The sequence below is a fragment of the Sphingomonas aurantiaca genome, assembly GCF_003050705.1.
Lineage (GTDB): Bacteria > Pseudomonadota > Alphaproteobacteria > Sphingomonadales > Sphingomonadaceae > Sphingomonas > Sphingomonas aurantiaca.
The window spans coordinates 172,897-230,567 of the sequence record NZ_QAOG01000005.1 but is presented as its reverse complement, the minus strand read 5'-3'; the positions used below and the strand labels follow the sequence as shown (position 1 = coordinate 230,567).

Annotated in this window: 46 protein-coding genes and 2 pseudogenes (1 of these 48 running past the window's edge); 27 read left to right on the top strand and 21 right to left on the bottom strand. The window is 63.3% G+C overall.

The window, feature by feature from the left end:
• The 3 genes in view from C8J26_RS15185 to C8J26_RS15175 are tightly spaced (at most 12 nt apart) and all read left to right on the top strand, a layout consistent with a single transcriptional unit that may run on beyond the window.
• Positions 1–540, top strand: the 3' portion of a protein-coding gene (locus C8J26_RS15185) for a DUF6623 family protein (RefSeq protein ID WP_341871506.1). It extends 426 nt beyond the left edge of the window; only the last 540 of its 966 coding nucleotides appear in the window; its start codon lies off the left edge, out of view; it ends in the stop codon at positions 538–540.
• 12 nt (positions 541–552) lie between these two features.
• Positions 553–999, top strand: a complete 447-nt coding sequence (locus C8J26_RS15180) for a hypothetical protein (RefSeq protein WP_107959102.1) — start codon at positions 553–555, stop codon at positions 997–999.
• Positions 1,000–1,008: 9 nt separating this feature from the next.
• On the top strand, positions 1,009–1,452 hold the full coding sequence (locus C8J26_RS15175; RefSeq protein WP_146168856.1) for a DUF6623 family protein: 444 nt from the start codon (positions 1,009–1,011) through the stop codon (positions 1,450–1,452).
• A 705-nt stretch (positions 1,453–2,157) separates the two neighbouring features.
• On the opposite strand, the gene C8J26_RS15165 is transcribed toward C8J26_RS15175, so the two are convergent.
• On the bottom strand, positions 2,158–3,978 hold the full coding sequence (locus C8J26_RS15165; protein ID WP_107959100.1) for a PDZ domain-containing protein: 1,821 nt from the start codon (positions 3,976–3,978) through the stop codon (positions 2,158–2,160).
• Positions 3,979–4,187: 209 nt separating this feature from the next.
• Between C8J26_RS15165 and C8J26_RS15160 the strand changes: the two genes are divergently transcribed.
• Both C8J26_RS15160 and C8J26_RS15155 read left to right on the top strand, forming a co-directional pair.
• Positions 4,188–4,868, top strand: a complete 681-nt coding sequence (locus C8J26_RS15160; protein WP_244185339.1) for a hypothetical protein — start codon at positions 4,188–4,190, stop codon at positions 4,866–4,868.
• A 533-nt stretch (positions 4,869–5,401) separates the two neighbouring features.
• Positions 5,402–5,704, top strand: a complete 303-nt coding sequence (locus C8J26_RS15155) for a response regulator transcription factor (protein WP_341871505.1) — start codon at positions 5,402–5,404, stop codon at positions 5,702–5,704.
• A 414-nt stretch (positions 5,705–6,118) separates the two neighbouring features.
• Here C8J26_RS15155 and C8J26_RS15150 read toward each other — a convergent pair whose 3' ends face one another.
• Positions 6,119–7,510: a vanadium-dependent haloperoxidase gene (locus C8J26_RS15150; RefSeq protein ID WP_167398860.1), complete on the bottom strand. Its 1,392-nt coding sequence runs from the start codon at positions 7,508–7,510 to the stop codon at positions 6,119–6,121.
• Between the two features lie 811 nt (positions 7,511–8,321).
• On the opposite strand from C8J26_RS15150, the gene C8J26_RS20535 reads away from it, so the two are divergent.
• The 7 genes from C8J26_RS20535 (at position 8,322) to C8J26_RS15120 (ending at position 13,420) form a co-directional block, all read left to right on the top strand.
• Complete coding sequence (locus C8J26_RS20535; RefSeq protein ID WP_167398859.1) at positions 8,322–8,477, top strand: hypothetical protein; 156 nt, start codon at positions 8,322–8,324, stop codon at positions 8,475–8,477.
• Positions 8,474–8,923 carry a hypothetical protein gene (locus tag C8J26_RS15145; protein ID WP_146168855.1) on the top strand — a complete coding sequence of 150 codons (450 nt, stop codon included), beginning with the start codon at positions 8,474–8,476 and terminating at the stop codon, positions 8,921–8,923. The genes C8J26_RS20535 and C8J26_RS15145 overlap by 4 nt, the downstream gene beginning before the upstream one ends.
• Positions 8,924–8,991: 68 nt before the next feature.
• On the top strand, positions 8,992–10,083 hold the full coding sequence (locus C8J26_RS15140; protein WP_107959097.1) for a catalase family protein: 1,092 nt from the start codon (positions 8,992–8,994) through the stop codon (positions 10,081–10,083).
• 76 nt (positions 10,084–10,159) lie between these two features.
• Positions 10,160–11,245 carry a catalase family protein gene (locus tag C8J26_RS15135; RefSeq protein ID WP_107959096.1) on the top strand — a complete coding sequence of 362 codons (1,086 nt, stop codon included), beginning with the start codon at positions 10,160–10,162 and terminating at the stop codon, positions 11,243–11,245.
• 37 nt (positions 11,246–11,282) lie between these two features.
• Positions 11,283–11,852: a type 1 glutamine amidotransferase domain-containing protein gene (locus C8J26_RS15130; RefSeq protein WP_107959095.1), complete on the top strand. Its 570-nt coding sequence runs from the start codon at positions 11,283–11,285 to the stop codon at positions 11,850–11,852.
• Positions 11,852–12,613 carry a meso-2,3-butanediol dehydrogenase gene (gene budC / locus C8J26_RS15125; RefSeq protein WP_107959094.1) on the top strand — a complete coding sequence of 254 codons (762 nt, stop codon included), beginning with the start codon at positions 11,852–11,854 and terminating at the stop codon, positions 12,611–12,613. The genes C8J26_RS15130 and budC overlap by 1 nt, the downstream gene beginning before the upstream one ends.
• 96 nt (positions 12,614–12,709) lie before the next feature.
• Positions 12,710–13,420 carry an SDR family NAD(P)-dependent oxidoreductase gene (locus C8J26_RS15120; protein WP_056674202.1) on the top strand — a complete coding sequence of 237 codons (711 nt, stop codon included), beginning with the start codon at positions 12,710–12,712 and terminating at the stop codon, positions 13,418–13,420.
• 163 nt (positions 13,421–13,583) lie between these two features.
• Here the strand turns inward: C8J26_RS15120 and C8J26_RS15115 are convergent, their stop codons facing one another.
• The 3 genes from C8J26_RS15115 to C8J26_RS15105 form a co-directional block, all read right to left on the bottom strand.
• Positions 13,584–14,033: an epoxide hydrolase N-terminal domain-containing protein gene (locus tag C8J26_RS15115; protein WP_244185338.1), complete on the bottom strand. Its 450-nt coding sequence runs from the start codon at positions 14,031–14,033 to the stop codon at positions 13,584–13,586.
• A gap of 356 nt (positions 14,034–14,389) precedes the next feature.
• The gene (locus C8J26_RS15110) at positions 14,390–15,583 is read right to left on the bottom strand and encodes an acetyltransferase domain-containing protein (RefSeq protein ID WP_107959200.1); all 1,194 of its coding nucleotides are present in this window, start codon (positions 15,581–15,583) and stop codon (positions 14,390–14,392) included.
• Between the two features lie 6 nt (positions 15,584–15,589).
• Positions 15,590–17,638 carry a TonB-dependent siderophore receptor gene (locus C8J26_RS15105; RefSeq protein WP_107959093.1) on the bottom strand — a complete coding sequence of 683 codons (2,049 nt, stop codon included), beginning with the start codon at positions 17,636–17,638 and terminating at the stop codon, positions 15,590–15,592.
• Positions 17,639–18,022: 384 nt separating this feature from the next.
• Here C8J26_RS15105 and C8J26_RS21130 point away from each other — a divergent pair, with 384 nt between their 5' ends.
• Positions 18,023–18,160: a hypothetical protein gene (locus tag C8J26_RS21130; RefSeq protein ID WP_167398858.1), complete on the top strand. Its 138-nt coding sequence runs from the start codon at positions 18,023–18,025 to the stop codon at positions 18,158–18,160.
• A gap of 74 nt (positions 18,161–18,234) precedes the next feature.
• On the opposite strand, the gene C8J26_RS15095 is transcribed toward C8J26_RS21130, so the two are convergent.
• The 3 genes from C8J26_RS15095 to C8J26_RS15085 form a co-directional block, all read right to left on the bottom strand.
• On the bottom strand, positions 18,235–19,959 hold the full coding sequence (locus C8J26_RS15095; protein WP_107959091.1) for a DUF885 domain-containing protein: 1,725 nt from the start codon (positions 19,957–19,959) through the stop codon (positions 18,235–18,237).
• A 361-nt stretch (positions 19,960–20,320) separates the two neighbouring features.
• The gene (locus tag C8J26_RS15090; RefSeq protein WP_107959090.1) at positions 20,321–20,887 is read right to left on the bottom strand and encodes a hypothetical protein; all 567 of its coding nucleotides are present in this window, start codon (positions 20,885–20,887) and stop codon (positions 20,321–20,323) included.
• An 873-nt stretch (positions 20,888–21,760) separates the two neighbouring features.
• Positions 21,761–22,924 (bottom strand): alpha/beta fold hydrolase, encoded by a 1,164-nt coding sequence (locus tag C8J26_RS15085; protein ID WP_208631407.1) that lies wholly within the window; start codon positions 22,922–22,924, stop codon positions 21,761–21,763.
• Positions 22,925–23,011: 87 nt separating this feature from the next.
• Between C8J26_RS15085 and C8J26_RS15075 the strand changes: the two genes are divergently transcribed.
• Complete coding sequence (locus C8J26_RS15075; RefSeq protein WP_107959087.1) at positions 23,012–23,980, top strand: LysR family transcriptional regulator; 969 nt, start codon at positions 23,012–23,014, stop codon at positions 23,978–23,980.
• A 560-nt stretch (positions 23,981–24,540) separates the two neighbouring features.
• Here C8J26_RS15075 and C8J26_RS15070 read toward each other — a convergent pair.
• Positions 24,541–25,374 carry an SDR family oxidoreductase gene (locus tag C8J26_RS15070; protein ID WP_056420870.1) on the bottom strand — a complete coding sequence of 278 codons (834 nt, stop codon included), beginning with the start codon at positions 25,372–25,374 and terminating at the stop codon, positions 24,541–24,543.
• A 97-nt stretch (positions 25,375–25,471) separates the two neighbouring features.
• Here C8J26_RS15070 and C8J26_RS15065 point away from each other — a divergent pair, with 97 nt between their 5' ends.
• Complete coding sequence (locus C8J26_RS15065) at positions 25,472–26,365, top strand: LysR family transcriptional regulator (RefSeq protein ID WP_107959086.1); 894 nt, start codon at positions 25,472–25,474, stop codon at positions 26,363–26,365.
• A 501-nt stretch (positions 26,366–26,866) separates the two neighbouring features.
• On the opposite strand, the gene C8J26_RS15060 is transcribed toward C8J26_RS15065, so the two are convergent.
• Positions 26,867–27,823 (bottom strand): aromatic alcohol reductase, encoded by a 957-nt coding sequence (locus tag C8J26_RS15060; RefSeq protein WP_107959085.1) that lies wholly within the window; start codon positions 27,821–27,823, stop codon positions 26,867–26,869.
• A 69-nt stretch (positions 27,824–27,892) separates the two neighbouring features.
• Between C8J26_RS15060 and C8J26_RS15055 the strand changes: the two genes are divergently transcribed.
• Complete coding sequence (locus tag C8J26_RS15055) at positions 27,893–28,330, top strand: winged helix-turn-helix transcriptional regulator (RefSeq protein ID WP_107959084.1); 438 nt, start codon at positions 27,893–27,895, stop codon at positions 28,328–28,330.
• Positions 28,331–29,613: 1,283 nt separating this feature from the next.
• Positions 29,614–29,847 carry a hypothetical protein gene (locus tag C8J26_RS20170; protein WP_146168854.1) on the top strand — a complete coding sequence of 78 codons (234 nt, stop codon included), beginning with the start codon at positions 29,614–29,616 and terminating at the stop codon, positions 29,845–29,847.
• A 1,439-nt stretch (positions 29,848–31,286) separates the two neighbouring features.
• Here the strand turns inward: C8J26_RS20170 and C8J26_RS15040 are convergent.
• Together C8J26_RS15040 and C8J26_RS15035 are read right to left on the bottom strand one after the other, a co-directional pair.
• On the bottom strand, positions 31,287–32,438 hold the full coding sequence (locus C8J26_RS15040; RefSeq protein ID WP_107959081.1) for a TDT family transporter: 1,152 nt from the start codon (positions 32,436–32,438) through the stop codon (positions 31,287–31,289).
• The gene (locus C8J26_RS15035) at positions 32,435–33,307 is read right to left on the bottom strand and encodes a LysR family transcriptional regulator (protein ID WP_107959080.1); all 873 of its coding nucleotides are present in this window, start codon (positions 33,305–33,307) and stop codon (positions 32,435–32,437) included. The genes C8J26_RS15040 and C8J26_RS15035 overlap by 4 nt, the downstream gene beginning before the upstream one ends.
• 152 nt (positions 33,308–33,459) lie before the next feature.
• On the opposite strand from C8J26_RS15035, the gene copM reads away from it, so the two are divergent.
• The 3 genes from copM (at position 33,460) to C8J26_RS15020 (ending at position 37,791) form a co-directional block, all read left to right on the top strand.
• Positions 33,460–33,861 carry a CopM family metallochaperone gene (gene copM / locus C8J26_RS15030; RefSeq protein ID WP_279628949.1) on the top strand — a complete coding sequence of 134 codons (402 nt, stop codon included), beginning with the start codon at positions 33,460–33,462 and terminating at the stop codon, positions 33,859–33,861.
• On the top strand, positions 33,858–35,276 hold the full coding sequence (locus C8J26_RS15025) for a YncE family protein (RefSeq protein ID WP_107959078.1): 1,419 nt from the start codon (positions 33,858–33,860) through the stop codon (positions 35,274–35,276). Before copM ends, C8J26_RS15025 begins: the two co-directional genes overlap by 4 nt.
• Positions 35,277–36,078: 802 nt before the next feature.
• Positions 36,079–37,791: a methyl-accepting chemotaxis protein gene (locus tag C8J26_RS15020; RefSeq protein ID WP_167398857.1), complete on the top strand. Its 1,713-nt coding sequence runs from the start codon at positions 36,079–36,081 to the stop codon at positions 37,789–37,791.
• A gap of 23 nt (positions 37,792–37,814) precedes the next feature.
• Here the strand turns inward: C8J26_RS15020 and C8J26_RS15015 are convergent, their stop codons facing one another.
• Together C8J26_RS15015 and C8J26_RS15010 are read right to left on the bottom strand one after the other, a co-directional pair.
• On the bottom strand, positions 37,815–38,039 hold the full coding sequence (locus C8J26_RS15015; protein WP_107959076.1) for a hypothetical protein: 225 nt from the start codon (positions 38,037–38,039) through the stop codon (positions 37,815–37,817).
• Positions 38,040–38,145: 106 nt separating this feature from the next.
• Positions 38,146–39,633 carry a CYTH and CHAD domain-containing protein gene (locus tag C8J26_RS15010; protein WP_107959075.1) on the bottom strand — a complete coding sequence of 496 codons (1,488 nt, stop codon included), beginning with the start codon at positions 39,631–39,633 and terminating at the stop codon, positions 38,146–38,148.
• Positions 39,634–39,736: 103 nt separating this feature from the next.
• Here C8J26_RS15010 and C8J26_RS15005 point away from each other — a divergent pair, with 103 nt between their 5' ends.
• Genes C8J26_RS15005 through C8J26_RS14990 form a run of 4 tightly spaced genes read left to right on the top strand, consistent with a single transcriptional unit; the run spans position 39,737 to position 45,782 of the window.
• Entirely contained in the window at positions 39,737–40,081 is a 345-nt protein-coding gene (locus tag C8J26_RS15005; protein ID WP_130326023.1) for a hypothetical protein, read from the top strand.
• Positions 40,082–40,138: 57 nt separating this feature from the next.
• Positions 40,139–41,413, top strand: coding sequence for a TolC family protein (locus C8J26_RS15000; protein WP_107959074.1), 1,275 nt, complete (start codon positions 40,139–40,141; stop codon positions 41,411–41,413).
• Positions 41,410–42,567 (top strand): efflux RND transporter periplasmic adaptor subunit, encoded by a 1,158-nt coding sequence (locus C8J26_RS14995; RefSeq protein ID WP_107959073.1) that lies wholly within the window; start codon positions 41,410–41,412, stop codon positions 42,565–42,567. Before C8J26_RS15000 ends, C8J26_RS14995 begins: the two co-directional genes overlap by 4 nt.
• Entirely contained in the window at positions 42,564–45,782 is a 3,219-nt protein-coding gene (locus tag C8J26_RS14990) for an efflux RND transporter permease subunit (RefSeq protein ID WP_107959072.1), read from the top strand. The genes C8J26_RS14995 and C8J26_RS14990 overlap by 4 nt, the downstream gene beginning before the upstream one ends.
• Here the strand turns inward: C8J26_RS14990 and C8J26_RS14985 are convergent.
• The 5 genes and pseudogenes from C8J26_RS14985 to C8J26_RS21090 form a co-directional block, all read right to left on the bottom strand.
• Entirely contained in the window at positions 45,779–46,888 is a 1,110-nt protein-coding gene (locus tag C8J26_RS14985; protein WP_107959071.1) for an endonuclease/exonuclease/phosphatase family protein, read from the bottom strand. The genes C8J26_RS14990 and C8J26_RS14985 overlap by 4 nt on opposite strands.
• A gap of 60 nt (positions 46,889–46,948) precedes the next feature.
• On the bottom strand, positions 46,949–47,857 hold the full coding sequence (locus tag C8J26_RS14980) for a flagellin (RefSeq protein WP_107959070.1): 909 nt from the start codon (positions 47,855–47,857) through the stop codon (positions 46,949–46,951).
• 10 nt (positions 47,858–47,867) lie between these two features.
• Positions 47,868–49,949, bottom strand: coding sequence for a FlgK family flagellar hook-associated protein (locus C8J26_RS14975; RefSeq protein WP_244185336.1), 2,082 nt, complete (start codon positions 49,947–49,949; stop codon positions 47,868–47,870).
• 103 nt (positions 49,950–50,052) lie between these two features.
• Positions 50,053–50,142, bottom strand: a pseudogene (locus C8J26_RS14970) (flagellar basal body rod C-terminal domain-containing protein); the annotation flags it as partial.
• A 427-nt stretch (positions 50,143–50,569) separates the two neighbouring features.
• Positions 50,570–51,175 (bottom strand): annotated as a pseudogene (locus C8J26_RS21090) (HAD family hydrolase); the annotation flags it as partial.
• A gap of 136 nt (positions 51,176–51,311) precedes the next feature.
• On the opposite strand from C8J26_RS21090, the gene C8J26_RS14960 reads away from it, so the two are divergent.
• Positions 51,312–51,671, top strand: coding sequence for a flagellar biosynthesis regulator FlaF (locus C8J26_RS14960; protein WP_107959199.1), 360 nt, complete (start codon positions 51,312–51,314; stop codon positions 51,669–51,671).
• A gap of 403 nt (positions 51,672–52,074) precedes the next feature.
• Positions 52,075–52,395, top strand: coding sequence for a hypothetical protein (locus tag C8J26_RS14955; protein WP_208631406.1), 321 nt, complete (start codon positions 52,075–52,077; stop codon positions 52,393–52,395).
• Here C8J26_RS14955 and C8J26_RS14950 read toward each other — a convergent pair whose 3' ends face one another.
• Positions 52,396–53,016, bottom strand: a complete 621-nt coding sequence (locus C8J26_RS14950; protein ID WP_107959067.1) for a response regulator transcription factor — start codon at positions 53,014–53,016, stop codon at positions 52,396–52,398.
• Between the two features lie 18 nt (positions 53,017–53,034).
• A complete protein-coding gene (locus C8J26_RS14945) occupies positions 53,035–54,960 on the bottom strand; it encodes a PAS domain-containing sensor histidine kinase (protein WP_208631405.1) in 1,926 nt (641 codons plus the stop codon).
• A 553-nt stretch (positions 54,961–55,513) separates the two neighbouring features.
• On the opposite strand from C8J26_RS14945, the gene C8J26_RS14940 reads away from it, so the two are divergent.
• Positions 55,514–57,649, top strand: coding sequence for a putative bifunctional diguanylate cyclase/phosphodiesterase (locus tag C8J26_RS14940; protein WP_107959065.1), 2,136 nt, complete (start codon positions 55,514–55,516; stop codon positions 57,647–57,649).
• Positions 57,650–57,671: the final 22 nt, after the last annotated feature.

Sequence of the window (57,671 nt, the reverse complement as noted above, 5' to 3'; positions counted from 1 at the left end):
GCCGCTGCCGGCATTGATTTTACCCTGCACGATACGGTGCGGCTGCATATCAAGGTGCTGAGCAATCCCGTAAATTTCACTATTGACCAAATGGTCGCGTCGATGCGTGAGGTCTATGAACCAAACGGTTTCCGCGTCGTGCGCGCGAGCACCGAGAACCTCAACTTGCCGCTGCTCAACGTCTGCGACGTCGGAGGCTGCACCCGCGGCAACACGACGACGGAACAGAACGCACTATTTGGCAATCGCAACAACGTCGGCGGAAACGACGTCGTGGCCTATTTCGTGCAGGCGACGGATCCACCGCTGAATGGCTGCGCCGCGCATCCGGCCAATCAGCCGGGCTGCGTCGTCGCAAGCATCGCCTCGACTTGGACGCTGGGTCACGAGATTGGCCACGTCCTCGGCCTCAACCACGTCAGCGACAATAACCGACTCATGACAGGGCTTGGCACCAATAACATCACCAATCCACCGCCCGACCTGATCGGCAGTGAGGTCACGACGATGAACAACAGCACGCTCACCATTGCTCCCTGAAGGGTTTGACCAATGACCGAACAGGAACTGCGCCAGGCTCTCGACAATGAAGAGCCGCAATATCCTGAGCTCGCGGCTCAGCTGAACGCAAGCGACGTGCCCAAATTGCGCGCGATCGCCGAAGGCAGCGATGTCGGACGCGCAACCAAGGCGGTTTATCTCGCCAGCCTTCTCGATATAGGCGACGCGGACGAGATCGTCGTAAAAGCGGCGCGCAGCACGACCGAGCTGATGCGGATCGCATCGGCAACGGGGCTGAAAAATTTACCGGCCAAAGCGCGCGACCGAGCTGCCGATCTCCTGATCGATGAGGCAAACCCGGCCATATCGAAAATGGTCTTGCACGCCGTTGATGCCGATTCTCCCGTGCTCGGCCCCAAAATCCGGGCGCTGAAGGAGCGTACACAGTTCCGCGAAGTTCGCGATCTTGCTGGACGCAAGCTCGGCGACATCAAATAGGAGGATCAGATGCTCGAAGCAGCAATGTGGGCGCACGGCCACAGTATGGCGATCGAAGTGCCCGGCAACATCAAGTCTGAATGGCGCGCCGGCTTCTTCATTCGCGTGATCGGCAAACCCAACACGACCAACTGGTTTCATTTTGCGGTGCCGACAACGGTGATCGTCAACGACAACCGGCTGCGGATCGACTCGGCGATGGTGCGCATGCGCTCGGGTTCGACGCTGGCCGACATTACTAACGTACACGTCTTCGACGGGGAAAACCGCGTGTTCGCGCAGGACAACATGAATTTATCACCGACGGCGTTCGGCCTGGAGCGCTTCAGCCTGCCGAATAAGCCCGACGTGGCTTGGGGCGTCGGTATCACGCTGGGCGTCCGCTTCACCGGCTCGACTGATGCGCAGAACACGATGGAATTTGCGGCGGTGGGGATCGATTTCCTGCCCTGAGTCGACTTGCCTTCGGTTGAGCTCCACGCCGTGATTCTCGTCGGCAGCACAAACCCGGTAACGGCCTCGAGCGGCCGCTGACGGGAGAAATCCCCGATCGGACAACCATGTTCGAGTTTGGCAGTTCGCGCGACCGGCAGCGTGATTACATCGATCGGGACTTGCGCCCCCCGTTGTCGCCGGGGTCGAGCCAAACTCTGTGCTGACCAAGGACGCCGCTATCCCTTTTGCCGCCAGACTCAAGACCCGGTTCCAGATCGGTCGCCATCTTGCCCGTGCGTTCGAAGCCGGGTTCGAGGCCAGCGTGTGACCAATCGATGCGGCAGCCGTCGAGGGTGTGTTGTCCCGCCAGATCGACGACCTCGAACTTCAGCTCCGGACCAGTTCAACGCCAAATCAGGGGAATTCCGCCAATTGCTCCGGGGCGGCCTCGATCTTGTACCTGTGCGTGGGTTGACCGACGATATCTGCGCGGCAGGATCGCCGCTTTGATCGCCGCTTTGATCGCCGCTTTGATCGCCGTGTACGCAGTCCCGCGCCGCTTATCGGTCAATGTCCTATCTGTCGCACCGAATGTGATCCGTGCGTCAACGATCGTACGCCGCCTGATTGCCAGCGTCTGACGTAATCCGAGCGCGAAAGCGCCCTCTATTGCGGTTCCGGGCGATCATCATCGCGAGCCACTAAAGCTAGAAATCTTGAAGTTTAAGCCGGTCGAGGTCGATCCTGCTCCAGCCTGTCCAGCCGATCCCGCAACTCCTCCGCGATGTGGCGGGGGATCAATCCCTTTCCCCGAGCTTGAGACGCGATGCGCAGCGCCTGCGCGATGGGCCCCGCGGCGGTGGAAAGTGTGCGACGCTCGGACTTGGGCAACGGTGAGCCGTCGTCACGTGGCATGAGTATCAGCCAACCTGCCAGCCCATCCTCGTCTTCGAGATGCAGCACATAACCGCCTCGATCCCTCGCACCATCTGGGCTTAGCCACGCGACAGGCGCGGCATCCTCCGCGTTTCGGCAACGTCTGGCCAATAGCGAATGCCCGGTCGGGGTGCGGCCAAATACCGCGCCCGAAGACGCATGCAGTGCGCGCATCGCGACATCGAGCACACGGGCCGCGACCTCTGGTGCGTCACAACGATCGCGCCATAGCAGCAACCGAGCGGGAAGGCGCTCGAGATCGATGCTCGAAGGATTGAAGCGCCGCTTGGACCAGTGCAGCATCGCGCGTTGAGCGGGCAAGAACACCCCCGCCGCCACGATCGCCCCAAGCCCAAGTCCAAGCATAGCGTTGCCGGGACCCATTACCGCCGCGACGAGATGCTTTGCGAGATCCGACAGCAGCGTCCAAAGAAGCACGATCCCGCTGGTAACGACGGTGTAGGCGACCGAGCGCGAGATGACTTGATCGACATCCCACAACCGATAGCGGATCAGCGAAACGAGGAGCCCGAGTGGCATAATCGCAAATCCGAGATTGAATAGGCAGACGGTTCCCAGAAGCCAGATGCCGCGGATCGTTGCCGGCCATTGATCGAAGGCCGCCAGTGACATTGCCAGGGAAGCGCCGACGAGCAGCAGGCCCATTGCGAACCCCAGAGCCGCCCATTTGATTTGCTGACGCTCGCCCCCCGGTTGGAGCCGTCGATAGCGGATTCGTTGCGCCACCAGGAGCAGCAGCGGCACGCCCACGCCGAGGAGCAACGAAGCTGTCTCATTGAGGTAGTTGAGCATCAAGACGACGCCAAGCAGCGGCGCGAAGACTATCGAGCAGCGCAGCCCCCGGGGCGTGAACCGACCGTCCGGGAACGCAGCCAGCGCGATCACGAGCATCGGCCACCATAGTCCGGTCAGTACGTCAATCATCCAATCGACGCCGATCGACATCCACATTAACAGCGGTGGATCGACGCTGGCGGCGATGCCAAGGAAGCTCAGCCCAAGCAGCAGCGCCTCAGGGTCGCCCGGGCGCCGATAAAGCATCACAAAGCTCGATCCGAGCAGCGATATCGAACAGAGCAGTGTAAAAAGAAGCCTGACAGCCATCCGCACCGCCAAGGGGATCGGGTTCCGTGCATCGCCGTTAGGCATGTGCGCCGAGCGGCGGGCCTGTATCAGGATCTCGCGCCCCTCGGGCTTAAGAAGGCCGAGGGTCACCACGTCGCCCGGCACCGCCATGATAGCGCGCGCCAATGTCAAAGCGCTCACGTCCGGCGCGTAACGGCGCCCGGCAACCGACACGATCAGATCACCCGGACGCGCTCCGGCCGAGATCAGGTCGGCGCGCAGCGAGGTCACGACCGGGCGGGTGTCGTCGTCGAATTTGAGCTCGAGTCCAATGGCACGCAGCGCTGGGTCGATGCGGTAGGTGTCGAATAATACGAAGCCGAGTCCCGCAAGCTGGATCGCTACGACTAGCAGCAGCAGCGCAAGCCAGACACGGCGGATCATAACCAGGACGCCGCTCTTCAGAGCAGGTAGTTGAGGAGGCATCAACCGCATCAGTCGATCGGCAAATTGCGTCAACATCTGATTCCCTCCCGGCACATCGGATGGTTACGAACCCTACAATGAATGGCAACAGGTTTTAATGATTTGCCAGAATAGGTTCATAACCAATCTCTTATAAGAAGATGCTTTCAAATATTAGTTAGAGAAATATGTATTTCTTAGGAACCGATCAACTTTTGTGATCAGTAGTACTTGTGGTATAGCGTAGCATCAGCTGGAGGGGGCGTATGGTTTCGACGACAATTGCCGACCGGCCCTTGCGCTCGTCCGATTCCGGTCTTTTCATGATCCTGGCGTTGGTCATCGCAGGTGTTGTCGTTGCCGGGTTCTCTTTGCAACTGGCTGCTGGCCGGTCCAGCTTTCACGCGCCGCTGTTGCTGCATGCGCATGCGATCGTATTTATGGGCTGGGTGGCACTGTATGTGACACAGAACGCGTTCATCGTGACCGACAACGTCGAACTGCACCGCAAGCTCGGGTGGATCGGAGCGGGCTGGATTGTGTTGATGCTTGGATTGGGCTGCGCGGTCACGGTCGCGATGGTACGCCGCGGACAGGTGCCATTCTTCTTTCGGCCACAACATTTCCTCGTTTTCGATCCGATGACCTTGATCGGCTTTGTCGGATTAACGGTCGCGGCGATCCGCCTGAGGCGGCAGAGCGACTGGCATCGTCGCTTGCATTTCTGCGCGACGTCGTTGCTCGTCGGGCCAGCGTTCGGACGCCTGTTGCCCATGCCGCTACTGCCTCCATTTGCGTACGAGGCGACTTTTGCCGCGGTGCTCGTGCTTCTGATCTCCGGGGTGGTCGCCGATTGGTTCCGTTCGGGCCAGATTCATCCGGCATGGGTCCGGGGGGGGCGCCGCCATGGTCGGTGTTTTTCTACTGACCGAGGCGGTCACCTATAGCCCACTGGGCAACGCGATCTACGCGGCAGTCACACGCGGTAGCCCTGGGGAGACTGTTCCGGGACTGGCCTTCGCTCGACCACCGATCGGCCCGCAAATAACCGGACGGCACTAGGTAATGTTGGGTCAAGAAATTGAACGGCCCGGGATGGGCCAAGTGGGATTGAAGTCGTTCCAGCGTTAGGACAACCTGCAGTCACGATAATCACGGCTCTAGGTCGTGTCGTGACAACCCGTTTTACCCAGCTAATTGCCCGAAATCCTCCTGTCCGCTTCCCTTCTTGAAGTAGACGTCGCCAGCACGTCGCGCGGAGATCCCCTTCGCTCCACCCGTTCAGATCCCGTCCGAAGTGAATGCTTTTCGCGACGTTCTGGTCAGGTCTGAGCAATCGGTTTGTACGTTAAACACATCGGTCTAAGGTAGTGAAGGATTTATTAACTACAAATACCGTGGCAATATCAAGATGCGAATCAGGTAGTGATTTAATCCTACTGAAATATGTCAGATTTCAGTAGATATTGCATAGGTGCTCATGCGTAGAAGCCGCGCCGTGGGGGCGATTACCATTCTTATTCCCCACATCACGATATATTGGGGGGTGACAATGGCATACTCTTCGGATTTACTGCACTTGACCGCTCGTGAAGAAGAAGTCCTCCGGCTTGTTGCCAGGGGGCGCTCGGCTAGAGCAGTTGCTAGCGAGCTCAACATCGCGCCGTGCACCGTCGAGCGGCACATTGAAAATGTGCGGCTGAAGACACGGACTCGAAACAGGGCGCATATGATCGCAGTCGTAATGCGAGATGGTTGGCTAACATCGCTACCTGTTGTCTGACGCTAAGACGAGGAGCAATCGATCGCGCCGACTGGAAGGCTGCCGGCCCCACGCGGCAGTTGTCAGTGTCGTGTCAATTGAGGGATCCTTGATGCTTACGATAGCGGCATTGCGCCGCTGACGGATTACAGCTTAACGCTGATAATCAATAGACCAACATTGCATCTATGCTGCATAAACCTCTCACATGATAATGCTGGACCGATAGCCGCATGCAGTATTGGATTTAAAGGCCACTCGTCAGTATTGGCACGCGTCGCCAATGCTGCCGTGCCCATGAACCCGGCACGCGTTTTCATCAGCGTCGATGCCGGTGAGCAGACACCTTGTCGGCATCATGGGAATGACGCGCCTGAGCTACCGGTCGCGCGCGCCGTTCCTTAAACGATCAGTGCAACTGATCTGCCTCTATTTTCAGACAGATCCCCCGAGTGACGGGGAGGAATTAAAGAGTGCGTGTGCTTCCTTGGCAATCTCCAAACCTAGCGGCACGCCGCCGACATTTTGATCGGAGGTGCGAGGGATCCCGTCAAAACGCCAGTGAACGCCAAGGTAGATGCGGCTGACTGAGTTTTCCCAGATTGCTCTGGCGTAGTTAGGAAACGTGACCGGGCTATGCTGCCGGACCGACCCATTGGGATCGATTGATATGCCGTCGAGCTCATCAGACACGAAGGTGAAGACTTCGTTGTTAATCGTATCGCCGGGGCCATCTTCCTCGACTAGCACATCGGCCAGTGTGATCGGAGCGGGGGCGGTGCGAAGAGCCAGACGAAGCGTCTGGAACAGTGCTGCACCAAACGTGGCGTGTCCTGACGGATAGGCGGGGAATGGCGGCGTAAGGGTGTAGCGTCCTGGCGAAGCGTTGGTCTGCGGTGCGCCGAGCGGCGCCCAGAACGGATCGCCGTCCGGCGAGTGTTCGGCCCGGATGCCTGCCACCGGACGCCACAGATCGTAGTGATACTTCCAATGCCAGGCATCGATACCCGCATCCGCCATTGCGACGTTGAGCTGCGCGAACAGTTCCGCCGACTTGGCGAGGTTGAGCGCCTTGTCTGCCACGACGACGCGGGCGATCTGATTGTACATCCTGGGGGGCACACCCAAATTCATCACCCCGTCATAGCCCCAGTAGATGCCGATCCGCTCTTGCTCCGCGGTCCTATCGCGCCGTTCGGTCGCGCCGTAACGCACGACCTCTTCATAATCCTCACGGTACGCTGGATCATCAACCAACGGCATACTGCCCTGACCCGGGTACGGCGCCAGCGGTTGGTGATCTGACCCGGTGAAGCGCGTCACGTTACCCCACACAAGGCCCAGCCTTGGTTGGTTCGGAGCGAACGGATCAGCCCGGTGCTGTCCGTAGACGAGTGTCTCGTCCTGAGGTGCGGTGACCATCACCGTCGATCCGTCGTCGGCGCGCGCATCAAGGATCGCCCGCGCGATCTGCGCACCATAAGCGAAGGCCGCGTTAGATGCGCCGCTATGCGAGTCGTCGATGAACGTGCCATACCGCGGGTACATCGCCTTCAGCGTCGTCACCGCAGCGCCCGCGAGCGTGTCAGCAAGGACGCTGTCTGCTGGGGGCGCACCGATCATGTGCGCGACGCCCTTCTTGTTCAGATAGGCGGCGGCGGCCCGATTGGTCTCGAAGGCTACAGCATCATGGATGGCAATGTGCACGATCGCCATCGCGCGAGACGTTCGGATCGGGCCCGGCTGCTGCGAATTGTTAAACCCCCGCGTAAAATCGCGACGCGAGCATTCCAGGAGCACGTTGTTCCAGTATAGGACTGGGTTCATGACAATCTCCATTGTTAAACAAGGAAAGTGGCAGAATTTAACTACTTATTGCACCGCCTGATCCAAAATGTCCGATTAAGAATGTTACTTCGATAAAATAGTGGATTAATAGTTCCTGATGCCGAGTCTTCCCTATATAGCTCAAAATAAGCAAACATGAAACAAGCTATTTTCAGCTGTTGTATTCATGCAATTTATTGATTCATATGAAAAATCCAGCTCGAGAAATCATGGTATTGAGAAATAATCGGAGTTCGTACGCCGATTTTGATTGTCAGATGAGGCGAACCTTGCAGGTACAATTCCGCTTTGGACGCTAAGGAGGCTACACAGCAAAGCGGCTACAAAGCAGAGCCGCCGGAATGCTTCCTATCATGTGAACGGCATCCGGCTACGCCTGTCGCGACCCGAAAAAAGAAGAAGCGGTTTCCATCAAAGCGGGTCAACCGGCCTTAAGCCTTTGTAGATGAACGGGGCTGCTTACGGCCATCGCTGCCCGAAAGCAGGCAGGCCGCTCTCCTTCCCATTCACGACATCCATGACGGACGATCATGCGCTAACCGTAGTCAGCGTGGAGATGAACAAATGTCTGAAGTTGGGGAGTGGGGAAGGGCTCGCGAATGTCCGCTTTTGGGTCACCTAGCGCGAGGCCTTAGCGGTTCCGGTCATCTGTAGGAGGCGGGCATAGTCCTGCTCTGGTAGGCCATATGTATCGCCCGCCAGACCGAAGAGGAACAGGCCGCCTACGACGTCGCGGTCACGTTGGCGGGCGGGCGGACGGCAGCTGCCGGCCTCGACCTATAACCGTGCCGTGCGCGCGTTCGGCGAGGACCGGACGGCCGAGCTGGTCTATCTGGTCGGTGGCTATTGCCTCATGTCGCTGCCGCTCAACGCCTACGACATGTCGGTCCCCGGTCGCGAGGAAGGTCTGCCCGACGATACCCAGGAAGAGGGAAAGCGTGCATGAACGGCAGGCGGATGGCCGGCGGGTTGGTGGCGGGGCTATGCATCACCGCTATGATGATGGCGGGCGAGAAGAAGAGCGGCACGCCGTCCGAACTCACCGATCTCGAACGGGTCGGTGCGCGGCGACTCGGCGTCCGCTCAGTACCGTCGAGCGATCTGCCGGATGTAACCGAACAAGCTGTCGTCCAAGGTAGCCACCTCCTGCTCTCCGCGGCAGCCGGCGCAGTTTATGCCCTGACGGTGGACGAGGATGCAGGCGTAGTGCCGTCGGGTATCGTGTTCGGCCTAGGGTTTTACGTCGCGATGCACTGGATCACCGGGCCTCTGCTGGAGCTCAAGAAACCCGAATGGCAGGCGGACGCGGCGACGATCGGTACGCACACGATCGTCCACCTCGTCTTCGGCGTCGCGACCGCGGCCGGCGCAAAGGCAGCGGCCAACGCCTGACCGTTCCGGAATGCCGACGCCCAAAAGCGCGAACCGCGCGTTACCGCGCTGAACCACAAGGATTTCCCATGTTGAAGACCCCGATCCACTATAGCCCCGACGTCGAGACGATCGATCCCGACGAGCAGGAGACGATCGACGGTCTCAACAAGACGTTCAGCTACATCGTCGAGAAGACGTATGAGGACCTCGGTCACGCCCAGCGCGGCGTCCATGCCAAGAGTCATGCCTTGCTCGAAGGCGAGATGGTAGTGCACGACGATCTCGCCGACGAGCAGGCGCAGGGCATTTTCGAGCGCGGGCGTCGCTACCCGGTCATCATCCGGATGTCGGCGATCCCCGGCGATCCGATCCGCGACAGCGTCTCCTTGCCGCGCGGCTTCTCGATCAAGATCATCGGCGTCGATGGCGAACGCCTACCAGGCGCCGAGGACGAGGTGACGCAGGACTTCCTGATGGCTTCGGGTGTAGCCTTCTCGAACCCGACTCCGGTCGGGTTCCTGCGCAACACAAAGCTGCTCGCTGCGACGACCAATCGCGCGGAATGGGCGAAGGAAGCGCTGTCGAAGGTGTTGCGCCCGATTGAGCAGGCGTTGGAAGCGGTCGGCGGCGAGAGCGCGTTGTTGAAGGGCTTTGGCGGCTATCCCGACACCAATCCGATTGGTGACCGCTATGGTACGCAGGCGCCGCTCCGGTTCGGAGACTATATCGCCAAGTTCGACATCGTGCCGGAATCGCCCAATTTTCGCGCGCTGACCGACCAGAAGCTCGACGAGAGCAAGAGCCCCGACTTGATCCGCGAAGAACTGATGGCGATCTTCGCGAACGAGGGTGGTGCCTGGACTCTCCGCGCGCAGCTCTGCCGCGACCTCGAGGAGAACCCGATCGAGGATGCCGCGACGCCGTGGCCGGAGCAGGGCAATCCCTACATCCCGGTCGCGACCATCACGGTGAAGCCGCAGAAGAGCTGGTCCGAGGAGCGCGTCACTGTGCTCAACGAACAGACCGCGTTCCGCCCCTGGCACGGCGTCGAGGCGCATCGCCCGCTCGGGTCGGTCATGCGCGCACGCCGTGCGGTCTATCCGGTGATCCAGGACCTGCGCAGCCAGTTGAACGGCTGCCCGATGCACGAGCCACGGTCGCTTCCCGCGCTCGACTGATTGGGTCTGCACGGAACCGTACCGAAACGTCGCAGGGCATTCGGGTGTTAACATCCTGATCCAACAGGAGCTTCCCATGCCCTATCTACCCTATCGCGACGACATCGAGACGCCTGAGCCCGGCGAGCAGGAAAGTATCGACGGCATAATCAAGGGGATGACGCAGGAGAGCCAGACGGTCGAAAAGCGCGACGGCCATGCGGTGCGCGCCAGTCATGCCAAGAGCACGGCCTGCGTCATCGGCAAGATGGTCGTCGCCGCGGATCTGCCGCCGGAACTGGCGCAGGGGCTGTTCGCGAAGCCGGGGACGTTCGACGTCGCGGTCCGCTTCGCGCAAGGGCCGGGCGAGAAGCTCGGAGATCGCGTATCGACGCACCGTGGCGTGGCGATCAAGGTCTTTGGTGTCGACGGCGCCAAGCTGCCCGGTCACGACGCGCCGACCCAGGACTTCGTACTGGCGAGCGGCACGACGTTCCCGGCAGGCACCGCCGCCGGCTTTCTAGCGCAGGCGAAGAAGATCGGCATGACCGTGCCAATGCCCGAAGGCGTCAAAAGCGCGGCCGCATCGATCGCGCGCAACATCAACAAGGTCCTGAACGCGGTCGGTGCCGAACCGAGCCCGACGCTGGACTTTTACGGCCATCCGTTCAGCCATCCGCTCGTCGAGACCTATTTCAGCCAGTGCCCCATTCGGTACGGCGATCATGTCGCGAAACTCGGCGTATTTCCGGTCGCGCCTGAGCAGCGCGCGCTCGACGATTGGCGGCTCGATCCGCACCAGGATGAAGACGGCTTCCGTCAAGCCGCGATCGAGTATTTCGACGGCAACGACGCTGTGTTCGAACTGCGCGCGCAACTCTGGGCCGATGCCGAGACGCAGCCGATCGAGGATACGTCGGTCGACTGGCCGACGCGGGTCAGCGAATACCGTACGATCGCGACTATCCGTCTGCCGCGGCAGGCCGCCTTTGGCGCGGATCGCGTCCGCTATTTCGACGAGGTCATGACGTTCCGGCCGGCGCACGCGCTTGAAGCGCACCGCCCGCTCGGCGGTGTGATGCGCGCACGCATGCAGGTGTACCGCGCGCTAAGCGATTTCCGCCACCGCGAGACCGGCATCGCTGCCGCGAACACCGCGGCCATCACCGATATCCCGGCCTGACGCCGCTCACGCTTATTCAGACTTCGAAAGGATACCCATGAAGCTCCAAGGCAAGACAATCGCAATTCTGATTTCACCGCGCGGCACGGAGGAGCCCGAGTTCGCGCAGCCAAAGGCAGCCGTCGAGCAGGCAGGCGGTGCAGTAACCGTCATCAGCCTCAAAACCGACGACGCAGAGACGGTCAACAACGATCTCGATCCCGGCAAGACGTTCGCGGTCGACAAGGCGATCGGCGACGTGTCGGCCGCCGAGTTCGATGGCTTGATCATTCCGGGCGGGTGCGTCGGTGCCGACACGCTGCGGTCGTCGGACAAGGTCGTGGCGTTCGTCCGCGACTTCTTCGCCGCCGGCAAGCCCGTCGCGGCGATCTGCCATGCGCCGTGGACGTTGATTGAGGCCGATCAGGTGCGCGGCCGTACGCTCACTTCGTTCCTGACGCTGGCCACCGACATTCGCAACGCGGGCGGGACGTGGGTCGATCAGGAGGTGGTCGTCGATCAGGGCCTCGTCACCAGCCGTACCCCCGATGACCTGCCGGCGTTCTGCGCGAAGCTCGTTGAGGAGTTCGGAGAGGGCAAGCATGTCGCGCAGGCGGAGAACGCATGATGGCGCGGTTCTCCGACAAGGTCGTCGTGATCACCGGTGCCGCCTCGGGCATCGGTGAAGGCGCTGCGCGCCGCTTCGCCGAGGAAGGCGCGAAGCTGGTGTTGGGCGACATCGACCAGGGCGCGCTCGACAAGCTGGCGGGTGAATTGGGCGGCACCGTCGAGACGCGGGAAACCGACGTCACCGACCGTGCGTGCTGCGAGGCGCTGGTCGAGGCGGCAATCGATCGCTTCGGTCGGATCGACGTGCTCGTCAATGACGCCGGCGTCGATCATCTCGGCAAGCTGGACGAAGGCGACTTCGCCGAATTCACCAAGGTGATCGAGACCGACCTGTACGGCGTCGTCCACATGAGCCGCGCGGCGATCGCACATCTGCGCACGTCGAAGGGCTGCATCATCAACGTGTCGTCGGTGTCGGGGCTCGGCGGCGACTGGAACCATAGCTTCTACTGCGCGGCCAAGGGTGCGGTGAGCAATTTCACACGCGCGCTGGCGATGGACGAGGCCAGGAACGGCGTGCGCGTCAATGCGGTCAACCCGTCGCTGACCTATACCGCGCTGACCGCGGGAATGAAGGAACAACCTGACCTGATCGCCAAGTTCGAGGAGCGGATCCCGATCGGACGGGGTGCCGAGCCCGTCGACATCGCCGGTGCGATCGCGTTCCTGGCAAGCGACGATGCGCGCTTCGTGACGGGCGTCAACCTGCCGGTCGACGGCGGACTGACCGCGTCCAACGGCCAACCCCCGCTGTCCTGACATCGCGAGAGCGCAGTAACGCGCTGTCGATCCTTTTCGGAGTCCATTCGGCAATGACAACCCCCGTTAACCTCCCCGCGCAGATCGGCGCCGTCGATGTCTGACGCGCCCAAGGTTGCTATCGTCACCGGTGCCTCGCAAGGCTTGGGGGAGGGGATCGCAGACGCGTATCGCGCGCGCGGCTGGCGTGTCGTCGGCGTGTCACGATCGATCGCAGCGTCGCAATCGGACGACTGGATCACCGTTGCGGGGGACGTTGCCGATCCCGAAACCGCAAGGCGCGTCGTGATGGCAGCGCGCGACCGGTTCGGGCGAGTAGATACGCTAGTCAACAATGCCGGCGTTTTTATCGGCGAGCGCTTTACCGATTACACGGCGGAGCAGTATCGCCAGATCACGCAGACCAATCTCGACGGCTTCTTCCACATGACGCAGGCGGCGCTGCCGCTGATGGTCGAGCAGGGCAGTGGCCATATCCTGCAGATCGTCACGACGTTGGCGGAGCACGCCAATGTCGAATTCCCCTCGGTGCTGGCGTCGCTGACCAAGGGCGGGCTGGCTGCGGCGACGCGCAGCCTGGCGATCGAATATGCCTCCCGCGGCGTACGCGCCAACGCGGTGTCGCCCGGCATCACCGAAACGCCGATGCACCCTCCCGAGACGCGCGCCGGGCTCGGAGCGTTTCACCCGCTCGGTCGGATGGGCACGGTCGCGGACGTGGTCGGCGCGGTGCTGTACCTCGAGGATGCTAGTTTCGTGACCGGCGAAATACTCCACGTCGACGGTGGGCAGGTCGCCGGTCACTGACAGATCAGAAAGGTACGATCTCTGAGGGGGTCAGCGGGCGCCGAGCCCCCTGACTCCCTTGGCGCTACTGCAAGACGTGTTTGGCGCATCGGCGGACGAACGCGGCACTGGCCTGTGGATGCGCGACTGGGAGCATAGCGTCGCGCGCCGAACAGCTTGACCATCAGGCCGTGCATGAGTTCTGCGGTCTGCTTCGGTCCGATCGGGGACACGGGGCAGCCCGAAAACGCGTAGCCGGGGAGCGAGGGAACAACGACGTCATGACTGTCGGCACGAGCGGCGCGATCAGCGCCTCGAATTCGAGGAATGACCCCGGCCAGCCGTGCAGCAGCAGCAGCGGGGGACGTGAGCCATCGCCCCGCGCATGAATGAAGTGGAGGCGCTGCCCCTGCACGTCGGCCGTAAACTGCGGCAGCATATTGAGCCGCCGCTCCTGCGCGCGCCAGTCGTAGTCCGCCAGCCAATAGTCGACGAGCCGCTTGAGATCGGCGAGGCCGACGCCTGACTGCCAGCTTCCCGCGTCCGGCATAAGGCTCCAGTCGAACGCCTCGACCTTTGCGCGGATGGCGGCGAGGCGGTCGTCGAGTACCGTTATGAAGAAGGGTTCTGCCATGTGTCGATCCTGCCGATGGGGGTAAATCTTATTTCCCCGATTGAAAGCCTAACGTCGAACACGCGAAGGTCGCCTAAAGGCGCTTCGAGGCGAGATGAACGGGCGGCTGCTTTTGGGAAGCGGGCACGGCGGTTTGGACGTCTGGAATTGGGTCCTATCAGCGTCGCGCTGCCGGGCAGTTCCGCGCATACACCGTAGCTCAGGAAGGGGATGTTAGCCACTGAAAGCGGCCATTTGGTCGGCGCAATGGTCCCGTTCTTCCGTGTCCTGCTGGCGCACGAAAGCGAACCAGGTAGCAACAGCCATTCAGAGGTAGGGGGAGTGGGATCGAGAACCACACGCATGGGGCGCGAAACTCAGAAAAAGCGCAGCCACGCGATATCGCGACGACGTTGCTTCAATCTCGAAAACCACGCGGTCGGCAGATAGAGCGGTATGATCAAACCAGCGTACCACGCGAGCACCCAGCCGTAGCTGTCGACCATGAAGACACCGCCGTCGGTCGGTCCCCACCAGGCCAATGCCGTGTGGTAGAGAAGGCGCAGGACGGTCAGATGGAACAGATAGAAGAACATCGGGGCGCCGCCAAAAACGGCCAAAGCCGATATCAGCCGTGAATTTCCCGATCGCTCGAAGAGCGCCAGCATCAGCGCTCCAGCGCCCAAGGTCGGCAGCAGGAACAGCAGCGACGGTGGATATTTCGTCATCGACAGGAAGCCAATGGCGGTCCGCAGGACGCTGTTCTCGACAATATGCCAAGGCACGTCGCCGTAGACGTTGAGGGTGCGCAGCGCGATGAAGGCGGCGATCATCAAAGCGCTGAGACGCGTCAGGCGTCCGAAGCGCTGCGAGGGTTCGACCGCGCGGTTGAACCACGGCCCGATCGCGTTCCCCAGCAGCATCACGCCCACCCATGGGAGGATCGGATATGTCGTCTTTGCGATGAAGCCGAACGGCAACGCGATCACGTCCCGCTGATGCAGCAGCGCCCAGATCGGAAACAGCGTGTCGCCCTGATGTAATCGAATGGGATCGAGGAGATTGTGGCCGCAAACCAGCACCAACCCCAGGGCAATGCGGGCGGATCGGGGGAGTCGGATCAGCCCGGCCAGAAGGATCATGCACAAGCCGAGGCACCAGATCACCTGAAGCCAGAAAGTCGGCTGCGGCACCACGCCCCAGTAAAGCGGCGACAGGTAGAACAGGTCGATCGCCATCAGCAGCAGCCCGCGTTTCACCAGGAAAGCGGTCGTTTCGCCACGGCTATGGCTGACGCTGAAGAGATAGGCGGATAATCCCGTCAGCGCGACGAAGATCGGCGCGCAGAAGCTAGCTGCAAAGCGTGCGATGGCAAGTGCCGGCAGAACGGTGGATGCATCTACCGGATCAGGCATCGGCACCAGGACGAGCCAGGTCTCGCGCAAATGATCGAGCAGCATCAGGATCATGACGACCCCTCGCACCGCGTCAATACTTTCGAGACGCGCTCGAGCGACGTGCGCCCTGTCACAGGGGGTATGAGGGACAGCATACTGCCCGTTCGTCAGCATGGTCATCTAGAATTGCGCCCGCAGCGAGGCGCGTACGGTCCGTGGCGCGCCCGGATAGATCCAGAAGGAATTATACGAGCTTTGCGCGTACCGCTCGTCGAACAGGTTATCGACCTCGGCGCGGAGCGTGAGCGCCGTCGTCAAGGGGATCTCTGCGGACGCCTTCACCTTTACATAGTCGGGGAGGACTAGCCCGCTGGCATCGGTCGCGCCGGACCGCTTGCCGACATAGGCGACACCGCCGCTGATCGACCAGTCGCGGCCGCTCCCGGGATCGAAGCGGTAAACGATGAAGGCCGTACCCGAATGATCGGGGACGTTCAGCGCCAGAGGCGTCGCAAAGGATCGATCGTCGTTACGCGCTCGGGTCCAGGCATAGTTCACCACCGCCTGCCAGCGGCGGGCAAGGCGCAGCGATGCATCGAATTCGATACCCCGGCTGGTCAGCGATCCCACCGGTGCCAGAAAATTGGAGTCGGTCGGATCGGTGGTGAGCACGTTACTCTTCCTGATATCGAACCAGGTGATGCCGACGTCCACGCCGCGCCAGTGCCCCGCCGCGCCGACTTCGTAGCCATGGCCTTGCTCGGGCGCAAAAGCGACCCCGCCGGCACCGCTGCCCGAGTTGAGCTGGAAGGACTCGCCCCAATTGGCGTGGACCGAGATGGCGTCGGTGACGGTATAGCGCGCGCCCAGCCGAAAGTTGACGGGGCGCCCCTTGGACACGGTCGTCGCCTTGACGAGGTTACGGGCAAGTTGCTGGCGGTAGGTGTCGAACCGAATGCCCCCGACGAGGCTCAGCCGATCGGACACCTCCCACGCATCCTGCGCGTAAAGCGACAGCACGCGCCGCGTTTCGCGCTGATCGATGCTGGGCAGCAGCGGCAACGGCTGGGCGACGCCGTAGACCGGGTTGAAGATGCCTATGGCGTAAGCGTTGGCCGCACTCGGGTTTCTCCGGTTCAGGAGTTCGAGATAATCGAGCGTGTACCCCTTGATGCCGATGCTCGGATGATGAAGCCCGAGCGCCTTCACGTCGCCGCGCAGTTCGAGACGCGCCGAGAGGTCTTCAACCTCATAGCCGCGTTCGCGGCGCTGTCGCCACAGCGTATGTCCGTCTACGAGCCGTGACTGATCCGCTGAGAAACCGCGAAGCGACCCGGTGCGATAGGCGAGACCACCGACAAGCGACCAACTCCCGCCAAGCTTCGCCTCGCCGGTCAACTGGCGCCGGGTATCGCGCGCGCGGGTACTCCCATTTGAGGGTTCACCGAGGTACCTCGACGCGGGGAGCGCGAGCGGATCGCCATCGATCGCCGCCACCCCGCGGTCGAACGGCGAGTCATAGGCGATATGCTGGGCAAGATACGTCAGCTGCACGCCGTCATTTGGGCGGAAGGTCAACGACGGCGAAACGACGCGGCGCTTCAATGTCACGAAATCGCGGTAACCGTCGCTGTCTTCGGTAGCGACCACGATCCGTGCGGCGAGCGTCTCGGTCAGCGGCCCCGTCGCATCGAGTTCGATGCGGCGGGTGTCGAACGAACCAAATTGTACCGACGCCGACGCCTGCGGTGCGAAACGGGGTGTCTTGCTGACCATGTTGACCCGCCCGGCGGGATCGATATCGCCAAACACAGCGCCGGCGGGGCCTTTGAGGATCTCGATGCGCTCGATGGTGGCGGGGTCGCGCGCAGGCGCGCTGCCGCGATTGGCGATAAAGCCATCGGTATAATATTCGCCGCCGCCATCGGCGGTGCTCAGAAAGCCGCGGATCGCGAAATTGTCGGCAAAGCCGCCGCGATTATTCTGCTGGCTGCTGCCGCTCACCAATTCCAGCGCATCGCTCAATCGGTACGTGCCCGCCGCGCGCAAAATGTCCTGCTCGATCGAGCGGCTCGACTGCGACATGCGTTCGGTCGCGCGATCGGAGGACAGCGTGGCGTCTCGCGACGTTCGCGTTCCCAGGACGACGATATCGTCCCGTTTCTCCGGCTCCTCGGCGTCATGCGCAACCGCCGGTGATCCTGCCATCATTCCGACAGCGCCCAGCATAGCCGTGATCCGAAGCGGAGCCTTTTCCGTCGCTGATTTTGTCACATCCCGCATCGTCCAACCAGGCAACAGACTTCCTCAACATCGCGTAATGATATTATGTATCTTACCAATGTGGTTCATCTGGTGCAACCGGGTAGGCTGTAGCGCGATAGCCATGGCCTAACATCGGCTATCGCCACTGCCCTCGGGAAGCGGACCTTGCGTTTTCCTCCGATTCAAGCCCTATGAAAGCTGATCCGGTAGGCGCTGGGCTGCCGTCCAGCCAGATGAATGAACGGCTGAAGTTGGGAGGCGGGGGAGGGCGCCCGAATGTCGCGTTCTGGGTCCAAGTGCGTAGGCACACATCGAATTTCGAAGGAGCATGCCCGAAAGCCCGCGCGCATGTTCCTCGGCAATCCGCTCAAGCATCGTCAGCGGCATCGCACCGGCTTCCAGTACATCGTGGAAATGCTTCACGTCGAAGCGATCGCCTTGGCCTTCTCCGGTGCGCGCAGCCGGGCAGCATGGCCGATCTTGTAGCGGCACGCCTGCTCGGGTGAAACGCAATAGCGCTCGACCTCGCGCTGCGAGCACCCGAGGCGAAGCCGACGGTATCAGCGTGATTTCTCTACCGCGATCCACTTTATCATTTCGGCTTCCATCGCTGGCAGAGGGACTGAGCCCATGTTGAGCAGGGCGTCGTGAAAGCGACGCTGGTCGAAGTGGTCGCCCAACTCCGCCTCCGCCTTCGCGCGCAACTCGCGCATCTTCATCTCGCCGAGCTTGTAGGAAAGCGCCTGGCCCGGCCAGCTGATGTATCGGTCGACTTCGATCTCGACGTCGAGCTTCGCGAGCGCCGTGTGTCCGGCGAGATAGTCGATCGCCTGCTCCCGGCTCCACCCCATTGCGTGGATGCCGGTGTCGATGACGAGGCGCGCTGCGCGCCACATCTCGAAGGTCTCGCGACCGAATTCTTCATAGGGTGTGCGGTACATGCCGAGCTTGGTGCCGAGCCATTCCGAATAGAGCCCCCAACCTTCGCCATAGCCCGAGAAGTACGTCTGGCGGCGGAAGGCGGGGCGGCTGGGGGCTTCCAACGCCATTGCGGCTTGATGGCTGTGACCGGGGACGCATTCGTGCAGCGTCAGCGCAACGATGTTGTAGAGCGGGCGAGACTTCAGGTCGTAGGTATTCATGAGGCATGCGCTGAGCCCACCTCGACCCGAGGTGTAGACCGGCGCGATCGCGTCGGGCACCGGTTGGATGGTGAAGCGGTAACGGGGAAGGGTGGTGAAGACGTCCTTCAGCCGTCCGTCCATCCGCTTCGCTACATAGGCCGAGAAGCCGAGCAGTTCGTCGGGGGTTCGTGCGTAGAATTGCGGGTCGCTGCGCAGGAACGCGAGGAAGTCGGCGAAGCTGCCCTTGAAGCCGGTGGTGGCGATCGTCGCCTTCATGTCAGCGTCGATGCGCGAAACTTCCTTGAGGCCGATCTGATGGATCGCCTCCGGTGTGAGCTCGAGGGTTGTGTACTCGCGGATCTGACTTTTGTAGAATGACTCGCCGTCGGGCAGTGCAGCGGCGCTGACCGTCGTGCGCGTTCCGGGCAGGTAGGTGCCTCGGTAGAAGACGAGGAGCTTCGCATAGGCGGGGGCCGCGGCGGTATCGACCGCATCCAGTCCCTCGGCGCGCAGCGACGCCTGCTGGCTCGCCGGGATCGAAGCGGGCATCGTCTTGAATGGTTCGGCCAGTGGATTGTCCGCACCCGCCGTGGTGAAGGCGGCAATGGTCGCATCGCGCCCGGCGAGTGACACGCGTGGCGGCGTGAAGCCGCGCTTCAGTCCGGCGCGCATGTTGGCGATGTTCTGGTCGAACCAGCGCGGCACGTCCTTGAGCCGGCCGATGTACCGGCGATAGTCGTCGGCGGTCTCGAGAGGGGCATAGGGCTTCACTTCGCCCCAAAAGTAGGAATCGCTGTTGAGCGGCGCCTCGTAGGTGCGGAAGTCGATGTTCGCGACTTCGGCGCGGAGCGATTCCTTGAGGACAGCGACGTTCAATCGCTCTTCGGGCGAGAGTTGCGTCGCGGGAATACGCGCGATGCGGTCGAGAACTGTGCTCCAGTAGGTGCGCCGGCGCGCCCAGTCAGCGGGGGCGACGGCAGGGAAATGATCGGTGGGCTTGCTTCGCAAGCCGTCCGTAATCTGCGCGAACTCCTTCTGTCGCCATTTCCATTCAGCGTCGTAGATCGCCTTGAGCTGCGCATCAGCCGAGCTCGGCTGGGCCCACGCCGTTGCTGGAGCAAGTGCGAGAAGCACCGTCGCCGCCACATATTCAAACCTCATCGTGTCCCCTTTGATTGCGGCAGTCGTATCTGCCCCGGCCGGCAGGGGAAAGCGCGCCGGCTTCGCTTTGGTCGGCCGCGTGAAATTCGACAGTGTCGTGTCCTCGTTGTCGCATCCTGCCGGCTGTGGATGAATGAACGGCTGAAGTTGGGAAGCGTGTAGGACGGTCTAAACGTCCGCATTTGGGTCTGGCCGGAAGCCGTAGGGCAAGGCGTGTTCGCGCAAACGCGGACGTTCACGCTGGTAATGTGGGCTCCCGATAACGGCCTTTCGTTAGGCGCGATCTTTCCTGTCGCTATGGGTTCAAAATCGGGAATGCAGCGCCGATGTGATCTCACTGCCCTATCGGCCTCGGCGCGTGCTAAATTGCAGCAGCTTCGATCCGGCTTTGTAGGTCTTTGACCTTCTGCTCCACGGCGTGCTGTATAACTGCATCGCCCAGAGCCCGCGCGGCCTCATATTCCGCCCTCCTAATCTTGAGGACCTCGCTGGCGACATGCCGCCAATCGGCAGCAGGTATGCCGTAGTCGCGGGTTGCTTCTGCTTGATCGAGAGCGCTGATCCCAATCAGATGGAGGCGAGGCCACTGATCAATCTCGTCGACATATGCATAATCGAAGTTGATTTTAGCAGTCTCGGTCAACGTCACCGTAACGTGATTCCAAGGCCTTGGCAGGAAGATGTCCAGCGTTCTCATTCTCGCGAGATCGACCTTGATTGACTCCTCCACCTCTTCGGGCCTGCTACCAAAGCCGGCATACTGCCCTTGAACACCGTCGCGACGGGTCCACTGACTGACTCCCGCGGTCTGCATCCACTCATGAAATTGCGCCTCGAACCGCATCTCCACAGCATCCGCGGGGAAGATCGACCAAAGCTTTCGACCAATGTCGCCAACGATTGCTTCGAAATGCTGCTTGTCTGCCATCGGTGTCCCAATCCGTTTGTTAGCATTAATTCGTCGGTCTGAGGCAGCAGGTCCAGTCCCGTTCCAAACTTCGCAATTCGGTGCGGACCAGCAGGACGTCTATCGCGCAATCGTTTCGGAAAATGCGGCGGCGTGCCATGTCGGCTATCGCGATCGATTTTCCGTAAGCGGTCTGTCCGCTTTCCTCCCTTACCGGACACTAAGTCGTTCGGTCATGTGCGATTGCCGCGATCGCACGTGCGGCATTGCGGTAGTGGACGATCGCTCGGTCAATCAGCTCCGCCGAGAGCCCCGGCGACGTAACGCAGGCGAGCATAATACAGTCGCAGGCCAACCGTGTCGCGGAGGTGGCTCGTTCACGATACGCGTCAGATATGGACAGCGCGGGGGGATCGGTGGCGACTGATCCGGCTGACGGGACGGTTGGATACCTTAGCATGGCCGCGATATCGGCGTTTACGCTTAAGGAAGTGCTGATACCATCCTCCAAACGGTTAAAAACGCGCAATAATTAATGGCGAACAACATGAAGAGCCCAAGAGAGGCGCTTCCGTTTCCCTCCCAATTATCGCCGTTCAGCAGTCCGATATGTAAAACCCCAGTTGAATCACGACTGCACGACAAAAAGGTGTTTTCCGACGGCAACACCTCGATCGCCGGAAAACCCGTCGCCAATCCCGATTGGCGACTATCGCGTGCTTTCGACAGGGGCCAGCGGCAAAACGGCCATTCTCTAAGCGCGATCTCTTGCGTTTCTCCGTCTCCGATTGGCCAGTTCGGGAAAGAGCAATTGGGAACAGATTACGGGAAAGCTGGTGCCACAGACAGCTCTCGGTACCATCGGCCGGGCGAATGATCAGCGGCCTACCGACATCAGAGTTTCTTGTCTTGAAGCCAGCTACGGATCGCCTGGGCAAGTTCGACTTTGCTCTCGACCGGGAGCCAGTGCGCGCCTTGCAGACTGGTCACGCTGAGATCGGCGCACGCGGCGCGCATCGGGTCGCCCGAGCGGTTGCCATGGATGGTATTGATCGCGTCCCAATCGCCGTTGACGAACAGCACCGGTTTCAAGATGCGACCCGCATTGGGTGACCGGCGTGCATACGCCACGTTCGCATCGTCGTTCATGTACCACGCACAGGGCGCGCGAAAGCCGTGCGCCTCATACGTTTTCACGAGCATCTCGAAATCGGCTGTCGGCCAGAGTGCAGGATCGGGCTTGGTCGGCGGGGCACGGTGCGCACGCCCGAACCGCCCGCCCTTTTGCGTGACCATGGCATTCGGCGTCGGCTTGCCGATGCTGGCGGGATCGCCCCGCCGGTAGATCGATGCCAGCGAGGCCGCCTTGTCCGCATCGAGGTCGGCGACGGCGGAGTCGAAATGCTTCGTGTAGTAGCGATAATAGTCCCACTGGCCGTCGGGGTATGTGTCGGCCGGATAGATCGTCCGATCGACCAGCGGGACGAGGGTCGGCAGGGCGTTGGTGGTGGGGAAATAGGGTACGGAAATCAGCACCACGCCGCGGCTACGGTCGGGCTGATGCGCGACCAGCTCGCCGGCGACGACGCTGCCCCAGTCATGACCGACCCAGATCGCGGGCTTGCCGCCGAGATGGTCATGCAGCTCCGCCATGTCCGCCACGATGGCTTCCAGTGTGTAGGCGTCGTTGGCAGCGGGCGCGGATGAGCCGCCGTATCCGCGCATGTCGGGCGCCACGCAGTGCCAGCCTTCGGCAGCGAACGCTGCCATCTGGGCGCGCCAGATCAGGCTGAGCTCCGGCCATCCGTGGAGAAACATCATCAGCGGTCCGTTCGCCGGCCCGGACTCGAGATAGTGCGTCGTATGACGGGGTGTGCTGAACGTGCGCGACGCTAGCATCGGCGCTGGGGGGGGCATTCCCCAGGCGGCGCCCGAGATCGGCAGCGCGCTTACCATGGAGGCGGCGCCCATTCCCGCGAGAATGGAGCGTCGACTGATCGATGGCGCATCAGCGGACGCTGTGGATCGGAGCGGGGTGGCGGCGGTGTTCGGGATCAAGGTCATGCCGAATCATACGGGAATCGCTTTCACTTCATTATCCTGATAATCGCGGATGAGGCTTGAAGCGAAACTTATAGGTGCGGAATGCGGCAGAAGGACATCGTCGACGGCGTGGCCGTGTTCGTGGCGGCAGCGGAAGCCGGCAGCTTTTCCGAGGCGGCGCGGCGTCTCGGCATCTCGCCCTCCGCGGTCAGCCAATCGATCGGTAGCCTCGAGGAACGGCTCGGTACCTCGCTCTTTCGCCGATCAACCCGCAGCCTGAGTCTGACGGACGTCGGCAACGACTATCTGCTCGCCGCCGCACCCGCGCTGTCGCAACTGCGTCAGGCCGCAGAGGAAGCATCGGGTCGCGCGGGACGGCCTGCGGGTCCCTTGCGCCTCACGATGCCGCGCGCACCCTTCGATCTGCTGATCGCCGGTGCGTTGGTGGACTTCCAGAACAACTATCCGGATGTCGAACTCGAGATCGCCGTCGAGGCGCGTCTGATCGACATCGTCAAGCAGGGCTATGATGCGGGGCTGCGCTATGGGAATTGCATCGAGAAGGACATGGTCGCGGTTCAGGTCGCACCCCGGTCGGAAGCGGTTCTCGTCGCGTCGCCCGAGTATCTTCGCGATCGACCGAAACCGCGTGTTCCCGGCGATCTGCTCGACCACCGCGCGGTGATGTGCCGCAGTCAGATCACGGGCCTTGTCCTGCCGTGGAACCTGGAGTCGGGCGGCGATAGCGTGCAGATCGCCCCGCCTGCGCCAACGATCGTCCACGACCTCGCGTCTCAAATCGACCTCACCGTCAGAGGGCTCGGGATCGTCAACGCGCCGGCGGCGTACGTGTCCAGCCTCGTCGGTGCCGGCAAGCTGGAGCGTGTGCTTCCCTCATGGTCTTCCCCGATGGAACCGGTTTTCCTCTATTTCCCGAGCCGCCGTCATCAATCAGCGGCGTTGCGGGCCTTCGTCGCGTTCTTGAAAGGCTGTTCTGTCCCTTCGTTGAATGGAAGCGGCCAAGCCAAACCCACCGTTCATGACCTGGCACAAGGCGTTATGGCGGGATAAGGATATGCGAGGACGACATGATCGCTCCTGCGCAGGCTGTGTCTGAGTGCTGACGCCCCTAGATGTCCTGGCAATTGGTACTGGCGTTAGCGTGCCGTCCGACCCTTCAGTTTTCGCCCGAGTCTGTCGCAAAAGCCGGGGTCGGCATCGGGCAAGCCCATGGTTTCGAACAGTTGGGCCCAGGCGATGCCTCAGGCGGGTGCCATCTGCGTCGGCATTGGGATCAGCTTGGCCATTTTGCGGAGGTGCTGGGCGGCAGCAACGAATTCCCATGCTTAGTCAGCGCGGAGATGAACTGGCGTCCGAAGTTGGGTAGCGGGGAAGGGCGGGCAAGCGTCCGGGTTTGGGTTCTAGCACCCGCCACGGCTACGCTAGAAGTCGACCACCCCAAGCCATTGACCGACAGACATGTGAATCGTCGCTCCAGCCGAAATTCGCCGTTCCCCGTATATCGAGCCGCCGGGCAGCGACGCGCAAGGAAATTGGGCCGTAGATCTTAGGGTGGCATTCCCGGAAGCCATCTCACCCCCTTCGAGATCGACGGTTCCGGGTCTGCGAACTCAGTCCCCGCTTCGATCGGCAGACATCGCCACCTCGCGCTGCTGCTCGATCTTCTGAAGCCGATCCGCCAGAGCGGTGGTAATCGAAGCGTAAGCGGTGCTGCCCAACGCAAGCCGGAGTGCTGGCCGTTCGGCATCGGCGGCGGCGATCATGGCATCGGCGCATTTCGCGGCGTCGCCCTTGATCGCGAAGCTGCCGTCAAAAACGCCGCGCCGAACGGCGCCAGCGGGCGTATCGTCGTAAATCTGCATTGGCACGGCATCATCCATCGTGCTGGCGAAGCTCGTAGCAGTGGGGCCCGGTTCGACCAGGATGAAGTCGATCCCGAACGGAGTCACTTCCTGGGCCACCGCTTCGACAAAGCCCTCGATACCCCATTTCGTTGCGTGATAGACGCTGAAATTGGGATAGGCGATCTGTCCACCTTCCGACGAAACCTGCATAATGCGGCCCCCGCCCTGGTCGCGCAGGTGGGGCAGGCTTGCGCGGATAACTTGGATCGATCCGGTAAGATTGGTGGCAATTTGTCGATCGATCTGGGCGTCGCTGACCTCCTCTGCTGCTCCAAACAAGCCATAACCGGCATTGCTGACGATGACGTCGATCCGTCCCATCGCACGGAACGCGCCTTCGATCGTAGCCCGCACCGCAGCGGTGTCGGTCACGTCGAGTGTCACGATCCGCAGATGATCGCCGTAGCGCTCCACGAGATCGTTAAGCGCCCCGGCGCGGCGCAACGTGCCGACCACACGGTCGCCCCGCTCGAGCAATTTTTCCGTCATTAAACGGCCAAGACCGGCCGAAGCGCCTGTAATGAACCATGTCCTCTGCATCTAAGTAACTCCTGAGCAACTGCGGGCAGAGATAGGCCAGCGTGATTGATCCGAGTAGAGAGGCCAATCGGCATGCCCTAGTGAAAGATCTGCACCAATGCCCAAGCCAAACCTGGCCGACCTTACGGCCTTCGCCAGCATCGCCGAGCATCGCAGTTTTCGCCGCGCTGCCGATGCGCTGGGCGTGTCGCGATCATCGCTCAGCCACTTAATGCGCACGCTCGAGGGTACCCTAGGTGTGCGGCTGCTTCATCGTACGACTCGCAGCGTCGCGCCGACCGAAGCGGGGGAGCGTCTGTTGAAACGCCTTGCGCCGGTTCTTCGGGACCTCGACGAGGCGCTGGATGGCGTGTCTGACGACAGCGGTCAGCCGAGCGGTACGCTCCGCATCAATGGCAACGAGACCGCGGCCCGCCTGCTGCTTGGAACGGTTGTTCCGCTCTTTCTCGCGCGCTACCCGCAGATGTCGATCGATTTGGTAAGCGAAGGGCGCTTGATCGATATCGTTGAGCAAAAGTTCGATGCGGGCATACGGCTCGGAGAATCAGTGCCGCAGGACATGATCGCAGTGCGCATTGGTGGCGACATGCGCTTTGTCGCGGTAGCGTCGCCTGCCTATCTCGCGGCGAACTCGCCTCCGGTCCACCCTGACGATCTTCGTCAGCACCGCTGCATCCGGCAGCGATTACCGAGCGGTAAGCTCTATCGCTGGGAGTTCGCCAGACATGCCCAGGAGATTACAATCGACGTGCCGGGGGTGCTGACGCTCGATCACAGCGGCCTGATGGTGGAGGCGGCGATCGACGGCCTCGGCATCGCGTTTGTCCCCGAGCACGTTGCATGTGCGGGGCTGGACAGCAAAAAGTTGGCGATCGTGCTGGAGGATTGGTCCCCCGCGATCCCTGGTCTGTGCCTCTATTATCCGGGCAACCGGCATATTCCGGCCGGTCTTCGCGCATTCATCGACATGATAAAGGCCTTCATTTTCTGATCCGGGTGCCGCTGGCTTTTGACGGAACAGCGGGGGGTAGGCGGCTAGCGGCCAGTGACACTCGTTTGGCGGCGCGATTTGGACACGATCATCAGAAGCTGCCGTACGATCCGCCTGATGGAATAGCCGTAAAGTCCCACTTATTGCCGTTTTAAGCTTCGCCAGTTGTCCCTCCGACCTCGATGAACTGACGTGAAGGAACGTCCGCAATTGGCTAGAGCAGGGGAGTGCTGAATGGCGGCTAATGGATCCTATCGGCCCGCGCTGCCGGGCAGTTCCGCCCACACCCGGACGTTCAGGTTGGCGATCGGGGCGCCCCATAACGACCATTCGTTAAGCGCGATCTTTCCCGTTTCTCCGTCTCCGATTGGCCATCTTGGGAAAGGCTGATCGGGAACGGATCTTGGGACGTAAGCTGCCCCAGGCTGTTTGCGCGCCTGTCGGCGCGTGTCCCTCTCTACGTTCGTCGTTGGGAAGGTCTCTACAGCCACCCCGCACGCATCACTTTTCTTGTCGCGCCCCTCGCAGATCGGCATCGATCAGGGCCGCAACGTCGGTGACCGGAAGACCCTGCCGATCATTGAACGTGCCTGCCTTCGGCCAGGACACACCGCGACCGATGGCGAAGGCGGCACGGTACTTGCGCATCATGTTTTTCGGATCGTTCGCCAGCTCTTCCATCAGGAAAGGCACGGTCCAAACCGACCGCTTGAAGGCCCGGCCCAGTGCCACCTCCAATTTGTCCGCGACCTCACCATAACTGACGGTGTCACCGGCCAGGAAGACGATCTCGTTGCGGATCGTCGGCTCGAAGAACACGATCTCGGCAGTCAGCAAACCGATGTCATTCGGCGTCGTTAGCGTCACAGCGGTATCAAGGCTGCCGAGCGCGTGAACTTCGCTATTCTCCAGATCGACGACACCAAAGTCCGGTTCGAACAGGTAGCTCATGAACATGCCCGTGGAGATGATGACCCACTCGGTCTTGTCCTGCGAGCGCAGCAGCTCGCGCACGTCGAGCTGCGCATCGAAGATGTCCTGCGGCCCGCCGCGGCCGATCGCCTCGAAGTCGACGCCGAACTGCCAGGGGAAATAGCGCGGGATACCGGATTGCAGCGCCGCCTTGGCGAGCTTTATCGGCGTGTTGATCCCGGCTGCGTAGCCCGCGCAGCCGATCACCGTGTCATAGTCCGAGAAGAGCGATGCCAGCTCATCGATCGTGTCGTTCACTAGGTCGCCGAGCACGATCTCGATCCCGGCTTCGCGGATTTCGGCGATGTCACGCTGCTTGGAGGGATCGCCCGACTCGACGGCACTCTCGCGGAGAAGGACGCTGATCTTGGCACCGTCGATGCCCTTGGCGTGACGCGCGAGGTTGCGGAGCACTGGCATGCCAAGCTCGCCGGCACCCAGAACGAGGATATTGCGTGATTTCACGTTGGAGACTGTATCGTTCATCGTTCTAACTCGTTTCACCGTGGATGACGGTGATCTGGCAAGCCACGGGCAAGCGTGAAAGATGGGTACATGCGTGATACTGCCGTTAAATCTCTAAGCCAGGACGACATCCTCCAATATTCGCAAACAGTTTGTGATGGCCTGCGGGACGATGACGACGGGGTTCGCCGTGAGGTGTTGGCCCATGCCGGCAACCGTTGGTCGCTTGGTGTCATCCATACGCTCGGCGTGTACGGCCAGCTTCGCCATGCGGAAATTGGCCGACGGATGCACGGTATTACCCAGCGGATGCTGACGCGCACGCTGCGTCATCTGGAGCGCGATGGATTGGTGGTGCGTCACGACTTCGAGGAGGTCGTTCCTCATGTAGAATATGCTCTGTCCGAAACTGGACTGAAGCTCCTGGTCAGGATGGTTCCACTTTGGACGTGGATCGTCGAGAACGTCGACAGCTTTCGCGCATCACGGGAGATGTTTGATCGGGAACACGCGGGAGAAGAGCCCTAAAGGCGACATCGGCTTACAGGCTTAACTTTCCAGAAATACCATGGTGTTTGGAAAGAGACCTCGCCCCGCTATGTCTGCTATCGCAATAAACCGCTCCGTAAGCCGCCCGTCCGCTTTCCTGCCCCATCCAGCCATTCGTGATGCAAAAATCAAAAGTTTTGCATCAGCGAGTTCGCCTCAGCCGACGGAGTAGCAGTCATCCCATTGCAGGCGTTGTGCAGCTTCGGCATGGTGGGACCATGCGGTATCAAGACCTCAAAATTCGAGATGCCGGCCGCTTAGCGGCAATATCCGTCGGTTTAGCATTGATCGTTGGCTTGAGTTGCGCCTTTCGGCGCGGGGTTGAGCCGGTCGTCAACATGCTACCGATGAGGTCTCGTGAACCCTTCCTGCCCTCGCTGTTCGCTTTGGGAACTTTGGCGATATTAAGCGCCGGAATGGCTGTATATTACTTGGTCTCATCGCCTGCGCAGAACGCGTCATACCTCGCACGCATGATCCAAAAGGGCCAGCATCCGGGCGACAGGTTCATTGCGTCGTTACTGGAGCCTTCTGATCCAGATTATGGCGTGCGGACGTGGGACTATCTGCGGCGCCTGTCTAAACCCAAGCGCTAGCGAAGAGCCGATCTTCCGAAACCGTGATGCAAAACTCACGGATTTCTAATCTGCCCAAGACGGCAGGAAACCGAGGGCTACGGCGATACAATAAATTGATGCATCTAGGATACCCATTCACTGGTCGGTTTCCTGGAGTGTGGCCTCCAAAGCAGAAGGTCCGCCTTCCTGCCCAAACCGGCCATTACGCTTGAGCCCGTTACCAGACATCGCACCTTGTGATGAGCGCTAGAAGCAGACCGGATAAGGCTGCCACGACAAGCGAGGCCCGCCAACCGAACCGACGAGTGCCAAGCAGGAGCGTCGTTGGCTGCACATAACGTGGATCGACACCCGTCTCGATAGAAATGGCTGTTGCGAACGTCAACCATGTCTCCGCCGTTTGTTCCTCATTCGGTGGTAGGGCTCGCTGGAGGGCAGCGAAGGCATCGCCAACCGTCAACCAACTGGCGGCAGTAGAGGTATCCAGTTTCACACCGAACCGCTCTTCGACCTCTTCTATTGCTGCGATCTCGTCTCCGTCGCCCCAAAGGCCAAGGGTCGCCGGGGGCTGATTTTGAGTTGTTCCCATGGCACCGTCGTAGCGCTGCTGTCGCGATGCTCCAATGTCCGCTTACCTTTCCATCCCGGCCATCCGTAAGGGCCATCCTTGCTGTCGGAGGTCTGATGCAAAAACGAAGCTATTTGGGTTCGGTGGTGGTTTTGACAGTAGCGATCTGGCTGTTGGCTGCGATGACAATGCTCGGTCCAATTATGGGCGACTGCCTTCCTGGCGGCGGGCTTAGCTGCCCTACAGATCACGAGCGCAACCTTAGTTTGTTGCTGATCGCGCTTGGAGCGGCTGGAATCAATATCGCAGCGATTTGGCTGCTCATCCATCTATGGCGAGATCGTTCCTGATCTAGATGGTCACCAAGCTGCGCTTTCAGCCCAAAAGCCGCCCGTCCGCTTTCCTCCCCAATTCGGACATTCCGCTTCCGTTCAAACGCGCACGGCCCGTATAATACAGGCGGCATTGCGAAACATATCCCGCGTCATTTACGGCAGCAACTTAATGCTCAACCATATGCATACAATTATCATGAATGCGTCGAATGCGACGGTAAACCAAAATAAAAACGTCTGCTCGTCACGGGAGAATAACCATCTATCGTTGACGTATAATATCGTCAGTTTGATATATCCAGTTCTGAACCCTTTCTTTATATTTAGTACAGCAAATATAATGCCTATTATAAAGATAAGTATCTGCTCGTATTCTGGCCGATGGATTTAGGTTCTACCTAATTGCTGGGATGATCCCGATTGGCGGCGTTCGTTCACGCGAGTGGCTCCAAGGATGACTCCAGACGGCGCTAGCAGTCAAGAATATTGGTTGAAATATGTGAGGAAGACAAAGTTGGGGCTACAGCTCGAAAGCAGCCGGATCGCTTTCCTTCCAACCCGGTCGTTCGGCGAATCAGACTACCCGAACCCGAGCGAACCCTTGGTTCACGAAAAGGTGCTTGACCTCTTCCTGGTCCAACTTCGTTCGAGGCTCGCCGGAAATTGTGATGGTAATGGTCGGAAAGAACCGAAGCCAGCGCCTCCGCCCCTCAACCTCCCGTATCAAATTTCCCAGAAACAAAGCGGCAGCCTCTGGGTTAGCAATCATGCGGTGTTGAGATGAGAACGGTCGGGGAGCCGCGCGGGCGACGGTCTGACCTGTGGCGATGTTGGTAAGCCGAACGTGATCTGGCGAGATCGTTGCGTTGTAACGGACGGTGAACATCGAGCCTCCGGGCAAGCTACGATACCTGGTATGGTGTCCGCTTTTTACCGAACTCCCCAAAAGCCGCCAGTCCGCTTTCCTGCCCCTTCACGACATCCATGACGGCCGATCATGCGCCAAGGGCATTCAGCGCGGAGATGAACGAATGTCTGAAGTTGGGGAGCGGGGAAGGGCGCGCGAATGACCGGTTCTGGGTCGTTTCGATATATGGCTGAGACCGCCGATAACTGTGGACCAGAATGTGATACCAATCGGTATCAGATTCTGGTCCGCCGTTGAGTGCGCCGGACACTGGCGAATGCAATGTGAACGACCGTTCGCTTCCGGGAGGCCGCATCAATCGCGCGAACGGCTGACTATGCGTCAGCGCCGCCGGCACGCTGGCGGCAGCTCTCGACCAACTCATGCCGTTCTTCCGCAAAGGTGTGAGCGGCGGCTTCTCGCAAAACATCCTACGCCAACACAATGCGCGGCTCCGTGACCCATCCCAGGCATCCCTCTGTTGAGTGAGTGGCGAGTGACCCGCCATGTCGGAAAACACCTGTTTATCGCACAGTGTTGAAAGAGATCAGTTCGGCGTGGCAATGCAGGGTGACACGAACAAGTTGCCGCGCCAACCACCCGCGACCGTCTTGGCGCCGACTAGCAGCCACATCGCTGCCAGCGCGATGGTGAGGAAGGTGCCGACGATCCCGAAAAAGCCGAGCTGGAGCGTCGCGCCGAGCTTGAACGTGGCCACCGTGTAGACGCCGAGCGGGAAGGTGTAGCCCCACCAGCCGAGGTTGAACGGGATACCCGCGCGCCAGTAGCGGATCGTGATCAGCGTCGCGAGCGCCAGCCACCACAGCCCGAAGCCCCAGAGTAACAGCCCGGCAATCGTGCCGATCCCCTGCGCCACCGCGCCGATCGAGCCAAGCCCGTTGGCGGCGAGGATCGCGGGCGCGTCGCTGCCGAGCACCAGCATCCCGAGCGCACCGGTGCCGATCGGGCCGAGCGCGAGCCAGCTCGATGCGGCCATGCTCTCGTGCGGCAGCTTATGGAGCGCCATCCGCAGGATCAGGATCGCGAGAATGCCGAACGCTACCGGCACCGAATAGGCCCAGAGGACATACGAAGTCGCGAGCACGACGAACTGGTGATGCGCGTCCGCCAGATGCGGGGCGAGCAGGCCTCCGCTCGCACCTGCGACCTCCGCCGCGACCACCGGCAGCAGCCACACCGCGGTCATGCCGTCGAGCGAATGTTCGTGCCGGGTGAACATGAGATACGGGATCGCCACCCCGCAGGAGAGCGACATCGCGACGTCGATCCACCACAGCGTCTCGGCGATCGGGATCACGCCCGCGCCGAACCGCGGCAGGCCGAACGCGAGACACCCGTTGATGATCGTCGCCAGCCCCATCGGGATCGTGCCGATGAACATCGACACGGTGTTGTGCCCGAAGATCCGCCGCGCTTCGTGCGCGAACATCGTCCAGCGCGCGGTGTAGAGCCCGGCGAACAGTGTGAAGAGTGCGATGTTGAAATACCACAGCGCCTCGCCGACCGGGTGCAGCGATGCGCCGACGCCCGGCACCTGCGGCAAGGCGAGCGCGAGGATGCCGGTACCCATCGTCGCGGCGAACCAGTTGGGGGTGAACTGCCGGATCATCTCGCGCGGAGAATCGAGCCGGCTGAGCGGCTTCAGGCCACCCAGAACGGGTTTCAGATCGGGGGTCACTTGCCAGTCTCCCTGATGAGATCGGTCAGCGCATCGGCCGCCCGGGTTCGATAGCGCTCTTTGTGCCGCAGCGCGTAGAATGGACGTCGCGGCAGGCCGAGCGGCAGATCGTGCAACGTGCCGGCCGCGATTGCAGGTGCGACGACATGCTGCGACAGCACCGCGACGCCTGCGCCGGCCTCGACCGCGCTACGTACCGCCTCGTTCGACGGCAGGGTCAGCGCGGTGGTAAGGTCCGACGGAACGATGCCGCGCTGACGCAAAACCTCTTCGAACGACGAGCGGGTGCCCGACCCCTGCTCGCGGACGATCCAGCGCGCGGCGCGGATCCAGTCTTCGTCGATCGTGTCGGCAGCGCGGTCGCTCACGAGTATCATGCGGTCGTTCGCGACCGTCCAATGCGCGAGCGCAGGCTCGTCGATCACGCCTTCGACGAAGCCGAGTTCCACCGCGCCGTCGAGCACGCGCGCCGCGGCCCCTTCGGTGTTATCGATCGCCAGCTCGATCGTGATGGCCGGGTAGCGCGCATGGAACGCCGCCAGCTGGCGAGGCAGCCAGTAGCCCGCAATGGTCTGGCTCGCGACCAGCCGCAGCGTGCCACGCTCCAGCCCGGCATATTCGGCAAGCGCAAGTTCGGCGCTGGAGGCGCGTCCCAGCACTGCGCGTGCCTCCGTTAGAAACATGCGCCCCGCTTCGGAAAGTTCGATCCCACGGCCCACACGGTGGAACAGCGGTACCCCGTGCCGGGCCTCAAGCGCGGCAATGGCAGCGCTTGTGGCCGACTGCGTCACATTGAGCGCTTCGGCAGCGCGCGTCATGTGCTCGCGCTCTGCGACACCAACGAAAATCCTGAGTTGTTCGAGGGTCACGCCCGCTCTCCTTGATCACCAAGATACGCACCGCTGATCGATCGAACCAACGCATTATTCCTATTGTATTGATACGAAAAAGAGATCGATCTGTCCCGTCGATACGAATCATCAGAACCATGCGTTGGACGATATGGCCTAGCTCGAACAGGTTGAGCGCATTGGAGAAATTGATGAGACTTGGAATTGCCCTGCTCGGTATCGCGGCACTTTCGGTGTCTACAGCAACGCTGGCCCAGACGGACGGCTTCGCATCGGCAATGGATGCGGCAATGGCGCGGATGCACGGCGCGATGATGACCGGTTATTCGGGCAATCCCGATCACGACTTTGCGAAGATGATGATCCCGCATCACCAAGGCGCGATCGACATGGCCGAAGTCGAACTGCGCTATGGCAAGGACGAACGCCTTCGCCGGCTTGCGCAGGGAATCATCGTCGAACAACGCCAGGAAATCGCGGTGATGCAGGGCATCCTATCCGACGACGGCGCGTTGCCGCCTCACACCGAACCGACCGCGACCGGTCACCCCCATCACGGAGACCGTCTATGAAGCGTTTGACCCTAACCGCCTGTGCTGCCTTGTCTTTCTCGGCCCCTGTATTTGCCCAGCAGGTACCGAACGCGACCCCCGACATCCCCGTCAGTGCGCAGGACAGATTCTACACCTCGGACCAGTTTTCCAACACCGTGTCGGTGATCGATCCGTCGACCAACACGCTGCTCGGCGTCATCAAGCTCGGCGACCAGACCCCCGCCAATCTCAGCCCGCTCTACAAGGGACAGCTGCTCGTCCACGGCATGGGCTTCTCGCCCGATCGTAAGACGCTGGCGGTGATCTCGATCGGGTCGAACTCGGTGACGTTCATCGACACCGCGACTAACGCCGTGAAGCACACCACCTATGTCGGACGCTCGCCGCACGAGGCGTTCTTCCGTCCCGACGGTCGCGAAGTCTGGGTCGCGGTGCGCGGCGAGGACTATATCCAGGTGCTCGACGGCAAGACGTTCGCGCCGACCACGCGCATCCCCGTCCCCAACGGTCCGGGCATGACGATCTTCTCGCCGAACGGGAAATACGGGTACGTCTGTTCAAGCTTCTCGCCCGAGACCGTCGTGATCGACACCGCCTCGAAGAAGATCGTCGGTCGCGTCAAGCAGGCGAGCCCGTTCTGCCCTGACATCGCCGCGACGCCCGATGGCAAGCAGGTCTGGCTGACGCTCAAGGACGTCGGCAAGGTCATGGTGTTCGACGCCAAGCCGCCGTTCGCGGTGCTCAAGACGTTCGATACCGGCGCGATCACCAACCACGTCAATATCGCCCACAACAAGAATGGCCAGTTCGCCTATGTAACGGTCGGTACCGAGAACGTCGTGAAGGTGTTCCGCACCACCGACTTCGCGCAGGTCGCGAGCATCCCGGTCGGCGCGCTCCCGCACGGCCTTTGGCCGTCGGGCGACGGTACGCGGATGTATGTCGGGCTGGAGAACGCCGACGCGGTCGCGGCGATCGATACCGCCAGCAACACCGTCATCGCGACGATCCCGATCGGTCAGGGGCCGCAAGGCGTCGCCTATGTCCCCGGCGCGGTGGCGGTAGGCAATGGCCGTGCAAACCTGGTGCCGCTTGCGCAGGCCGGCATGAAGATTCAGCTGACTCTCTCCGGGACTGGCCGCAGTCAGGTCACGCTGTTCGATCAGGGCCAGGTCCAGATCCTGCAGGCGGCGGTTGCGGGCCTCAGCCCAAAGATGCCCTATGTCCTTGGGCTATCCTCCCGCGCTGATGGCAGCGGCGTGATCCAGCCTCTGGCGAAGTTCATGACCAATCCGGCGGGCGGCGCGATCGTCAACACGCTCGGACCGCTCCGCCAGATCGTCAACGACGCGAAGGGCGACATGCGCCGGTACCTCGTCATAGCGCCGGGCAACCCGATGGCGCCGGGCGTTGTCGTTCAGGTGCAAAAATGAGGGTTCAGGTGAAACCTGCGATCTGCTGTCCGTGCACGGTATATTTGTCATGACGGTGGAATAGGTCGTCGCAGCGTCTCGGGACTGTCGGGAAACACATGATTGGCGACGCAGCCCACCGCGAAATTTGGAGAATTTCAGCGTGTGCGGCGGCGCACGTACTCTACGTTCGCACTATCGTGCGAGATCCCCTGTCGGATCGAGAAAGTGCGCGACAACCTCGAAGGCGGGGTTTTTCGTTAGGGGAGCAGCGGCGTTATTTTGTGGTGTGAGATCCAATCCCCGCGGAGTCGCATGCCGTGCATGCCGTGCATGCTGGCTAGTTGCCGAGTAGATCTCGGAAGCCCCGCGAACGGCCAGCTCATCCGAAACCCGACATTCCCGGCAGATTGCCCGAATGACGGCTTCGTCCCAAAGCTCGCCATTTCAGTGCCGCTACAGGGTGATCGAGAACCGATGAGTGAGTGTCCGGAGTTGAAAAACCGCAAGAAGGGTGCTGAGCGTCTATGAATGGGTCTCCGCGCTCAAAGTTGGGCGCTCTCACAGCCGCACTATGGTACCGCCGATTAGTCGGAACCGAGTTCTACAGCGGTCACATCCTGTCCCCGCAACCATTTCCTTACCACGACAGCGCTGCCCTCACGGGCGGCGTTGTTGTTTGGGGTTAAATCGAACATTTCGGCGCGTTGGCCAGCCCGGCCTGCGTTCGCGAAAGATCGTCAAGGCGTGTCACACAGGGTTAAGATGCGCGCCGTAGCGCCCGGTCATGACATATCGAACGTTCAGGATCTGGTCCCACAGCATGATGGCACGGCTGATGGTGCCCGTCGCCATCATGCTCGCGCTGGTCTGTATTCTCGGCCTTATCGGGCTTGGTACGCGCAGCCGGGTCCAGACGGCACGTGATGCGGCGAACGACGGGCAGATCGTGCGGATTCACTTGATCGAACTGCGCTCACTGAGCCGGTCGTTGCAGCGGGACGCGCTCAACCTGCTGCTCGAACGCGATCCGCGTGAACTGGCGATTATCCACGCGAAATTCTCGCAGCGGTCGCTCCAGATGCGCGCGCAAATCGCTGGGCTGGTACGGCACCGCGCCGCCGGGCTGACCAGGGACAGCGGCTATATCCGCAGCCAGATGACCGTCCTGCGCCAGCTTGCAACGGTTGCCGATGCCGCCAATCGGGGTAGCCAGGATCGGGCCTGGAGCGTCTTTCGCAGCGAGGTTCGTCCCAACGAGCGCAGGGCCTCGACGATCGCCGATGCGCTGATCGCCGGGCAGGAAGCCAAGGTCGACCATCTGTTCCGCAACGCGCACGCGCTCGAGCAGGAGGAGGTCACGATCAGCATCGCGGCCAGCATCATCCTGTTCTCGCTCGCCGCTTATGGCACGGTGCTGATCGTGCAGCGGACGATCGTCCGGCCGTTGCTCGATATCGAGCGGACGATGGCGGTGATCGCGGCCGGGAATGCCGAGGGCCGCACGCCGCATGGAGAGCGGCGTGACGAGATCGGCCGGATGTCGCGCGCGATCGAGGTCTTTCGCACCTCGGTCGCCGAGCGCGGGCGGCTGGAGGCCGAAAACGGCCGGCAGCGGCTGGCCGAAGTCCAGCGCGAGCGGAATATCGAGACCGCGCGGCGCGCAAACCAGGCTGCCGAGGCCGAACGCGATCGGATCGTCCGGCAGGCGGCGACCACGCTTGAGGACGAGGTCGCGGATGTCCTTGCCGGGCTTCGCAGCGCGGCCAGCCAGCTATCGACGACCTCGGGTGAACTGGAAGATCATTCGAAAGGCGCGACGCGCGAACTGGGTAGCGTCGGCGTGGCCGTACGGCGCGCGATCGATGGTGCGACCGACATCGCGGCCGCGACGACTCAGTTCATGGGCGCGATCGGCCAGTCCAGCCAGGGCACGCGCCTGTCCGCCGACCTCAGCGCGCAGGCGGCGGACCGCGCGGTACGGCTGGCGCAGGACATGACGAACGTCCAGGACGACGCTCGCGCGATCGGTGCGATCGTCGGACTGATCAGCAGCATCGCGGCGCGGACCAAGCTGCTCGCGTTGAACGCCGCGATCGAGGCTGCCCGCGTCGGCGAGGTGGGCAGGGGGTTCGCCGTGGTCGCGGACGAAGTGAAGATGCTGGCGACGCAGACCGCGGACGCTACGGGGGAAATCGCCCGGCAGATCGCCGACATGCAACGCGGGACCGAGGCGGCCTGTACGGGTCTGCTCGACATTCGCGAGATGGTCGAGGACATGGCGCGCGGCACCGATGATCTCGCCTCGAGCATCGGCGAACAGGCGCAGAGCGGGCAGGTCATCAGCCACAATGTCGATGGTACCGCGACCGACCTCGACCTGATCGGGCGTCTGGTGAGCGACGTGTCGGTCGCGACCAGGAATACCGCGGGCATGGCGTCGCGCGTCAGGACCGATTCACAGCGCGTCGAGGATGGTGCATCCTCGATCGATGGCGCCCTGTCGCGCTTCTTCGGTCAACTGCACGTCGCATAGGGCGCGCGACGCCCGGACGCGGTTCAGCGCATGCCGCTGCCCTGGAGCGCAAGGACTGCGGATCGCAGCGCGACGATGCGATCGGTCGCGGTAGGTGAGAGCTGGCCCCAGGAAAATGCCGAGCGATCCGCCGCTCCCTCGCGCCACATGCGTGCAGCGACGCTATCGAGGTCTGCGGTTGTCGGGAGCCGTCCCGTCGACACGCAATCGACGATCTGGTCGGGTACAAGGGGGCTGGCACTGAACATCGAACACCCTTTCAATCGAGATGTCCGCTTTAGCGGTGTTTGATGGCATGGGCATGACAGGCGCGATCGTCTGGAAGGTGGCCAGGCAGGGCGCGGCTTCCGGGCCTTACCAGAACCGCTTCGCACGCGTCAGATCCTCATACGCTTCGGCCGCATGGGACAGCAGCGTCTCCCTCTCGATCGAAGAGGGAGACGTCTCGGGTTCCAGACCAAACCGCTCGATCAGAGCGGGTGCCGCCGCCAAGTCGTTCAACTGGCCTAGATGATCCTGCAATGCTTCGAGGCGCTTTTTAAACGCCTTCAATCGCCGCCGCGACCGTTTGAGCGGGTAGAGGCTCTGAAAGAAGCCGGTCGCGTAGCGCAGTTTCTTTGCGGTGATCCGGATCTGGTGACGCGACTCGTCGTCGAGTTGGTCGAAGTCCTGGCCGCGGCGCTTTATCCGACGGTTGAGGCCGCCGATCGCGGCGCTGGCGAAGAGCGCCGCGGGGGCCTGCACCATCGCTGGATCCAAGGGCTGCAAACGCCATGCGCCCAGCGCGGTCCATTCGACCAGGTTGATCATCAGATCGCGAGTCCGCTGCGAATCCAGCGCGGCCAGAGCGGCCGCATAGGCATCGTCGCGCGCCGCGGTGAGCGCCGCGTTCGAACCCTCGCCGAGCCGATCGCGCAGCACATCGATGTCGCGCGCTGGGCCGAGCGAGGCCGCGAGCCATTTGAGTTCGCTCGCGATATGCGGGAAGCGGGCGTCGGCGACGACGGGTTTGAACAGCGAGAGCGCAGACCGCAGTCGTCGCAACGCGACGCGGGTCTGATGCAGCGCCTCGGCATCGGGCGCACGCCGTAGGAGATTTTCATTCAGACGGAAGTGCCGCAGGCATGTTCCGACGATCTGCGTGAAGGCTTCGGCGGTGGTCGTGTCGGCCGCAAGCTCCAGGCGCTCGGCCTTGATCGCGCCGAGCGTCGCCGCCGCGATCAACCGATAGCCGCGCTCCCCCTTGGTCAGGACGCCGAGGCGGACGGGGATCTGCTCGCCGAGCGTACGCGCGAGCGCGAAGATCGCGGTCGGTGTCCCGCCTTTCAGCTCGAACTCGAGCTCAGAGACCGGCGTCGTGCGATCGCTTGCCGTCACGCATCCCGTATCCGCGACGATCTCGACCGTTCCGCCGTCCCGGGTGCAGATCCATTGCCGGCGCTTGATCGCCACGGTGAACGCAGGCCTGACCGTCCCGAGCCTGTCGTGCGCGACGATCGCGCAGATTGGCGAGCCGGGATCGAGTTCGGGCTCTAATCCTGCCACGTCATGCTCCCATTCCGGACGGGCAAACAGGCCTGCCGCGGCGCTGCCGACCGCCTTGATCGTCTGGACATGCCTGCCACCCGCCGTCCGAATCCGGAGCGTAAACCCCGCCGCGCGCAGATCCTGCTTCGGCGTGTCGAAATAGGTCGATAGCTGGTCGACGATCTTGGGCGTGACGCCGGACAGGGGTGGCATGGCCGCAAGGCGGTCGATCCACACGGGATCGATTTCCAGCTTGAGCTCGATCTCGTTGGCTTCGTCGCTCGATGCCAGGCTGTGCGTGGTCTCGTGGGTCATGGGGAGATAATCGTTGGCCAGCCGTATCGATCCGGCGGACGTGGGGAATGCCACGTGGTTCGTCGCCCTTGCTGCGCTGCCGCATGTCGCTTAGGCTGGTTGCGTGACCCTGCACCGTTCCCGGATCGCCGTGCTGGCGACTCTGCTGGCGTTCCTCGCCGTGCTGGGGATGACTGCGCTTGGCGGGTGGCATGCGGCGACGTTCCATGACGACGTGCCCGATGTGGCGCTTGCGGTCAGCCATGTTCATGTCGCGGACGTGATGGATGATCATGACGACAATGTCGTGCATGTCGCCGCGCATGCGGTCGCGCACGCCTTCGCGGTGCCCGCGGACGTGGCGCCATCGTTTGCGTTGGCCGAGGTCGCGCCCGCATGGCCGACACGGGAGAGCGTCGACCGGGCGGGAACCGGACCGACATCGCTGCTGAGACCGCCACGAGCCTGACCCTCACGCGTGCCGATGCGGCGCGCGATCATGGTTCACTCGTGCAGGATTACAGAAATGAACGGCAATATTGGCCGGTGGCGCCTGCGTGCGCGTGCCGGTGCGTTGGCGGCGCTAAGCGTCGTGGGCGTTACGGGGGCAGGGATCGCAGCGGCGGATCCGGCGCCCTCCTTCGCCGCGCTGTTGCGGCAGACCGAAGCGTCGCCGCGCGTCGCGATCCTCGATGCGGGCGTGGCGCAGGCCGAGGGGCTGGCAGACCAGGCGCGCGCACGGCCCAACCCGACGATCAGCGTCTATGGCGAGAATTTCGGGGGCTCGTCGCCTTATGGCGGGTTCGGACGGACCGAAACGACGCTGCAATATAACCACCCGTTCGAACTGGGCGGCAAGCGTGCCTCACGGATCGAAGCCGGCCGCGCGGGGATCGCCGTGGCGCGCGCCCGCGGTGCCGAGGGACGCGTCGCCTATGCATACGAGTTGGCGCGCGCCTATGCCGGGGCGGAGATCGCCGATCGCCGGATCGCGCTCGCCCAGGACGAGGTCGAGGAGGCCACTGCCGACCTGAAGGTCGCGCGCGCGCTGGTCGGTGCGGGCAAGGAGGCGCGGCTGCGCGAGCTTCAGGCCGAGACCGAGCTGAATACGCTGCAATCCGCGCTGGAGGCGGCGAGAGCAGGGCGCACCGTCGCGTTTGCGGAGCTGTCTGCGCTCGCGGGTGTCGAGACACCCTATACGAGCCTCTCGGAATCGCTGCTCGATCGGCTGGCGGCACGACCTGCGACCGGCCCGATCGATCCGCTTGCTAGCGTGGTGGTGCGCGCGGCGCAGGCCGAACGCGATGCAGTCGAACGGCGGATCGTCGTCGAGCGCAAGCGGGCAATCCCGGACATAACCGCGCAGGTCGGCGTCCGGCGGCTCGAGGCGGACAATGCGACCGCGCTGATCGCGGGCGTTTCGTTGCCGCTCGCCATCTTCGATCGCAACCGCGGCAACATCGCCGCCGCCGAAGCCGAATTGCGCGGGGCCGAGGCGCGCGCGGCGGTCGTCAGGCTGGAAGCGCGCGCGGCGGCCAGTTCGGCGCAGGCGCTGATCGAGTCCGCCGACCTGCGCGCCGCCGCCGCCGAGCACGGTCTGGCGACCGCGGAGGAGACGTATCGGCTCGCCCGGATCGCCTATGAAGCGGGCAAATCGCCGCTGATCGAACTGCTCGCCGCCCGCCACGGGCTGGGCGTGGCGCGCGGCGTCATCCTCGACGCCGCCGCCGCCCGCCTAGACGCCCGCGCCGGCTTTGCCCGCCTGTCGGGCCGCACCATCACCGGAGACATGCTCCCATGACCAAGAACCGTTTATATGCCGGCACCGCCGTCGCGCTGATCGCCGCCGCTGGGCTCGGGTTCGGCATCGCGCGCCTAACTGCGCCGAGCGCTGCGCCCGTCGTTACCGCCCCGACTGAAGCCGCACCGGCGCCCGATGACGCCGTGCCGCTCTCCGCTGAGGCCATCCGCATCTCGGAGATCGGTGTCGCGCCTGCGGCGTCGGGCGCACTCGATGCCGCAATCCCCGCCTCAGCCACTGTCGCGGCGACGCCCGATGCCGAGGCGGTGCTCACCGCGCGCGCGGGGGGCACGATCACTCGGATCCTCAAGCGGATCGGCGATCCGGTCCGCGCGGGCGAGACGATCGCGCTGGTCGAAAGCCGCGAAGCCTCGTCGATCGCCGCCGATCGCAGCGCCGCCGCGGCGCGCGTGACGCTCGCCGGGCGTCAGCTGGCGCGCGAACGGTCGTTGCTCGCACAAGGCGTCAGCCCGCGCGCCGACTATGAGTCCGCGCAGGCCAATCTGGCGGTCGCACAGGCGGATTCGCAGCGGGCGAGCGCGGCGGCGGGGGCGGCCCGCATCACCGCCGATGGCCGGTCGGTCGCGGTGGTCAGCGCGATCGGGGGCCGGATCACCGCCGCACCCGCGAGCCTCGGCCAATATGTCGCGGCCGAGACCGAGCTGTTCCGCGTCGCCGATCCGCGCCGTCTGCAGATCACCGCCAACGTCCCCCCCGCCGATGCGAGCCGCGTGCGCGCGGGCGACCGGGCGGAACTCACCACCAATGACGGGCGGATGATCGCCGGGCGGGTCCGCTCGGACACCGGCGTGGTCGATCCGGTAACGCGGTCCGCCACCGTCGTCATCGTCCCCAGCGCGGGCGGATCGACGCTGGTGCCCGGACAGCTCGTCCAGGCGCGAATCTTCGCGAGCGGCGGCGCGGTCCGCGGTGGCGTGATGGTGCCGCAGGATGCGGTGCAGACGATCGGCAACCGGACGGTGGTGTTCGTCAGGACCCCGACCGGCTTCAAGGCGCGGACGGTGCAGGTCGGCGCGCGCAGCGGCGGCCTCGTCGCGATCGTCTCCGGGCTCGCGGCGGGCACGCCGATCGCGACCGCCAACGCATTCCTGCTGAAAGCCGAACTCGGCAAGAACGCGGGGGGCGAGGAATGATCGCGCGCATCCTCAGCCTGTCGGTACGCGGGCGATGGCTCGTCGCGTTCCTGACGCTGCTCGTCATCGCGTTCGGTGGGTGGCAGATCACCAAATTGCCGATCGACGCGGTGCCCGACGTCACCAACCGGCAGGTCCAGATCAGCACGTTCGCGCCCACATTGGGTCCGGTCGACATCGAAAAGCAGGTCACGTTTCCGGTCGAAACCGCGCTGGCGGGGATACCCGGGCTCGAGATGACACGCTCGATCAGCCGCAACGGCTTCAGCCAGATCACCGCGGTCTTCACCGACGCGACCGACATCTATTTCGCGCGCGCGCAGGTGACCGAGCGGCTCACGCAGGCGCGCGACAGCCTGCCCGCGAACATCCAGCCGCGGCTCAGCCCGCTCGCCACCGGGCTCGGCGAGATCTTCATGTATTCGGTCGCGTTCAACCATCCCGACGGCAAGGGAGACGAACACCGCGCGGGCAAACCCGGCTGGCAGCCCGATGGCGCCTATCTGACGCCCGAGGGCGAGCGACTGACCACCAAGCTCGAAAAGGCGGCGTATCTGCGCACCGTGCAGGACTGGATCATCCGGCCGCAGATGCGCGGCGTGGGCGGTGTCGCCGGCGTCGATTCGAACGGCGGCTATGTGAAGCAATATGTCGTCGAGCCGAACCTCAACGCGCTGTCGACCTATGGCCTGTCGGTCACCGCCCTCGCCGACGCGCTCGAACGCGCGAACCTGTCGGCGGGGTCGAACTATGTGCGCCGCGCGGGCGAGAGCTTCCTGGTGCGTGCCGATGCGCGGCTGAAGTCGGTCGCGGATATCGAGGATGCGGTGGTCGCGACGCGCGGCGGCAATCCGGTGCGCGTGCGCGACGTCGGGCAGGTCGTGATCGGCGGCGCGGTGCGCACGGGCTCTGGCAGCCTGATGGGCTCCGAAGCGGTCATCTCGACGATCCTGATGCTGACCGGCGAGAACAGCCGCGTCGTCGCGACGCGCGTCGCGGACAAGCTGGTCGCGATCAACCGCGTCCTGCCGCCCGACGTCACCGCGCAGCCGGTCTATAACCGATCGAAGCTGGTCAACGCGACGATCGCGACGGTCGAGAAGAACCTGATCGAGGGCGCGCTGCTCGTCATCGTCATCCTGTTCCTGCTGCTCGGCAACGTCCGTGCGGCGCTGATCACCGCGGCGGTCATCCCGATCACGATGCTGATGACCGCGGCGGGGATGAACGGCCTCGGCGTGTCGGGCAACCTGATGAGTCTGGGCGCGCTCGATTTCGGGCTGATCGTCGATGGCGCGGTGATCATCGTCGAGAACGCGCTGCGCCGTCTCGCCGAACGGCAGGAGCATGAGGGGCGGCTGCTCACCCGGTCCGAACGGATGGCCGAGACGACGCTTGCCGCGCAGGAGATGGTGAAGCCCACCGTCTACGGCCAGGCGATCATCTTCCTCGTGTTCGTGCCGCTGCTCACCTTCCAGGGCGTCGAGGGCAAGACGTTCGCGCCGATGGCGATCACGCTGATGGTCGCGCTGGCGTCGGCGTTCGTGCTGTCGCTGACGTTCGTGCCGGCGATGATCGCGCTGCTGGTGACGGGCAAGGTCAGCGAAACCGAGGTCAAACCGATCCGCTGGTTCAAGGCGCGCTATGCGCCGCTGCTCGAAAAGGCGGTCGCGCGGCCGTTGCCGTTCGTGCTGGGCGGCGTCGGCGTATTTGCCGCGGCGGTGCTGCTGTTCGGGATGCTCGGCGAGGAGTTCATGCCGCAGCTCGACGAGAAGGACATCACCGTCACCAACTTCCGCGTGCCGTCCGCCTCGATCGACCAGTCGACGCAGATGCAGCTCAGGATCGAGGATGCGCTGAAATCGCTGCCGGAGGTGGCGCTCGTCTTCTCGAAGAACGGCAATGCCGATCTCGGCACCGATCCAATGCCGCCCAACGCGTCCGACACCTATGTCATCCCCAAGCCCGAAAGCCAGTGGCCCGAAGGCGTGACGAGCAAGGCCGACATCCTCGCGCGGATCGAAGCGAAGATGAAGCCGCTGATCGGCAACCGGACCGAGATGCAGATGCCGATCCAGATGCGCTTCAACGAACTGATCGCGGGTGTCCGCTCGGACGTCGCGATCAAGCTGTATGGCGACGATCTGGAGGCGATGACCGAGCAGGGCGCGAAGATCGCCGCGGCGCTGCGGACGATTCCGGGCGCGGCGGACGTACAGGCCGAGCAGACCGACGGCGCGCCGACGTTCGACATCCAGGTCGATCGCCAGGCGGTCGGGCGGTACGGCCTGTCGGTCGAGGAGGTCGCGAACACCGTCGCGGCGGCGCTCGGCGGCCGCGAGGCGGGGGTATTGTTCGAGGGCGACCGGCGCTTCGACGTCGTCGTCCGCCTGCCCGATGCGCAACGCGACGATATCGAGACGCTGGGATCGATCCCGGTGATGCTGCCCGCGCTCGACGGGCAGTCCGCGCGGTCGATCCCGCTGCGTGAGGTCGCGCGGTTCCGTTATACCGAGGGGCTGAACCAGATCAGCCGCGAGAACGGGAAGCGGATGGTCGTCATCCAGGCGAACGTGCGCGGCCGCGATCTCGGCGGGTTCGTGACCGAGGCGCAAGCGCGGATCGCCGAAATCGCGCTCCCGCCCGGCATGTACACGCAGTGGGGCGGCACGTTCGAGAGCCTGCAATCGGCGCGGCTCAGGCTGGCGATCGTCGTGCCGATCTGCTTCGCGCTGATCTATGCGTTGCTCTACATGGCGCTCGGCGGCTTCGTGCCCGCGGCGATCGTGTTCAGCGCAGTGCCGATGGCGCTGGCGGGCGGCGTGTTCGCGCTGGCGCTGCGCGGGATCCCGTTCTCGATCACCGCGGCGGTCGGGTTCATCGCGCTGTCGGGCGTCGCGGTTCTCAACGGGCTGGTGATGATGAGCGCAATCCGCAAGCGCCGCGACGAGGGCGAGGCCGACGATGCGGCGATCGTCGGTGGCGCGATGGAGCGGGTCCGCCCGGTGTTGATGACTGCGCTGGTCGCCAGCCTGGGCTTCGTGCCGATGGCGCTGGCGACCGGCACCGGGGCGGAGGTGCAGCGCCCGCTTGCCACCGTCGTGATCGGCGGGCTGATCACCTCGACGATCCTGACGTTGCTCGTGCTACCCGCGATCACCGCGCTGGCGGCGCGCTTTGCGCGGCGGGGGGAAGGCCATGTTACAAGCGTCTAGGATGGGAGCCGTTTCGCGGTAGCGGGGCGGCCCTGTCCTTGCCGGTTCCAACTCACGCGGTACGTGACCCGAAATGCGTCGTGATCGGACAGTTTCGGGCTGCCGGCGGATCCGTCGAACAGCGCCTCGACACGGATCGGAACGATCTGCACGTCGGCGCCGCTCTCGAACAGCTGGAGGTCCTGCGTATCCATCCACGGTTCGTCGCCGTCCCACGATATCCGCGTATCGCATCGCAGCGGCTGGTCGACGCACCATTCGTGGACGATCTCGAAGGGTTCGGTGACGTTGCGGAACCGCTCGAACCGGATCGCCGAGCGGCGCATGTTGAAATCGCCGCCAAGCACCGTCGGAACGTCTGGACTGCCGACCGCGGTGATGAAATTGCCCAGCTCCTCGACCTGCAGCCGGTGCGCGCGCGCGTGCCGCTGCGGCGACACGCGCGACGCGCGTTGCGAATTGAGGTGCGTGTTGAACAGGTTGATCGTGCCGGGAACGCCGGGGATCGCGATCCGCGCATAGAGCATGCCCTTGTTGCTCAGGCAGTCCAGCCCCGCGCATCGCCGCCGCCCAAACGGCTCGGACTGCATCTCAAGAATCGGAAACGCGCTGACGATCGCCAGCCCCGACCCCGCGATATGCAGCCCCAGTTCGCCCTTCTTCCATTTGTACGGCCCGGGCATCCGGCTGCTGCCGACAAGGTCCTTTCGCTGCGTCCGCGACGGCCCCGATACCATGTTCGGATAGTCCCACCCGGTCACCGCGCGGACCGCGGCCGGGCTGAACATCTCCTGCACCATGATCACGTCGGGCGCTTCGCCGCGCGCCGCCATGCCGCGCAGCACCGCACCGATCCGCTCGAGCGAGGGCCCGCGCCCACGTCGGGCGGGCCAGCCAAGCCCCTCGATATTGAAGGTGAGCACGTCGAACGTCGTGCTGGCCCTGGCCCCGTCGGCAGAGACGATGATCGGTTTGACGGCCTTGACCGGGCCCTGGTTCATCACCGGCGGCGGCAGCGTCGCGCACCCCGCCAACAGGCTCAGCAGGCCGACCAGCGGCCAGACGCTGCTCTGCGCGCGTGAGTGGCGGGTGTTGACTGACAGCATCTCAGGGCTGCGCTGTGCGAAGAACCCGCAAGGAAAGCAAGCGCAGCCACCGTCGGGCGGCTAGCGCAGATAGCTGGACAGGCTGAGCCCGGAGAGTTGCGCGAACACCGAATAGCTCGCCTGCAGCATCGTCTTCTGCTGCGCGAGGTCGATGGCCACCTGGCCCAGATCGGCATCCTCATTGTCCTGGATGATCCCCTGCAACAAGGTGCTGCGATCGCCCGCGCGCACCGACAGCGTTTCGGTCTGCGCCTGTTTGCGGCCGTTCTCGGCGTTGACGGTGCGTAGGCTCTCCAATCCGGTATCGATCTGTCCCGCCGCAGTGGACAGGATGCCGAGCTGCGCGGCGGTCGGCGGGTCGCCGATCGCGCCGGCGCCCGCGAGCGTCTGAAACGCCGCATACAGCCCCGATCCGATATCGCTCGCGGTCACGCCATATTCGACGTCGAGCCCGTCGGCGGCGCGCACCGTCGCCTTCACCCCGTCATTGGCGAAGGCGGCGCTGGCGGGGATGCCGATCGTGTCGGCGAGCGTCTCGGGCACGAACGGCGCGGTGTCGGTCTGCGATCCGCCGAACAGCGATCCGCCCCCGTCGCTCGCGTTGAGCGCCGCGCGGAACTGGCCGAACGCCGCGGTGATGCTGTCGCTTAAACCCGCCGCGCGGCCAGTGCCGACCGCGGTCATCAGCTCCTGCTTAAGCGTACTCGCAGCGCTATCGATAGTGGCCATATGCGCATCGTTGAGCGACAGCGTGGTGGCGACGCGCGTCGCGACCGCGACATAGGCGTCCTGCTGCGCCATCAGCGAATGCGTCGACAGCGTCCGGACCGCCTCGGTGCCGAGCGAGGCATAGTCGGGCGCCTTCTTGCCCGTCGCCAGCTGCTGCTGCGTGGTGGCGAGCAGCTGTTGCGCGCGCTGGATCGCAACCGACATGCTGCGCTGGAGCGGAATGGTGGCGACGCGGGACATGAGCGTTCCTTCAGCGGATCATCGAAATGAGGGTGTCGTACATCTGGCTGGCGGTGCTGATGACGCGCGCGGCCGCGGAATAGCTGTTCTGGAGCACGACCATCTGCGCCAGCTCCTCGTCGATGTTGACGCCGGAGAAGCTGTCGCGCCGGTTGACGGCATCGTCGCGCCGCGCGGTCGCATCGTCGAGCGAGGATTTCGCCTGCGCCGCGGCGGATCCGGCGTTGCCGAGCAGATGCGCGGCGAACGCAGCGGTCGAGGTGACTCCGTTCTTGCCCAGATCGACCTGGCCCGCCAGCCGGTCGGCGTAGAGCGTTGCGCCGCGGACGTCGCCCGTCCCCAGCGCCTTTGCCCCGACCGCGATACCCGTCTGGAGCTGCGCGAGCCCCAGCTTGCCCGCATTTGCGAGAATGTCGGGGCGCACGCCTGCGCTCGCGACTCCGCTCGACGCGCCGGTCAGCTGGACGATGCTCGAGAACGACCGCCCCGAGCCGAACCGGTCGGTGGTATCCGACGGCACCGACAGCACCGCGCCGCCGACATTGGGCTTCGGCGAGAACTGGATGCGCCCCTTGGGGTCCATCGCAAAGCTGCCGAAGCCGGCGATCGGGCTCGCGTTCAGCTCAGTGACGAGATCGCCGAAGGTCGGCCCGACAGACCCGGTCATCGTGTAGCTGCTCATCGCCCGGCCCGACGCATCGCGCAGCACGATTTGCGCGGACTGCCCGCTGGCGAAGCCGTGCGGATCGGCGGCCATGAACCCAGATGGCACCAGCGGGCTGCCGGTGCTGCGGATCAGGTCGTTCATGCCGAAATATTGCGACAGGCCGACGCCCGCCCGGTCGCTCGGCGCGGTCGGGTCCTGCGCGATGACCACGCCGTTGCCCGCACCCGTCGCGGTGATCGACAGGATGCCGCCGGTAAAGGACGCGGTCGCGGCGCCCCCCAGCCCGGTGTTGATCGCGGCGACCGCCGCGTTGACCGTGGTCGTCGGCCCCAGCGCGGAAAAGTCGATCGTCGTCGACGCGACCAGCGCGCCCTTGCCCGAGGTGACGGCAAAGACGGCCGAGCCCGTGAACCCCAGCCGATCGCTGCCGACCAGCCCCGATTGCCGGCCGAGCAGCTGCGCCGGGGCGGGCACCGTCGTGGCGGCGTTCGACGCGGCATTGAGCGTCTGCGACAGCCCAGTGAAGAGCACGCCGAGCTTCTCGGTGAAATCGGGCAGTGCGCGGTCGCGCAGGTCGAGCAGCCCGCCGAGCTTGCCCCCGACCGCCGCCGAGTCGAGCACGTCGCCCGTCGCCGCACCGACCGTCGCGCCACCATCGGCAAAGCGCAGCGCGATCACCGGAAAGTTGGTCTGCGGCCCGAAACTGGACGAGGCGGGCATCACCAATTGGCGCAACCGGTTGTCGAGCAGCGGGATGCCCGATGCGGTGTCGATCGACACGCGGCCATCGGGCTGGTCGCGGACGATCACCTTCACCAGCCCGCTCAGTTCCTCGATCGCCGACATGCGCTGGTCGACAACGCCGGCCGAACTGCGGCCATTCCCGTCGAGCCGCGCGGCGCTGCCGTTGAGGTCGTTGATCCGCACCAGCAAACTGTTGATCCGATCGACCGACTGGCCGACTTCGGACTGGACGTCGGATTTCAGCCCGGCAACGTCGGTGCCGAGCTGGTTGATCGAGGTGATCGCGTCCTGCACGTCGGCGGTGAACCCTGCGGCGGTCTGCGCGGAGGTCTGCGTGCCCGTCATTGCGACTGCGGACGAGGCGATCGCGTCGAGTCGCGCGGGCAGGCCGTATTCCGCCCCCGGCGCGCCGATCAGCGACTGGAGGCGATCGAGATAGGCGGCAGTGACGGTGGCCGATCCGATGTCGCCCGCGCGCCGATACACGGTTGCCTCGAGAAAGCTGTCCGCGATCCGCGCGGGTTCACCGACCGTCACGCCGTTGACCAGCCCGGCCGCCACGCCGGTCGCCTGGCTGACGGTTTGGCGCGCGTAACCGGGGGTGCCGACATTGGCGATATTGTTGGATACCGACCGCAGGCCGGCCTGCGACGCGGCAAGCCCCGAAATTGCGGCCGACATGATCTCGTTCAACGACACGCGCGCGTTTCCCCACCGGTTTTGCCCCGCGTGCGAGGCAGGGCCGGGTGGGCTGGCGCGCCCACCCGATCGTCACACGATCCGATCACCGCTTCAGCGCGTTCATTTCCTGCAGCATCTCGTCGACCGTGGTGACGATCTTCGACGAGGCGCTGTAGGCGCGCTGGAAGCGGATCCCCCTCGAGATAGCGCGTCACGTCGGCCTCGCTCGCAAGCGTCGCCGCGGTCGCGGTGAAGCGGCTGATCTCGATCGCGTGCGCGTCCGCATCCGGCGCCACCGCGTCCTGGACGAGTTTCGGCAGATGGCCGTCGCGCATCAGGAACAGGACATGCACCCGGTGCCCTGACGACGCGCGCAGCATCGCCGCCTCCTGCGCGATCCAGTCCGCAAAGCCGCGGAGCACGGGCCCGATCGTGGTATAGCCGAGGCGCTCCGCCGGATCGTCGATCCCCGGCTCCGCGATCGCGATCGACGCGCGGTGTGGCTGCGCATTGGGCCCGCCCGCGTGGATCATCGCGCTCGTCGCCGCTTCGAGCCGCAGGCGTTGCTCGGTGCTCGCGCAGAATTGCTTCAGATGCAGCGCGCGCACGCCCGCCTTCTGCCCCGCGATCAGATCCGCGGCGCGGTTGTCGCCGATATGCAGGACCGTTTCGCGCCGCAGCTGCAACTCCGCCACGACCTTGCCGATCAGACCCTCACCCTTCGAAACGCCATATTCCGACGAGCAGAAGATCCGGTCGATCAGCGCTCGGACGTCGTCGCCCGCCGCGGTGGCGATCAGCGCGCCGAGCTGCTGCTTGTCGAGATAGGTGTCGCTGACGATGATCACCATCAGCCCGCGCGCGCGCGCCGCCTGCATCAGCGCGATCACCGGCGCGAAGCCGAAACAGTGGTGCGCCTCGGTCGCCAGTTCGTGCGCGACCATCGCCGCCCGCGCCTCGGCAGTCGCGTTCGGCGCGAGTTCGGCATAGATCTCGGCGATGCCTACCTCGTTGCGCCGCCGTCGAAGCGCTGCGGTGCCCCGCGCGCGCTGTTCGGCCCAGACGCGCTGTTGTGGATTGGGCGCGCCAAGCGCGCCGAATACGTCCTGCGGCGCATGCGTATCGCGCCAGAGTAGCGTATCGAAACAGTCGAGCGACAGGACGCGCAGGTCGGGCCGCGCGTCGAGCGCGGTTGCAAGATCGCAGGCGAGGATCGTGTCGGTCATGAGGGCTGGTCCTCGGCTTGGGAAAGTCGATGAGAAAATGCGCTCTTTCATTATAGGAGGACCGGCGCAGTGCGCGTGCGGGCGCACATCCTCGGCCGAACCGTCTAGAATGCGGTATCAGCCCGGAGGAATGGTCATGTCGCTCAACGCCTATCAACGCGCCCGCAGCATCGTCGAAACGCCCCGGCAGGCCGAGCGTCGTCTGATGTGCGAGATCACCCGCGAGATGGTCCAGGCGCGCGATGCCGGCCGGATCGGCGGCGCGCTGATCGAACCGCTGCACCGCAATCGCGAATTGTGGAGCACCTTCTCATCCGCCTGCGGCAGCAGCGGCAACGCGCTGCCTCCCGCGATGCGCGCAAGCATTGTGTCGCTCGCCTTGTGGGTCGATCAGTTCACCAGCCACGTCGTCGTCGGCCAGGAATCGATCGACGACCTGATCGCGGTCAACCGCGATATCATCGACGGGTTGTCGGGCACCGGCCTGCCGGGCTGACTGATCGGCGCAGGCTCTTTACCCGCCCCGGCACGAACGATGGCCTGCCGATCCTATCCGCTACAGGACTTTGACGCATGGATCGGGGGCACCGCTGATCAGCTGTCGCGATGCGATGATTACGTAGTTCGCACCATGGTGATTCACCCGCGCTATAGTAAAAATAGGTAAAGGCGTAGCACGTCTTGTCAGGTCTCTATGTGGTTGCTGCAAATGCGTGATATTCGCAGCGGGACTGTGCAAGACTGGGTCGGAATAGGTAGTTATACTTAATTTTGCGGTATAACTATACTCACAATGGTGTGTATAAGGCTGCGATGTTCCAGGATGCGAACCCCAGATCCGTGAAAGGGTGTTGAACGCGATGCGGCGGCCGCTGATCCTGGCGATCGTGGATCCTGGTTTGCGATCCATTCTTGCGGCATATCTCACCATGGCCGGCGAAACGCCGATCTCAACCGCCGATCATCTCGATCCGACGCTCGACGCGACGCTGCGCGACCGGGCGATCCTGGTCATCGAAGAGCCGTTGATCGCGTCGGCACCGCGCGACTGGACGGAGACGTTGCGTGATCAGTGCTGGACAGGGTTCGTGATCATCATCGCGCACACGCTACACGAGTCTGTCCCCGAAAATGAGGGTGTCGCGCTGGTCGACCGCCATAGTGCCCCGGCTGCGATCCCGCCGATCATCCAGCGATGGCGAAGCCAGCCGGCGCTCTGATCATTCGATCGGAACGAGTCCTGCCGCAAACGCGATGCGCAACGCCTCGGACAGGCTGCGCACGCCGAGCTTCGTCATCAGCTTGGCACGATGAATCTCCACCGTCCGCGGGCTGATGTCGAGATCATAGGCGATCAGCTTGTTGGCGCGTCCCTCGATCAGGCCGAGCAGCACGTCCTGCTCGCGCTGCGTCAGGCTATCGACGCTCTTGCGCGCGCGTTCGGCGACCGAGGCCTTTTGCTGATCCTGCTCGATGATCTTGAACGCGCCCTCGACCGCCTGCAACAGCAGGCCCGGATCGCAGGGCTTTTCGAGGAAATCCAGCGCGCCCAGTTTCCACGCCCGCACCGCTACCGAGATCGCGCCCTGTCCGGTCAGGATGATGGCGCCGAACCGGCTTGGCAGATCGGCTATCGCCTCCAGCACGTCGAGCCCGTTCATCCCCGGCATGTTGTAGTCGAGCAGGATGCAGCCGGGCTCCAGTTCGTCGATCTGCGCCATGAAGTCCTCGCCCGATCGAAACGTGAAGACCATCAGGCTGGGTTGTGTCGCCAGCAGGCTCTGTAATCCGGCGCGGACTGACTGGTCGTCGTCGACGATGTAGATGCTGCGGGTTGCCATCGGACTCTCCTGTGGGCGCTAGACGTCGATATGGGGCAGGGTGAAGCGAAAGATCGCGCCACCCTCCGGTCGGTTGGCGGCGGTCAGTGTGCCGCCATGCGCCTCGATGATGCGGCGCGAGATCGACAGCCCAAGGCCCATGCCGGTGCCGTGTTTGGTCGTGAGGAACGGCATGCCGAGCTGTTCGATCATCGTCGCGTCGATACCCGGCCCGGTATCGGCGACGCTGAACGCCACCGTCTCGGAGTCGATCAACTTGGTGGTGATCGTGATCATGCGATTTTCAGGAGGGCATTTGCTCAGCTCGTCCATCGCGTTGCGGAGCAGGTTGACGAACACCTGCTGGATCTGGACCCGGTCGGCGAGCACGTTGACCGCGGCCGGGTCGATATCGAAGACGAGCTGGATGTCGTACCGTCCGCCGTCGAGGAACGTCACTGCGACCGCGTCGTCGAGGATCTCGGCGATCGGCTCGTTACGTGCCTCCGCGTCGTCGTTGCTGGTGAACGTGCGCATGCGGCGGATGATCTCGCCGGTGCGCAGCGCTTGCTGGGACGCCATCCGGATCAGCGCCAGTCCGCGTTCGCGTTGCGTGTCGTCGTCGGGCAGATGCTCGATCGCGCCGAGGAAATAGACCATCGCGGCCAGTGGCTGGTTCAGCTCGTGCGCAAGCCCCGCCGCCATCTCGCCCATTGCGCTCAAGCGCGACACGTGTAGCAATTCGCCACGTATCGCCGCCAGCCGTTCCGCGTCCGCCAGCCGCCCGGAAATATCTTTCCAGAAGCCTGTAAAGATACGGTTCTGCCCGACCTGCATGTCGCCCAGCCGCAGCTCGATCGGGATCGTCGTGCCGTCGGATCGGCGTGCATAAAGTGGGCGGGCGCCGTCCGAGACGTCGTGAAGCCCGGTCTCCAGATACCGCGCGACGTGCGACGCCATCGAGTTGCGGCCCGGCCCCGTCGCCAGGATCTCGACATTGCACCCGATCACCTGATCGGCGTCGTGGCCGAAGATCCGCTCGGCAGACGCGCTGAACGCCTTGATGGTGCCCTGTTCGTCGAACACGACCAGCGCGGACGGCACTGTCTGCAGGATCGACCGCAGCAGCTCGTGCTGCTCCAACAGCTCGGACTCGCGCTCGCTGCGGATCGCTTTGGTCGCTTCGGCCAGCGCGACATGCTCAGCCGACACCATCGCCATCGACCACAGCATCAGCGCCGAGAATATAGCGATATTGCACCCGGCGATGACGATGTCGGCGATGAGCTGCGGAAGCACCTCGCCGAAGCTTATGAAGATGTCGAACAGCGCGATCAGCGCGGGGGCAAGTATGACGATCGGGAAGATACGACGGAACATCCTGCCGGGGGTCGCGCCGAGCGCGAGGATGTCCGACCAGCCGAACCGCCCGCGCCACACCAGCAGCGCGATCCCGATCGGGATGGCCTGCGCGACCGGCAGCAGCGCCGGCAGCATGGCTTGTGCTGCCGCATCCGCCGCCTCTACGCGCGTGATAACGGCGATGCCCGAGATGATCGAGACGCCCATCGCTACGCTGGTCAGGCCGATGACCGCCCATGTCGTGCTGCGGCCCTGGCGGTTGGCGATCGCGGCGGCGGCGGTGAGCATGGCCAGCGTCGCGACGGTGATCATGCTTACCGGCTCGACTTCGCTGATCAACGCGGCGGCGCGCGGACGGTCCCACACCTCGCCAAGGACCGACTGGACTCCGAACCCCATGTCGAGCGCCTGGCGGAGCATCGCGAGCGTCAGAATGACCAGCGGAACCGCAAATAACAGGCGTCGGCGCTTCGTCCATCGGCGCCCCCCGCCGATCACCGCGCCGGCAAGCGCCATATAGGCAAGCATCGCGAGCGGATTGGCAGCATGGCCCGCGCCGGAAAACCCTCCGGGCAGCGCATATCCCGCCGACCAGGCAAGCAATCCCGCGCCGCCCAGGGCAATCGCAAGAAGCGTGTAGGGTTCCGTCCGCGCGATACCTAACTGAGGCGCACCGGTAGCGTGTTTGGAATGTCGCCCCATCGTATCCGCGAACTCACCCAAAACGGTTTTAAATGAACCTGACCAGCAGATACTGTATAGTAGACGGTCTATCCTAAATCTTCATCACCGATATAATTTGGATCTATCGCTTATCGAGATTTTAGACGGTTACTGTGTTTGATGAATAGGATTATTAAGTAACCGTAAAATCTATCACGATGGTTTTGTATAATATGGGAAAACCTGATTGCTGCGGTAAAGGCGTGTTCAGCACCCGAATCGCACGGCATGAGCCACTAGTCTGGCCGCGGTCGTGATGGACACGCTCCGGTACCGTTTTCGACTCTCTCCACACTATTTTGGCGACCTACGCGCCGGTACCGCTCCCGCCGTCTATAATGTCTTGAGTGCTTGATGGATGTTCATCGGAAAAGTCTGCGGACGCGATCGCGGGCGATTTCACGACTAGAGGTTCGAGAGCCGGCGGGGTGTCATGAAAAGTATCGGAACAGCACTCCTCAGAGTCCAGATCCTGGGCCTGATCCTGTACGGATTGGTCACGTGCGGGGTGCTCTCCGCGCTGTATATGTCCCGCGTCGCGGGCAATCAGCATGATCGCCATTTGCGCAGCCTCGTCACCGCCGAAGAGATTGCCGATCGCCTGTCCGAACAGCGGGTCGTCGAAGACGAACTGGTCCTCGCCACCAACGCGAAAAACGCGGCTATAGTCGGCTATAACATCAGCGCGCTGGACGCCAAGATCGCGATGCTGAAGGATCTCGCCGACTGGCCATCCGCCCGCGCCGATGTTGCGGCGTTCGAACGGTCCTGGGTTCGGTACGCGCTTAACGCGCGCCAATGGATGGCGATCGTGCAGAGTGCACCGCGATCGCAGCAAGCGATCGTCTACCGAGACCGTCTGAAGGTCGCGCACCGAAGCCTGAATGCCTATAGCGATGCGCTCATCGGCACGCTGGCCGGCTATTCCGCGGTCATGGATGCGAAAGCCAGGTTCATCGGCGACATGATCGTGCTGACGCTGTTTACGCTCGCGCTCCTGGGCGCCGCGCTGCGATTGCTGCTGCTGCGCTACGTCAGGGAAAGGGTCGTCCGCCCGCTGACCGGGATCACGCGCTCGCTTTCGGATCTGGCGGCGGGCGACCTCGATGTCGTCGTCAGCGGCGGCGAGCGCGAGGATGAAGTCGGGGCCCTGGTCCGGGCGCTCGAGATCTTCCGTCGCCGCGCACGCGAGCTCGAGGTCGCGCATCGCGAAACGCGCGAGGCGCAGGCGCATGCCGACAGCCTCGCGCGGAACGACATCCTCACCGGCCTTCCCAATCGTCGGCAGTTCGTCGACTCGCTCATGCGCGCGACACAGGATCCTGCGTCACCCTGCGCGGTGCTGCTGATCGATCTGAAGCGCTTCAAGCCGATCAACGAGATGCACGGCTATGAAATCGGCGACATGGTGCTGTGCGAGTTGGCCGACCGGTTTGTCCGGCATCGCAACGATTTCGGCGTGATCGCGCGCTTGGGCGGGGACGAGTTCGCCGTCGTCGTCCCGATGCATGACGGTGCAGAATCCGTGATTCAGACTGGGCAGCGGATCCGCGACATCGTGTTGAAACCCATCGATCTGGCGGGTTCTAGGCTGGAGGTCGGCGCGACTATCGGTATCGCGCTCTATCCGCAGGACGGCTCGAACCCGTCGGCGCTGCTGCGCGCTGCGGGTCTCGCCTTGTACCGCGCCAAGCGCGAGACCGCCGCATCGTGCCAGCTGTTCGACCCGTCGATGCACGATCTTGCAGAGCAACGTGCGTTTATCGACGCCGACCTGCGGCGGGCGATCGCGGATGGCGAGATCCGCCCTTATTACCAGCCGCTCGTCGGCATCGAACACGGCGAAGTGGTCGGGTTCGAGATATTGGCGCGCTGGCATCATCCGACGCGCGGCATCATCATGCCCGACAAGTTCATCGCCGCGGCGGACGAACGCGGTCTGCTGACTGACATGACCTACCAGATATTCCGCCGCGCCTGCGAGGACGCGCGGCCATGGCCGTCCAACCTTTCGCTGTCGCTCAATCTCGCGCCGAGCCAGCTCAGCGATCCGCTGCTCGCCGTCCGGCTTAAGGCGATCCTCGACCAGACCGGGATCGCGCCCGAGCGGATCGAGATCGAAGTGACGGAGAATGCTCTCATCACCGATCTCGATGCCACCAAGACGTTGCTGCTGGCGCTGCGCGATCTAGGCATGACGATATCGCTCGACGATTTCGGCACCGGCTATGCAAGCCTGTACCAGTTGCGCGATCTGAAGTTCGACAAGATCAAGATCGACCGGTCCTTCGTCGAGCGCATCGAGCGGCTCGAACAGGAAGGCGAGGGCAATATCCTCGTCCGCGCGATGATCAGTCTGGGCAAGAGCCTGGGGCTTTCGACGACCGCAGAGGGCATCCAGGATCCCGAGCAACTCGCGCACCTCGCTGATTGGGGATGCGACTTCGGCCAGGGCTATCTGTTCGGCAAGGCGATGACCGCGGTGCAGGCGACGCAGTTCGTTGTGTCGAACGCAGCGACCCTACCGCGGCATTCGGCCTCGGGCCCGGCCTCCGCCGTCGTACGCTGACCGCAGCGCGCCGTGGAAGGTA

Coding starts and splice junctions, on each gene's coding strand:
- C8J26_RS14995 (WP_107959073.1), top strand. CDS start 41,410: ATGACCAAGAACCGTTTATATGCCGGCACCGCCGTCGCGCTGATCGCC.
- C8J26_RS15065 (WP_107959086.1), top strand. CDS start 25,472: ATGCCCAAGCCAAACCTGGCCGACCTTACGGCCTTCGCCAGCATCGCC.
- C8J26_RS15135 (WP_107959096.1), top strand. CDS start 10,160: ATGCCCTATCTACCCTATCGCGACGACATCGAGACGCCTGAGCCCGGC.
- C8J26_RS15145 (WP_146168855.1), top strand. CDS start 8,474: ATGAACGGCAGGCGGATGGCCGGCGGGTTGGTGGCGGGGCTATGCATC.
- C8J26_RS15090 (WP_107959090.1), bottom strand. CDS start 20,887: ATGGCAGACAAGCAGCATTTCGAAGCAATCGTTGGCGACATTGGTCGA.
- C8J26_RS14940 (WP_107959065.1), top strand. CDS start 55,514: ATGAAAAGTATCGGAACAGCACTCCTCAGAGTCCAGATCCTGGGCCTG.
- C8J26_RS14990 (WP_107959072.1), top strand. CDS start 42,564: ATGATCGCGCGCATCCTCAGCCTGTCGGTACGCGGGCGATGGCTCGTC.
- C8J26_RS15140 (WP_107959097.1), top strand. CDS start 8,992: ATGTTGAAGACCCCGATCCACTATAGCCCCGACGTCGAGACGATCGAT.
- C8J26_RS15000 (WP_107959074.1), top strand. CDS start 40,139: ATGAACGGCAATATTGGCCGGTGGCGCCTGCGTGCGCGTGCCGGTGCG.
- budC (WP_107959094.1), top strand. CDS start 11,852: ATGGCGCGGTTCTCCGACAAGGTCGTCGTGATCACCGGTGCCGCCTCG.
- C8J26_RS15110 (WP_107959200.1), bottom strand. CDS start 15,583: ATGCTGACGAACGGGCAGTATGCTGTCCCTCATACCCCCTGTGACAGG.
- C8J26_RS15165 (WP_107959100.1), bottom strand. CDS start 3,978: ATGTTGACGCAATTTGCCGATCGACTGATGCGGTTGATGCCTCCTCAA.
- C8J26_RS21130 (WP_167398858.1), top strand. CDS start 18,023: ATGTTCCTCGGCAATCCGCTCAAGCATCGTCAGCGGCATCGCACCGGC.
- C8J26_RS15180 (WP_107959102.1), top strand. CDS start 553: ATGACCGAACAGGAACTGCGCCAGGCTCTCGACAATGAAGAGCCGCAA.
- C8J26_RS15020 (WP_167398857.1), top strand. CDS start 36,079: ATGATGGCACGGCTGATGGTGCCCGTCGCCATCATGCTCGCGCTGGTC.
- C8J26_RS14960 (WP_107959199.1), top strand. CDS start 51,312: ATGTCGCTCAACGCCTATCAACGCGCCCGCAGCATCGTCGAAACGCCC.
- C8J26_RS15160 (WP_244185339.1), top strand. CDS start 4,188: ATGGTTTCGACGACAATTGCCGACCGGCCCTTGCGCTCGTCCGATTCC.
- C8J26_RS15115 (WP_244185338.1), bottom strand. CDS start 14,033: ATGGCAGAACCCTTCTTCATAACGGTACTCGACGACCGCCTCGCCGCC.
- C8J26_RS15130 (WP_107959095.1), top strand. CDS start 11,283: ATGAAGCTCCAAGGCAAGACAATCGCAATTCTGATTTCACCGCGCGGC.
- C8J26_RS14950 (WP_107959067.1), bottom strand. CDS start 53,016: ATGGCAACCCGCAGCATCTACATCGTCGACGACGACCAGTCAGTCCGC.
- C8J26_RS15120 (WP_056674202.1), top strand. CDS start 12,710: ATGTCTGACGCGCCCAAGGTTGCTATCGTCACCGGTGCCTCGCAAGGC.
- C8J26_RS15025 (WP_107959078.1), top strand. CDS start 33,858: ATGAAGCGTTTGACCCTAACCGCCTGTGCTGCCTTGTCTTTCTCGGCC.
- C8J26_RS15070 (WP_056420870.1), bottom strand. CDS start 25,374: ATGCAGAGGACATGGTTCATTACAGGCGCTTCGGCCGGTCTTGGCCGT.
- C8J26_RS20170 (WP_146168854.1), top strand. CDS start 29,614: ATGCAAAAACGAAGCTATTTGGGTTCGGTGGTGGTTTTGACAGTAGCG.
- C8J26_RS14985 (WP_107959071.1), bottom strand. CDS start 46,888: ATGCTGTCAGTCAACACCCGCCACTCACGCGCGCAGAGCAGCGTCTGG.
- C8J26_RS15150 (WP_167398860.1), bottom strand. CDS start 7,510: ATGAACCCAGTCCTATACTGGAACAACGTGCTCCTGGAATGCTCGCGT.
- C8J26_RS15010 (WP_107959075.1), bottom strand. CDS start 39,633: ATGACCCACGAGACCACGCACAGCCTGGCATCGAGCGACGAAGCCAAC.
- C8J26_RS15175 (WP_146168856.1), top strand. CDS start 1,009: ATGCTCGAAGCAGCAATGTGGGCGCACGGCCACAGTATGGCGATCGAA.
- C8J26_RS15155 (WP_341871505.1), top strand. CDS start 5,402: ATGCGTAGAAGCCGCGCCGTGGGGGCGATTACCATTCTTATTCCCCAC.
- C8J26_RS15095 (WP_107959091.1), bottom strand. CDS start 19,959: ATGAGGTTTGAATATGTGGCGGCGACGGTGCTTCTCGCACTTGCTCCA.
- C8J26_RS15055 (WP_107959084.1), top strand. CDS start 27,893: ATGCGTGATACTGCCGTTAAATCTCTAAGCCAGGACGACATCCTCCAA.
- C8J26_RS14980 (WP_107959070.1), bottom strand. CDS start 47,857: ATGTCCCGCGTCGCCACCATTCCGCTCCAGCGCAGCATGTCGGTTGCG.
- C8J26_RS14975 (WP_244185336.1), bottom strand. CDS start 49,949: ATGTCGGCCGCAATTTCGGGGCTTGCCGCGTCGCAGGCCGGCCTGCGG.
- C8J26_RS15075 (WP_107959087.1), top strand. CDS start 23,012: ATGCGGCAGAAGGACATCGTCGACGGCGTGGCCGTGTTCGTGGCGGCA.
- C8J26_RS15015 (WP_107959076.1), bottom strand. CDS start 38,039: ATGTTCAGTGCCAGCCCCCTTGTACCCGACCAGATCGTCGATTGCGTG.
- C8J26_RS15105 (WP_107959093.1), bottom strand. CDS start 17,638: ATGCTGGGCGCTGTCGGAATGATGGCAGGATCACCGGCGGTTGCGCAT.
- C8J26_RS15060 (WP_107959085.1), bottom strand. CDS start 27,823: ATGAACGATACAGTCTCCAACGTGAAATCACGCAATATCCTCGTTCTG.